This is a genomic window from Thiocapsa bogorovii, from assembly GCF_021228795.1.
Classification (GTDB): Bacteria; Pseudomonadota; Gammaproteobacteria; order Chromatiales; family Chromatiaceae; genus Thiocapsa; species Thiocapsa bogorovii.
Window position 1 is genome coordinate 2,756,972 of record NZ_CP089309.1, and the last position, 56,756, is coordinate 2,813,727.

Consider the following 56,756-nt stretch of genomic DNA (forward strand, 5'->3'; position numbering starts at 1 on the left):
GTCCTCGATCTCTTCGTACTCTAGCTTCATGGTGCACCTCGATACTCGGACGGAGTACGCACAACTTTAGCCCGTCAGTAAGCGTTCAAAAACAAGTTAAACATGTCAACAGGCGAGCCCATTCGGATCGACGAGGTAGTTCCATTGTCCGTTCACGCGGTCATGGCGAATGAACCGATCCTTGACGTCGCGGAACGTGTCGGAGCACGTGCGCCCGATCTCGTAAGTTGCATCGAGAATACGCGCGGTCACGCTCAGTCCCGTTTGGGTGCGTGTCTGCTCGACGGTGCGCAGAGCCGTCTGCGGGCAGTCGAGCATGACCCCGCTCCAGGTGCGCTCGACCTGGCTGAACAGGCGGTGTTCGATGGGGTTCCACGTGGAGGTGTAAGGAGGATAGTGGGCGATGCGCAGACGCACGCCCAAGCGTGTGGCCAGATCGATCAGATCCTCCTTGAAGCGCAGCGAGCGCGCGGCATTGGCACCGCCGCAGTCGCACAGCAACACCAGCTCGGTCGCGTTGGGGTACATCGCCCGGAACAGCACCGTCTAGGCCAAGGCGATGGCGTCGCAGACGAAGGCGCTGGTCTCGCGCGAGGTCCCGAGCGTGATGAAGCCGACGTTGGCGCGCACGTCGTAGACCCCGTGCGGCACCAGCACGCCGTCGGCGAGGTGGCGGAAGTCGTGATCGAAGACCGTTTGCGGTGCGGTGCTGTAAGACTGTCCCGGCCGATGCAGGGTGCCGAGCAACTCCTTCTTCTTGGTGTCGATACTGAACACCGGAATGCCGCGCCGACGCGCCAGGCGGCGCAGCGCGGCGATGTGGCGGAACTGCTCCTCGCGCGCCGTCGGATCGACCACGCCGGTGATCAACTCCTTGCGCAGCGCACGGCGGCGAAAGCCGGCCCGATCCAGCAATGCGGCGGCCGTGTTGCGACTGATCTCGAACCCTCGTTCGAGCAGGTGATGGGCCAACTGCAGTGGTTTCAGATCGGTCCAGCGCACCCGTTCGTCGGTCGGACTGCCGGCACTGTGGGTCTCGAGCACCTCGTGCAGCGTCGATTCCAGCAACGGCTTGCGTTCGGTGATCGGCGGGCGACCGCCGCCGCGACGGCGCACCCGCTTGGCATCGCCGCTCGGGCGCTGCGGATGGTCCGGGTCGTCCTCGCGCAACCGCTCCAACTCGCGAATCCCGGTGTAGAGCGTGCGTCGACTCATCCCGAGCACGCGCGCCACGTAGGCGATGCCGCCGAAACCGATCTTCAGCGCCTCGATCGCCGCGTAGCGGCGGCGATGGTCCTCGTCCAAGGTGCGCGAGAACATCCGCATCGTCTCCTCATGCGCTGCGGCATAGCCCGGAAATTCGTTCATAGAGCGACCACTCCCGTTCGGATCGTCGGGAGCGATGCTCGCAGCAGGTTGATGCTTTTTCAGGTCGGTAACGCTTTTTTATACAAAAAGCATGAGATAAACTGCTTTACTTGTTAATGAATCGTTACTAAGCCCTTTGACCCTAAAAAGAGCAGTTAAACCTTGCCTCGAGTGATCCAAGCGGCTGAAATATCGGCGCAAGGAGGTCCCGATGAGCAATCCGATCCCTCACCCGCAGGGTGAACCCGAAACCACTGCGCTGGTGCCGCATGCCGGCCCGGTTGCGGTGGACACCTTTGGCGGCCGCGTCCACGTCGAGTGGGATGCGCAGGCGGCGGTCACCCCGCTGGGGCAGCTGCCGTTCTTCACCGAGTTTCTGCGCCTGGGCGGGCGCTTCGATGCCTGGGTCGAGAGCTGCCCGCTGAAGCTGACCAGCCCGAACGCCCCGAGCACGCGCGACGTGCTCGGTACCGCCATCCTGGCGGTGCTGTCCGGGCATCAGCGCTATGCCCACATCAGTGCCCTGCGCGGCGACACCATCAACGCCGCCCTGCTGGGCATGGAGGCGGTGGTCAGCGAGGACTCGGTGCGCCGCAACCTCGGCAAGCTCGATGAAGCCGACGGGGTGGCCTGGTTGCAGAACCATCTGGACGCCTGCGTGGCCCCGGTGCCGGGCGTGCCCTGGATTCTCGATACCGACGTGACGGTCAAGCCGCTCTACGGACATCAAAAGGGTGCGCTCAAGGGCCACAACCCGCACAAGCCGGGTCGGCCCTCGCACACCTACCACACCTATTTCGTCGCCGGTCTGCGTCTGATCCTGGACGTGGAGGTGCTGGCCGGCAATCAAACCGCGTCGAAATACAGCGCGCCGGGGCTGTGGGAGTTGCTCGCGCGCCTGCCGCGGGCGCACTGGCCGCTGTGCATTCGCGGCGACCGCGATTGGGGCACCCAAGCCAACATGGCACGGGCCGAGCAGGAGGGGATCCCCTATCTGTTCAAGCTGCGCATGACCTCCAAGGTCAAACACACCGTCGAGCGCCTGATGCGCGACGCCGAGTGGCGCGATGCCGGTCAAGGCTGGCAGGGGGCCGAGACGACCCTGCGTCTGTCGGGCTGGAGCCGTGCCCGGCGCGCCGTCGTGCTGCGCCGGCGCATCAAGGCCGACCTGGCCGTCGTCGAGCAGGGTGATCCCGAGCAGCTGCGCCTGAGCTTCGCCGAGTTCACCGACCAGACGATCCTCTACGAGTACGCCGTGCTGGTGACCTCGCTGCCCCATGAGATCCTGAGCGTGGCGCAACTCTATCGCGATCGCGCCGACGCGGAGAATCCCTTCGACGAGCTCAAGAACCATTGGGGCTGGGGCGGCTTCACCACCCGCGACATCAAGCGCTGCCGCTTCATGGCGCGCATCACCGCCTTGACCTACAACTGGTGGAGCCTGTTCGTGCGCCTGGCCGACCCGACTCGGCACACCGAGGCGATCACCAGCCGCCCGCTGCTGCTCAGCGCACCGGCACGACTGACCCGTCACGGCGGGCAGAGGCGCCTGACCATCAGCCATCCCCATGCCGAAGCCGGGTGGGTGGAGGCGACCTGCCGCGAGATCGCGGCCTTCTTCAACACCCCGCGCCGAACTGCGGAGCAGTTGAGTCCCCTGCAACGCTGGTACCGGATGCTCTCGCGTGCGCTGGTGAAGTACCTCAACGGCCGCCAATTGCAGCCGCCGGCGGTGTTACCGGCGCCGGCGTAGCCGCCGAACCGCCGGTATGTGTACTCGCCCGCGGGCCGAAAACGCTCCGCGACGGGCGCTAACTGCTCTTTTTAGGTTGACTTTCACGGTAGACTCGCTGCGTCTTCACGCTCGGCTGACGTGGTCCGGTCCATGGCCTCGGCTTCCCCCGCAACGTGTGCGAGGAATATAGCACAACCCTCATGTGCAGCTAGCGATGCGCCGAGAGCTTCGCAGGATCTCGGGAACCCCTGCGCTCCCTGCTCCTCGAACCGCTCTTGGATCCATGACAAGCCATGTCCGTGCCCATGCCCTACCTTATCGTTCTGCTGCTTCTCACCGCCTCCTCTTGGGTCTTCGCCGAGACCCCGGCGGTCGACCCGGAGATCAACGCCTACTACCGAGATGCCGATTACGCCCGCTGGAAGAGCATCTTCGAGAGCCCCGGTCGGGAGGTCTTCGATCGACGGGGCGAGATCCTCAAGGTGCTGGAGATCCGACCGGGCATGCGGATCGCCGATGTCGGGGCCGGAACAGGGCTCTATACGATGCTCTTTGCCGAGGGCGTCGAACCGAGCGGGAAGGTCTATGCCGTGGATATCTCGAAGAGTTTCCTGGAGGCGATCGGGCAGCGTGCCCAAGAGGCGGGTCTCGACACTGTCATCACGGTGCTGAACGAACAGACGAGCACGGAACTGCCGCCCGGGAGCGTGGATTTAGTGTTCATGGCCGACACCTATCATCACTTCGAGTACCCGCGGGCCATGCTCGACTCGATCCGCGCGGCACTGATGCCCGGCGGAATACTGGCGATCATCGATTTCAGACGCGAGCCGGGGGTCAGCAATCGCTGGATCCTCGGGCACGTGAGGGCAGGGCGGGAGGAGGTGATTCGGGAGGTCGAGCAGGCCGGTTTCAAGCTGATCGACGAGCCGATCAGGCTGCGCGAGAACTATTTCGTGCGTTTTCGAAAGATTGACGCCTGACGGCCTTCACCTGTCCGATTCCACACTCTCTGCAACTTCAGATGCTTCAATAGGGGATAGCGGTGAGCGGGTCACCCCGAGACTGGCGCCGACCTTCACCCGATCGCACCACGGAGGTATCCATGAAGACGACGATGCGTAGATCCATCCTGGCACTGACGGTCGCGGCGGCCTTCGCCGCACCCTTGGCCGTCGCCCAGCAACCCCCGCCGCCGCGCGGCCCGATGACCTTCTCGGCGTTCGATCTCGACGGAGACGGGATCGTAATCGAGCAGGAGTTCGACACCGCGCGGGCTCAACGCATGGCCGAGCGTGCGGCGCAGGGTGCGCCGATGCGCGGGGCGGCCAACGCGCCGGCGTTCTCGGACTTTGACCTGAACGGGGACGGACAGATGACAACGGAGGAATTCGCAACGGTTCAGCAATCCCGCATGCAGGGGCGGCCCGGCGGGGGTATGGGACCGGGCGGCGGTATGGGACCTGGCGCAGGGATGGGGATGGGACCCGGCGCGGGCATGGGGCGCAACATGCCGTCCTTCGCCGAATTCGACTTGAACAGCGACGGCGCGTTGACGGAGCAGGAGTTTTACGAGGCGCGGGCCAATCGCATCGCGGAGCGCTCGCAGCAGGGCTATCCGATGCGAAACCTCGCGAACGCGCCGTCATTCGAGGTGATCGATCTGAACGGCGACGGGCAAATCACACCCGATGAGTTCTCGGCCGGTCAGGCGCAGCATCGCCAACAGGGTATGCGGACGCCCTGAGTCGGGATCGGATCGCCCTCAATATCGGTCGGGGAAGAGTCCGGGCATCCAGCGGGGTGCGAGGGCGGCGGGGAATGCCAGTTTCAGGGGCGCGCGGGTGCTTTCTGAAGCGAGGACCCCACGGTCCAGCAGCGCCGCGGTGACCCGGCGCGCCTGGCGGTTTCCGACGCCGAGGAGGCCCGCGACATCGCCGCGGGATAGCGCGCCTCGGTAGAGGACGGATTCCAACAGGGTCCCGGAATGTGCGGGCAGGCGTTCGGCACGCATCTCGTCTTCCGCCCAAGCCCGGATGCGTTGCCGAAGTCGCTCCGGCTGAACCAAGCCCTCCATGAAATCGACCTGGTCGATGCAGATCCGCAGGAAGAAGGCGGTAAAGTCGACGAGGGCTTCCTCGCTGAGATGTCCGCGCCCGTCGAGATCGTTGCGGCGCGGACGATTGCAGTTGGCGAGCAGTGACGTGTAGGTGGTTTCGTTGCGGGCCAACCCACGGGCAACGGACCTGAGACCGCCGGTCTCCAGGGTTCGGCGCAGAACGGCGTAGGACATCAGGCGTGCAACCCGACCGTTCCCGTCCAGGAACGGGTGTATCCACAAGAGTCTATGGTGCGCCGTCGCTGCGGCCAGGATGGCGCCCGTCGTTCCCCGGTTGGCGTAGGTGTCCTCGAACCGGGCGAGGAAGCGGGGAACGGCGCCCGGACTCACGGCGATATGGCGGCCGACACGTACGTCCCGAGTGCGCAACGCGCCCGGCACGACCCGCATGCGTGCCTTGGTCTCGGGCTCAATGACCCAAAGGAGCTCATCCGGAAGCCGCTCGCCGAAACGCTTGCTCAGCTCGCACAACCCGGCGACCGTGAAGGCACGATCATCGAGCCCGCCCGCGTCGATCCATGCCTGCACGGCGATATGGGCTTGCGCTTCGAGCTGAAGGTTGCTTTTCTCCGGATCGCCGCTGTAGTCGCCCTTGAGCGCGCGCTCGATGTCGACCGGATGGGTGTCGTGCCCCTCGATCAGGTTGCTGTAGTAGCAGTTCATCGACCGCACCAGATCGGCCAACGCGCTGACGATGCCGGACGGTAGGCTCCGTCGCAGGCCTGCCGACTTCGCTGCCAGCTCGATGGCCAGGTCGGTCAAAGCGGCGCGTTGCCTCGCACCTTCGCCGATGAGAAGGGGCTCCATCAGCGCAACGGATTCCCGGCGGTCTACGGCCGGCTCCGCGTCGGCCCTCATGTCCGCTGGGATGTCCGCTTTCCGTTCCGGTGGCTTGACTGTCATTTCATCATCTTATCATTGGGTTGAGGCGTCTCGTACGGTCCTCGTGACGTCGGCAGCGTCCGGTTTGAAGGCCGCATCCGGGAGAACAGACCGCTGTACAACCCCGGAGGCTTATCGCCCGGACCACTCCTCGAGGATGGCGACGATGTGCGGGATGGCTTCCGGCTCCGGGTCGCTCGGGAACAGGCGCGCGAGCATCCCGCGATGCGAGGCGCGCACGAGGAGAGGCGGGGGCGCGCCCGGGAACCGCAGCGAGGGGAGAGGGACGACACCGTCGCCAAGGCCCTCGCCGAGGCTCGACCACCAGTCTTCGAGCACCTCTGCGATATCGGGGGCGACATCGCGGGCGAGATCGGTCGATCCCAACTCGGCGGGGATGGCTTCAAGACTGGCGACCATCAACTCGGGCGGCTCGGTCAGTAAACCGCCGATCAGACGAACAGGGATGGACTCGGGCCAGGGCCGCGCGTTCAGATCGTCCAGAAAGGCGCTGCCGGGGCGCAGGTCGATCTTGGCCTCGCCGGTGCCGTCGCGCAGCCCGGCGAAGAGCGAAAAGCGCCGCTCCGGACCGGCGGCCAGATGGTCGCGCAGCTCCAGCCAGATCCGCAGACGCGCCCACTCCGAGCCCTGGTTGGGTGTGCCGACCAGGATGACGCCGCGCACGGCGGCACCCTCGACCCGTGCGGGGGCGCCGACCGGGCTGCGCCAGCGGGTAACGAAATCGCGGATGATCAGACCGCCCATGCTGTGCCCGATCAAGACGACCGGACGATCCGAGGGAAGCTCGGGCCAATGCGCGGCGAGGAGATCTGTACTGCGGTCGACACCTTGGTCGTTGGGATAGCGGAACTCCCAGACCTCGAAACCGTTCGCGCCGAGCACGGGGATGAGGTCGTCCCAGATGTCGCCCGGCTCGTCGAGTCCGTGGACAAGCAGGATCCGGGGCGGGACGGGCTCCGACCCGTCCTGGATGACCTGGATGCGCGGAATGAGACCATGCCAGCCGTCCACCGGCGCCATCGCCTGCGGAAACCAGGCATCGAGCCGGTCATGGACGAGCACCCGTAGACGCCGCTCCTCGCGCGGATGCCCCTCGGCCCACCAGGTCCAGGCCGCGACCGCAAGCAGGAGAGCGATCGGGATCAGGAACAGCACCGAACGACGGCGGAACCGCACGGATTTCGCATTCATGCCTTACCATCCTCCCATCGACATCGCTGCAAGAGACCCGTCGCAATGGACCCAGATGTGAAGCGCTGCAATCAGATCTATGCCATCGACCGTTGGGGCGAGGGCTATTTCGGGATCAACCCCACGGGGCATCTCTATGCACGACCGGATCCAGACGGCGCGACCGAGGTCGATCTGGCCCTTTTGGCCGAGCAGCTCGACGCGGAGGGCCTGTCGCTGCCGGTGCTGGTGCGTTTCAACGATATCCTGCGCCATCGGGTGGAGTCGCTTCACCGTGCCTTCGTGGATGCGAGCGCGGCGCACGGCTACAGCGGGCGCTACCAACCCGTCTATCCGATCAAGGTCAACCAGCAGGCCGGCGTGGTGCGCGAGATCCTGCGCTCCGGTCATGCGGGTCTGGAGGCCGGCAGCAAGCCCGAGCTGATGGCGGTGCTGGCACTCTCGCCACCCGACGGTCTGGTGGTCTGCAACGGATACAAGGACCGCGAGTATATCCGGCTCGCCCTGATCGGGAGACGGCTCGGCCTGCGGGTGCAGATCGTGATCGAGAAGCCGTCCGAGGTGGGACTCATCCTCGAGGAGGCCGAACGGCTCGGTGTGGAGCCCCTGCTGGGCGTACGGGCGCGGCTCGCCGCCGCGGCGGCGGGGAACTGGCAGAGCAGCGGCGGGGAGAAGGCCAAGTTCGGGCTCTCGGCCAACCAGATCCTGGATCTGGTCCGCACGTTGGACTCCGCCGGGCGGCTGAATCGGCTCAATCTACTGCATGCCCACCTGGGCTCTCAGATCCCGAACCTTCAGGACATCCGCTCCGGTGTCGCCGAGCTGGTGCGCTTCTATGCCGAGCTGCGGCGGCTGGGCGCGCCGATCACCATCCTTGATGTCGGCGGCGGACTGGGTGTCGACTACGAGGGGACCCGCACGCGCAACTACTGCTCGGTCAACTACAGCTTCGCGGGTTACGCGAGCGCGATCGTCGAGAGCGTCGCGGCCGAGTGCCGTCGTCGCGATCTGCCCGAGCCGGATCTGCTGAGTGAGTCGGGTCGTGCGCTCACCGCGCATCACGCCGTCTTGATGACCAACGTGATCGATCGCGAGGAGGCCGGCGGCCAAGGCGTGCGGCCCAAGTCCGACGAGGGGGATCCGCTGCTCGATGCACTGGCCGGACAGCTTCGCGCCGCGGACGAGGCGCCTCCCCAGGAGGTCTATTCGGAGGCGCGCGAGCTGATGGCGGCCGCACGCGAGCGGTTTGCGGCCGATCGACTCGACCTGACCGGACGGGCGCGCGCGGAGGAGCTTTTCTTCGCCATCTGCCGGCGCCTGGCCGGACGGCTGGATCCGGCGATCCGGCGCCACCGCGAGCTGGCGGACGAGGTCAACGCCCTGCTGGCCGACAAGCTCTTCTGCAACTTCTCCCTGTTCCAGTCGATGCCGGACGTCTGGGCGCTCGATCAGATCTTTCCGATCGTGCCGATCCAGCGTCTCGACGAGCTGCCGAGTGCGCGAGCGATGGTGCATGATCTCACCTGCGACTCCGACGGCTGTATCGACCACTATGTCGACGAGGGTGGGGTGGAGGCGAGTCTCCCGGTGCATGCCGGCGCCGGGTCGGAGGCGCCCTATCTCATCGGTTTCTTCATGGTCGGCGCCTATCAGGAGATCCTCGGCGACATCCACAACCTCTTCGGCGACACGGATGCCGTGAACGTCGAGCTGGATGCGAGCGCACCGACCGGCTACCGTCTGCTCGACGCCGAGCGTGGCGACTCCACCGACGAGCTGCTGAGCTATGTCCACTTCGAGCCGCGCACCCTGCTCGCGCACTATCGACGCAAGCTGGACGCCGCCGGTCTGGACCGGGCGACCCGCGAGCACTTCTTCGTCGAGCTCAAGGCCGGGCTCTACGGCTATACCTATCTGGGCAGCTGAGCCATGCACGAGCTTTCCATCTGTCAGGCCCTGCTCGATCAGGTCGAGCGCATCGCCGCCGAGCACGGGGCGAGCGGGGTCGAGCGCATCCTGCTGCGGGTCGGCCCGCTCTCAGGTGTCGAGGGGCCTTTGCTCCAGCACGCCTATCCGCTCGCCGCAGCAGGGACCATCGCGGAGAACGCGGAGCTATTGATCGAAACCGCACCCGTGCGGGTCGCCTGCAGCGACTGCGGCGCCGAGACGGACGCCACCCCGAACAGGCTCCTATGCGGGGCCTGCGGCAGCTACAAGACGCGGCTGGTGAGCGGGGACGAGCTCCTGTTGGCGAATCTGGAGCTGACCATCCCGGACTAAAGCTAAACCGCGTTCTGCGTTCATCCGGATCGTTCGGTGTGTATCTTGGCCTCGCACGCATCCAAAGCGCCGGCGCGACGCGGTTTAGACTACAGAAGGAAAAATGTCTAAAACGCGTCACCCACCAAGCTTCTGAGTGGCTATCGAGGCAAGCCCAAACCGATGAGCGCGCATAACATGCTTGACGCGTTTTAGAGGCGTACACTCGGGTTTCTGCGCTCGCCGGGAGCGGCAATGCGCGACGAATCCGGAGTCGACCTCGCTTGATGTCGAGATCCGAATGCCCCGGCCTCACCTGGACAGCAAGGCGGGGCGGTGTCTATGGAGCGATCACTCATGTGCGATACCTGCGGCTGCAATATCACCCCCGGCAACGAGCATCTGGTCCGTGCGGACGGCAAACACGCCAAGACCGCCGACGGCCGTGCGGCGGTCACCGTGCTCCAAGCACTGCTCTCGGAGAACGATCACGAGGCGGCCCACAATCGGGAGCATTTCGATCGTCATCAGGTGCTGGCGCTGAATCTCATGTCCTCGCCCGGCGCCGGCAAGACCAGTCTGCTGGAGCGGACCATCGACGCCTTTGCCGGTCAAGTGCGCATCGCCGTGATCGAAGGCGATCTCGAGACCGAGAACGATGCCGAGCGTATCCGCGCCAAGGGTGTCCCGGCGGTGCAGATCGCAACCGGAAGCGCCTGCCACCTCGATGCCCACATGGTGCACGATGCCCTGCATCGGCTTGATCTCAACGAGGTCGACATCCTCTTTATCGAGAACGTCGGCAACCTGGTGTGCCCCGCCAGCTTCGACCTCGGGCAGCACCGCAACGTCACGCTCCTCTCGGTGCCGGAAGGCGACGACAAGCCGGCGAAATATCCGGTCATGTTCCGCGCGGCGGACCTGGTACTCTGCACCAAATCGGATCTTCTGAACGTACTGCCCGAGTTCTCGGTCGAGCGTGCGGAGCACCATCTGCGACAGCTGGCCAGCGTGGTGCCGTTCGAGTCGGTCTCCACGCGCGGCGAAGGCGACATCGAGCCCTGGCTGAATTGGTTGAGCGACGAGCTTGCGGCCCAGCGCTCGCGCCTCGAGCTCGGGCGGACCATCCGCCCCTCGGTGCAACCCGACGGGGCTCGACTGCATGGTCACGCCTCGGACGGGCATACCCACGATCATCATGGCCACGGCCATACCCATCATCACGACCACGAGCACGGCCATGCTCACCATCATACCCACGCCCATGAGCAGGACTGAGCCTATTGCGACGCCTTGCTGTTGGGTGTAATTAGTGGCCGGGTTGCCGTCGACAGACCGCAACCCGCGAAGATTTCCGGATGCGCGACACGAGAGAAATCACACCAACCCCGGAGGAACCCCGATGCCGATCAAACCGATCACGACCCTGTCCGCCGTATCACTCGCCGCGCTGGCTGCGCTGACCATCTATGCACCTGTCAGCCAAGCCTTCAACTTCGGCAACATGATGAACCCGAGCCGCTGGATGGGCGGCGACCGTTACGACGACTACGACGAGGGCTATTACGGCGGCCCTTACGGCGGTCCCGGCTTCGGTTACCCCTACGGCGGCTACGCGCCCGGTTACGGCGCGCCGGGATATGGGGCACCCGGTTACGGTGCACCTGCCCCGGGTTACGCGGCGCCCGGCTACCCGGTCGCGCCCGCCGCCGTCCCCGGAGTCGCGCCTGCGCCGGCTCAGGCGCCTTCCACGGGTGCAGCACCTGTCGACAGCGCCGAGGTCCAGGCGCTCAAGCGGCGTGTCGAGGAGCTCGAGGCGGCGCAACAACAGCAGCGTTCGGCCCCGCCGGCCGCACCGCCAGCGGGCGACTGGCCGTCCGCACCGGCCTTCCGCCCGATGAACCAGTACTGACGCATCGTCGATTCGACGCCTTGTCGGTCATCACCCCGCCACTCGGCGGGGTTTTACGTCTCGCGCGGGACGCGGTTTCGATCCGTGATCGGCGTTGCGAGACGGCCCATCAAGAGAGGATTCAGACGCATGTTCAAACTCAAGCGCGGCCTCGCCGGACTGCTGCTGGCCGGCGGGCTCCTGTCCCAAGCCGCCTTCGGCGGGGGCTATGCCGTCTACACCAGTGACTCCGAGTTCGCAGACGTGCTCGAAGGGCTCAAGATGGCGATCCAAGAGCGCGGCATGTACATCAACAACGTGATGAACATGGGCGAGATGCTCGAGCGCACCGGAAAGGATCTCGGCATGGATACCCCGCTCTTCGACGAGGCCGAGTCCATCGAGTTCTGTAGTGCGGTGCTCTCGCGCGAGATGATCTCCGAGAACCCGTCCCAGGTGGTGAATTGCCCCTTCATCATCGCCGTCTACACGCTGCCCGAGAAGACGGGGACGACCTATGTCGCCCACCGCGAGATCCCGGCGGATCAGATCGAATCCAGCCCGGCGATGGCCAAAGTCGCGGACATGCTCGAGGCGATCTCGGAGGCCGCCGTCTCCTGGTAGATGGTAGGATGACGGCCGTCGGATCGACTGCCGGAACGCACGCCCTGGACATCATCCTCCGCTATTTCCCCCGCGCCCTCCATGTCCTGCGCACGGAGGGCGTCTCCGTTCTGCTGCGCAAACTCAAGCGCCGCCTCGGCACCACGCCGCTGCGTGTGGCCGACCCGCCGCGTCTGCTCGCGCTCGGCGAGCCCTTCGAGCCGGTGGACCTGACGCCGAGCGGTCCGCCGTTAGTTTCGGTGGTGATCCCGGTCCACAACCAGTTCAGCTACACACACCACTGTCTCGCCGCGCTGGCTCGCGCCGGCGCCGGACGGCCTTTCGAGGTGATCGTCGTCGACGATTGCTCGAGCGACGGGACCGCCGAGCGTCTCGCGCGCTACCCCGGTCTGCGCCTGATCCGCAACCCCGAGAATCTCGGGTTCGTCGGATCCTGCAATCGCGGCGCCGAGGCGGGGCAGGGCGCCTATCTGGTCTTCCTGAACAACGACACCCAGGTCCAACCCGACTGGCTGGATGCGCTGATCGACACCTTCGAGGATGCGCCGGACACCGGAATCGTCGGCAGCCGTCTCCTCTATCCGGACGGTCGCCAGCAGGAGGCCGGGGCTATCCTCTTTTCCGACGGCACGGCCTGGAACTACGGGCACCTGGACGCCCCGGACAAACCCCGATACAGCTATCGACGCGCCGTCGACTATTGCTCGGGCGCGGCACTCGCCATCGAGACCCCACTGTTCAGGCGGCTCGGCGGCTTCGACAGCGCCTTCGCACCGGCCTATTACGAGGATGCCGATCTGGCCTTCCGCGTGCGTGCCGCCGGACGCGCGGTCTACTATCAACCGCTCTCGCGGGTCGTTCATTTCGAGGGGGTCAGCGCGGGTCGCGACGAGCAGGCCGCGACGGGGTTGAAGCGCTATCAAGGGATCAACGCCGAGACCTTCAGGACGCGTTGGGCCGAGGTCTTGGCCGGCTTCGGCGAGCGCGGCGAGGATCTGGAGCGGGCGAAGGAGCGCGGCGTGCGACGCCGGGCCCTGGTGATCGACAACTACATGGTCACTCCGGATCGCGAGTCCGGCTCGGTGAGGATGCTGAATCTATTCCGCATCCTGCAAGGGCTCGGCTTCAAGGTGACCTTCGCGGCCGCGAATCTGGAGGCACCCGAGCCCTATGTCGCCGACCTGCAGCGCATCGGTGTGGAGGTGCTCTACCGGCCCTATGTGCGCCGTATCCGTGACCACCTGGCGAGCCATGGCAGCGACTACGACCTGGTGATCCTGAGCCGTGCCGATGCGGCAGCGGCAACACTCGACGCCGCCAGGACCCATTGCACCAAGGCACGCATCGTCTTCGATACGGTCGATCTGCACTTCCTGCGCGAACGGCGACTCGCGCAGCTGCAAGACAATCGCGCAACCCTTCGCGTCGCCGAGCAGCGCAAGGCGCAGGAGCTCGACCTCATGCGTCGGGCCGATCTGATCTTCGTGGTGAGCGAGGCCGAGCGCGACATCCTCGCGGTGGAGGCCCCGGATGTCCGGGTCTATGTCGTCTCGAACATCCACCGGGTCTTCGGCTCGGCCAGGCCCTTCGAGGCTCGGCGCGGCATCCTCTTCATCGGCGCATTCGCACACCCCCCGAATACGGACGCCGTCCTCTTTCTCTGTCGCGAGATCATGCCCTTGCTGCGCGAGCGGGTGCCGGACATCCGACTCAGCATCATCGGCGCGGATCCGCCGCGCGAGGTTCTTGCCTGCGCCGGGCCGAACATCGAGATCGCGGGGCATGTCCCGGATGTCGAGCCCTTCTTCGCCGCGTGCCGTGTCTCGGTCGCGCCCCTGCGTTACGGCGCCGGCGTGAAGGGCAAGATCAATCAGAGCCTCGCCCACGGGGTTCCCGTCGTTGCGACCCGCGTCGCCGCGGAGGGCATGCACCTGGTCGACGGCGAATCCGTACTGATCGCGGACGATGCGCCCGCATTCGCGGAGGCGATCGCGCGGCTCGATCGGGATCCGCTGCTCTGGCAGCGTCTCTCCGATGGCGGGATCCGGGTGATGGAGACCCATTTCGGCTTCGCCGCAGCGGAGCACGCGCTTAGAGAAGCACTCGACCTGGAGCCCGACACATGAGCACCGGCGCTTCAAGTCCCGCTGTCAGCGTGATCGTCGTCAACTACAACGCAGGCGATCTGCTGGGCGAGTGTGTCGGGGCGGTGCTCGGATCGGATGTGGCGGTCGAGGTCGTCGTGAGCGACAACGGGTCGGACGACGGGAGCATCGAGCATCTGCGCGCGATATTCGGCGCGGACCCGCGACTGCGCATCCTCGAGAACCGCGCCAATCTGGGCTTCGCCAAGGCCAACAATCGCGCCTTGCCGCTCGTCCGGGCCGATCGACTGTTGTTCCTGAATCCGGACTGCCTGGTCGACCGCGACACCCTGCCGCGGATGCTCGCCTTCATGGACAGCCGCCGGGATGTCGGCATGGCCGGCTGCATCGTGCGCAACCCGGACGGGAGCGAGCAGGTGGCCAGCCGCCGGTCGATCCCGGATCCCTGGATCGCGCTCAAGCGCATCCTGAGGCTCGATCGACTCCTGCCCCATCGAGGCGGACGCCGCCTGAACCTGCATCAGGAGCCGTTGCCCGCCGAGCCGGTCGAAGTCGAGGCGATCTCCGGATCCTTCATGCTGGTGAGCCGGCGCGCGCTCGATGCCGTCGGCCCGCTCGACGAGGGCTATTTCCTTCACTGCGAGGATCTCGACTGGTTCGTGCGGTTTCGACAGGCCGGTTGGACCATCGCGCTCGTCCCGGATGTCAGCGTGATCCATCACAAGGGTGCCTGCAGCCGACGCAGCCCTCTGCTGGTCGAGCGTCACAAACATCGCGGGATGGAGCGCTTTTATCGCAAATTCCAGGCACGCGAGTATCCGATGCTCTTCAATGGGTTGGTCATCTTCGGTATTCGGGCCCATCTTTGGGGCCGGATTCTCGTCGACACCCTGGACCGGATCTTCACTCGCGCCGGACCGCGGACGGCGGACTGACCATGAAGCGAGACGAAAGCGCGCCGCTCGGCTCGATCCTGGTCACCGGGGCGACCGGCAAGGTAGGCCGACGGCTGGTCGCGGAGCTGCTCGGAGCCGGTCACCGGGTGGCGATCGTGACGCGATCCTCGGATGCGGCGCGGACACTCTGGCAAGGGCAAGAACCCAGGCCGGGTCCCGAGATCCGCACCGCCGACCTGACCGACCCGTCGAGTCTCGGATCGGTCTGCGACGGCATCGACACGCTGTTCCACCTCGCGAGCTATTCGCCGCGCCCGGACGAGCCGGACATCTACGAGGCACCGCCCCACTGGCCGGTGACCGCCGTGGGCACAGCCAACCTGATGGCTCGGGTCGAGCCGTCGGGCATTCGGCGGGTGATCTATCTGAGCAGCATCAAGGCGATGGGCGATCGAGCCGGTGCACTCGGCCGACCTGCCGACGAGTCGAGCATCCCGGCGCCCGATAGCCTTTACGGTCGCGCCAAGCTGGCCGCCGAGCGCAGCGTCCTCGAGCTCGGAAGGACGACCGGACGACACGCCGCGGTTCTGCGGCTGCCCATGGTCTATGGACTCGGGGAGAGCGGCAACATCGCCCGCATGGTCAAGGCGGTCGCCGCGGGGCGCTTCCCGCCTTGGCCTCGGATCGAGAACCACCGCGCCGCGATCCATGTGGAGGATGCCGTCGCCGCCGCAATCCTGGTGGCCAACCATCCGGAGACGGCCGGCGAGGTCTACCTGGTCACCGACGGCCGAGACTATTCCACCCGTTGGCTCTACGAACAAAGCCTGATCGCACTCGGTCGACCCGTACCGCGCTGGACGATCCCGCTTCCCGTCCTGCGCCTCGCGGCCGGCATCGGTACGTTGGGCGAGCGCCTGACCCGGCGGCGCATGCCGCTGACCCTGGCCGGGCTCGGCAAGCTCACCGGCGACGCCTGGTTCTCGTCGGCGAAGTTGGAGCGCGATTTGGGGTTCCGCGCGCGCCGAACACTGGAGACCGAGATCCCGCAACTGTCGAGGGCGCTGGCCCAAGTGTCGGACGCCGGGACCTGATCGAACCGTTTCGAACGCAGAGGCACGCGCGGCCTGGCCCCGGGAGACGGGCAGCTTGAGAGGCCGTCAGCCGGAATCGCTCGTCGTCTCGGGCATGACCTGCTCGAGCACTTGGGCCACCGCACGATCCGTCAAGGGATCCTGGCTCAAGACCCGGGCCGTACCCTTGCGCAGATGACCGGCGAGACTGGTGGTGGCCAGGGTCAAGGCGTTGTCGCCCTGCCGATTGGTAAAGAGGTAGACCCCGCGATATTTGCTGACCCAGCCCAACCGTAAGGTCTTGCGGGTCCCCCGAAAACTCTGAAACTCCACCCAGTCGCCGACTTCGAGCGAACGGGCGAGCAGCAGATACTGGTCCGGCGGCCCCGTCTCGTCGGACGTCGGCGTCGACTCCTCGCCTTGCGCCAGGTCCTCGGCGAATTCCGGCGCGCTCGCAGCGCCCGCCGTCTGTAACGACTCCGCCGCGGATGTGGGGAAGGCGTTTTGATCAAACATCGGGTCGGATGTTTGCTCGGGCGGCGGCTCCTTGTGCAGGGCGCCCATGTGGAGCCGGATCAAGCGGTCGAAGAAGGGATCCCAAGCTTCCTCGAGATGGACGGTTTCCAGGCCTCGGCGCAGGCGCTTGAGGAGATCCGGGAGCGCCGTGAGGAGCCGGCTGCGCTCTTGCGCCGTGTCTTTGGGCTTGACGCTCCAGATCAGGTCGTCCATCGTCGCCAGCGCTTCGCGCCACGGCTCGCCGGCGTCGCCGAAGCGGATGAAGACGTCGATCATCACCCGACGCCAAAAGCGATCGAAAAACGATGCAACCAGAACGGGAAGCCCGGAGTCGGTGGTCCGGGTCGCCAACTCCACGCCGACTCGCGAGGCGGCAATCTCCTGGCGATCGCGTTGCTCGAGCTGATCGAAGACACGCTGCGACTTGCTTTGCGCGTGCTCCTCTTCCTCGCGCAGGAACTCTTCGAGATTGTAGGTTTGAACCGCGAAGACGTTCAGGTCCGTGTCGAACCCCTCGACGACCGCATCGACGATTTCACGGACCTTGTCGACGAAACGGGGCTCGTCCTTCTCGTTGCGACCGATTCCGGAGCTCGCGACCACGTCGAGCAGCCGACGGGCGGGGTGCCTGCGATCGGAAAAAAAGGACTTGTCTACCAGCGCGACCTTGAGCACCGGAATCTGCAGCTTGGCCAACTCCGCGCGCACGGTCGCCGAGAGCTCGGGGTCGTTGAAGATGGCATCGAACAGCCGCGAGACGATGTCGATGGTCATGGCATCAAGCGGCCTCGACCACATCATCATGGGTGTGGCGCGAATCTGTTGAAGCACGTTGCCGCGCCGCGGATCGATGTTCGCGGTTCTCAGGCCCGGAATCTGACGAAAATCCGTAAACCCTCGCTGAAGCGCGTTCAACGCCTCGATCAGCTGGGCAAGGCCGAACGCGGGTGTTTCCTGACCGCCCGGTGCGGAGCCGCCCTTCGGCGCACCGGGCGCAGCTGTCGTCCGGGAGAGTCGTCCGCGACTCGCGGTCTGGATCGCTCTGGCCAACTGGCCGAAGACGTCATCGTTCGAAAGACGTGGAACCCGCCCGAAGTCCACCTGCGTTTCGATCCGGGCATCCTGGTCGGCAACGCCCCGTTCCTCCTGCTCGGCCAATCCCGGATCCTCCGAAGGCTCGAACCCGGCCCACCCCGTCATCCCGCCGAAAGTCCCCCCGGGCTGGTCGGGAGTCTCGCTGCGGGGAGCCGACAGGGGTCCCGCAAGCGGGATGGTCGGAAGTACGCCCGACTGAACGAGAAAACGATTCAGATCCGCGTAGACGCCGGGAAGCTCGACGGAGGTCTGACGCTCGAACTCATGCAACAGGATCAGCGCGAGCTGCTCGCGAACATCCATGTCGTTCAGGGCCTGGAGCATGGCGCTGAAAAGGGTACGCGGGTACAGCGGATTGTCGTCCTGGCTGATCCGAGGCACGCGCAACAGCGCCGCGAGACGGCGGTCGAGCGCTGTAAGCTGCTGGGAGCAATTGCATGCCGCGCGGGCCGAGAGTTTACCGATGGCCAGATCACGCTCGAAATCGTCCGTGTCCACGAGACGCAGCTCGTCGGTCTCGTGCATCGCCGTCGCAGCCTCCTTCGACTGCAAGGCGGCGACGCTCGCGTCAAAGCAGGCGACATAGGCGCTGCGGAACTGCTGCAAGAGCTGTTGCCCGCGGTTGTCGAGGAAATCCATCGCCGAGAAATAGAGCTGTTGTTGCTCGAGGCTAGTCGCGCGGTCGGCCATCCCGAGGAAATCTTCGCTCGCCCCGCCGAGATGCTGCGCGAAAACGGTCGCCAGACCGTGCGCGAGCCGATCGCGACACCCGGTCAGCAGCGCGTCCGCGTCCATCGACGTCAGACCGGCGACGACGTCCGGCGTCTCGGGCGGGGGACGGGAGGAGGTCGTGGTATCGGCCATGGATGCAGGTCTCGAATGTTCAGCCGCACCGTCGCGGCGTCGGAGGCATCGTTTGCCGTCATCGACCCACGAGATGCTCGGGGCTCTGCACTACGACGGCAGCCACGCCTCACGAGCCGTGTGGGGTCGACAATCAGGGCAAGTATAGGGCAGGACCGAAACCGATGCCGCAGCTCGATGTCCCCGTCGGCTCCACAAGAGGGTAGACATCCCGCTAGCACAGCGTTCAATCGCGGGGCGGGCCTCCGGCAAGAGAGATCCCAGGTCGTCGCGGAGGGTCGGAACGTCGACTGTCGGTCACCTCGACGTCATAGGCGTCATGCTCCTCTCATCGGAAACAGATACGCCATTGGTCGTTGATGCGAATGCTCCACTGACCCGCACGGTCTTCGCGAAGCTGTTCCAGGCGGTTGGACGGCGGCACGCGCAGAAAGTCGAGTGGGTCCGCCGCATCGATGGCTTGCAGCTTGGCGTAGGCGCGGCGATGGATGTCCGGCGGAAGACCCCGCACGCGTCGACCCGAGAACAGGGCGGCGGTCGCATTGTCAGCGAAGCTCTTGATCACCTACCGAGGGTAGTACATGTGACGTTTAGCCTAAAGAAGCTCATAACACGGCCTGCGCTTATGACGAGGACGTTCTTTCTCGTTGCTGACTCAGAGACCCTGATCGAAGTGCTGCCGCTCAGGACGCAGTGCGCGGCTTAGCCGCAGTTCGGGCAGCGAAACCCGTCCGGCAAGCGCGTGTGTTGGATTGGTGGGTACCAGGCAAGGGAACCGATGGGCCTTCGGCCGAGCGGCGCAGCTGGCCTACCGCGGCCAAGTGGCGTTCATCCACGAGGCCAGCCTCGGCGAGCGCGAGGAGAAGATCGTCAGAGCCCGCCCCGGCCAGGTGAGTGAAGAAAGGTGAGCAGCGTTCGCCCTCATCCAACCAGTCCTGCCAGTGCGCTTCGAATTGATCCTCGATCCGGGCGGGGAGGTTCCAGAGCGTCATGCATCCGGGCGGGTCGAAGAGCTCATGGCAACGGCTGTGCGCGACCGCAAAGGCGATCCGAGCCTGGGCGAAATGATGGGTTGAGGGAACTCCGCGCTGCAGCGCCAGCGCGCCATGTCGACCGAGGCTTCCATTGGTATTCCACCAGCCTGCCCCGTCCATCTCCCCGTAACGGGCGACGATCCACATTGAGCACGCGGTCCAAAACCTAAAGAAGAACTGCTTGCTCGAGGTTTTCACGGGCTCTTCGTACGATTAAGTCTGTGATTTTTCAGTTTCTAAAACAATGATTTATATGATTGATAAATTTCGTACAAACGGGTCAAGGTCAGTACCGAATCCATCACCGAAATCCGGTCGCACCGGACCCCGCAAAGGTCTCCCCCGCCTCGGGGAGAGCTGGATTCGTGACAAGCATCGAACTGATCGATAGCGGCTGGCTTTTCCGCTGCGTCGGCGCCGTCCAGATCCGCTGTAGGTCGGTGCTGGGTGGTTGGCGATAGTCAAGAGCCCGAGCGGAGGAGCCCCACGATCGACCAGGAAATGGCGCTCGGATTCGCCATCTCCACCAGCCGGTCGCCTCGGTTAAACTCCGACAGCTTGAGCGCCCCAATGAAGGCGCCCGGCGGGGAGCCGTCGCTCGTCGCGACTTCGGCGACGACCCCGGTCCAACCGGGAGCCGCCACTCGGCCCGCCATGTTCGGCGTCCGCTGGATCCTGATAGCGGGCGCCTGGCACCGGTTCCCGTCGCGATGCGCTGCTACTCTTCCTTCAGCCTTCGCGAGCCTTCGATCAGGGGGTGCCAGCCGAACACCAGCGTGGCCATGAAACCATCCATCTGCAGGTCACCGGGGGCGTTGTCGTTGATGGTCGACTTGTAGCCGACGGTCAGATTCAGGTTCTCTTTGATCGTGTAACCGAGTGTGAGCCCGACACCGAGATTGTCGAGCTTTTCCCCCTGGACGCCGTCGATACTCGCCTGGCCCCCGTTGTACCAGACGGCGTCGAGCGAGCCCCAGAGATGCTCGGTGAAGTCGCGCGTCAAGTGCGCATCCAACTGGAACAGCGGATCGGTCTCCAAGGTCTGGCCGACATAATCGGTGTTGTTGCCGAACAGCCAAACCGCGGGCAGGAGCTCCAGGGTCGTGCGCCGGCCCGGCACCCAGGGGCCGAGCTGCCAGATGACGGGCAGACCGAGGCGCCCGTACCAGCGGTTCTGGCCGATGTTCAGGGGTTGGTCGCTGTCGTATTCGCCGATCGGCAGGGCCAGGTCGGCGAGCAATTTCACTGTGAACCCCGGCTCATAGCGCATGACGTCGGGAATATTTTTTTGCGCCGGCGGACCGATGACGGTGATGCCGAGCTCGAGCATCGGATCGCCGAAGCCGCTGGCCGACTGGTTGAACGTCCTGCCGGCGACGGTCACGTCGCCCGAGATCCGCCCCATCGGCAGCAGGATGGCGGCCATGGCCGAGCGATCGAACAATGCGAATGTCCGCGCGTATCCGGCGATGGCCATGGTAGCGTCGAAGTTCGCGCCCGGTGTCACGATGTGCGCCGGATCGAAGGGGTTGGTGTTGCCGTTGATCGATTCGAAAATGAGCGGCACCGCAATCGCGCCTGAGAGCGTATCCCAAGAGAAGCGCGCCGGCACTTGGGCGAGCGCTTGGAGTGGACCGAGCGCGCCTATGGCGAGCAGCGTAACGAGCGCAAACCGCGATCGCATGGCCTGTTTCATCGAACCTGTGTTCATGGACGTGAGATCACTATCCTGCTTGATGAATGATTGGGTCGGCACCGTATTTCGCTTGGGGGTCAACGCTCGGGATCGGCCAGCATGTCCTCGGGCGGCACGAACTGCCCCTTGTTGATCAGCGGCGGAAAACCGGGGTCATCCGGGACACGCGGCGGAAGCTGATCTTTCAGGGTCTCGAACGGAGAGCGGCTCGGCAGGATCACGTTGTTCGTGCGGACGTAACGATCCCAAAGCGCGACCATCTGCCGCACCTTGTCCGGTCGTGCCGCGGCCAGATCCTGGCGCTCGGCAGGATCCGCAGCGAGGTTGTAGAGTTCCCAATCGCGGGTGCCCAGTGGCTCGTACTGCCAACGCAGCTTCCAGTCGCCCTGTCGCACCGCGGGATTGCCGAAGATCTCCCAGGCAAGGGTGTCCTCGTCGGTCCGCGGCGACTGTGCTTGACCGCTCAGCATGCGGTTCCAGAACTTGCCGATGAGTGCGGGGACGTCACGCCCCTCGTAGGTCTTCGGATAGTCGGTCCCGGCAATCTCGAGCAGGGTCGGCATGATGTCGGCCACATGCATGACCCCATCGTTGATGCTGCCCTTCGGCCGCTCGTCGGCCGGGCCGCTGACAATGAGCGCGTTGCGGATGCCGCCTTCGGCGACCCAACCCTTGTACTGGCTGAAGGGCGTCATCGAGACCTGCGCCCACATCGGGCCGTAGCCGACGTAGGAGCCGGGGTCGCCCCAGGCCTTCGGATGGGTCTGCGACCACTTGATCGCCGCAAAGAGGAAGTCGCGCGTGCCCGGCTGACCCGCGATCATCTTGAACAGATCGGTGCCCTCGGCACCGTTGTCGCCGAACACGATGAAGATGGTGTTCTCGTACTCGCCGATCTTCCTGAGGTGGTCGATTAGCCGGCCGACGTGGAAGTCCATGTTCTCCACCATCCCGGCGTAGAGTTCCATCTTCTTGCCACGGGTTGCCTGGGCCGCCGGCGCGAGCGTGACGGGATCGGGGACGAACCACATCCGTTCGGCGAGCTGCGTGCCCGGCGGCAGGATGCCGAGCGCGATCTGGCGCTGCAAGCGCTCCTGTCGCACCGCGTCCCAACCCTTGTCGTACTCCCCGACATGACGGTTACGCCACTCCCGGGGCAGGTGATAGGGATCATGCGGCGCCTGGTGGGAGACATAGGCAAAGAAGGGTTTGCCGTCGCCCTGATTGGCGTCGATGAACTCGATCAACTTATCGGTGTAGGTCTTGGTCGCGTAGTAGTCCTTGGGCAGCTTGGTGAGATAACGCCCGTCTTCGGTGAAGACCGATTTGGGCGATGCACCGGTGAAATTGGTCATGTCCCAGTAGCTGCCCGCCCCGTCGAGCAGCGAGAAGTCGCGCTCGAATCCGCGCGCGGCCGGAATCAACTCCGGCGCCTTGCCCAGGTGCCACTTGCCGACCATGTAGGTGTGATAGCCGGCGTCGCGCAGCAACTGGGGCAGCGTGAGCACATCGGTGTTGAGATAGCCTTCGTAGCCGGGGACGCCGCGCTGGTTGGGCGCAGTCCATTCGTGGCCCTGTTACGTTTCCTGTGGGTCAGGGCTTGACTCCGGCCCTGCCGATTCACACCCTTTGGAGCACATTTCGTAAAACCTGTTGCTGTGCCTGTGGGCATGTGGGCGCGAGCCCCAGGTGTCAGGATAGATGTCGCCTCCCTTTGGGAGAATGTGTGGGAGGATGGGGCATCACCGACCCGGGGCTTTGCGCCCTCCGGGGTCAGCCGGGAAGGAGCCCGAAGGGCGACTGACGGCTGACCCCGGAGGGCGCGGCGCAAGCGCCCCGAGGCATGAGAAGGCGAGCGACATGACAACCTATTCGAGCGAACTGAAAGACAGCATCCTGACGAAGCTACTGCCGCCCAACAACGTCGGCGTCCCGCAGTTGGCCGCGCAAACCGGCATCCCGCGCGACACCCTCTACGGCTGGCGGCGCGAGGCGTTGGGTCGGGCGCGTCGACCACGGGCATCGACGGTGCCTGCCGGGACGCTCGGCAGCGAGGAGAAGTTTGCCGTGGTGATGGAGACCGCCACCCTCAATGAGTTGGAGCTGGGCGCGTACTGTCGGCGCAAGGGCCTGTTCGCCGAGCAGATCAGCGCGTGGCGCACGACCTGCCAGCAGGCCAATGCGCCGCTGACGAGCACGACCGAGCGGGCCGAGCGGCGCGCCGAGCAGGCGGAGATCGTGCGCCTGGGTCGGGAGTTGCAGCGCAAGGACCGAGCCTTGGCCGAAGCCGCCACGTTGCTGGTGCTCCAAAAAACCCTCCTCGGGGCGCGCCCCGCTCCTGTAGGCGCACAAACTCCTTTCGGCATAGACTTGGGGCGACTTCGAGAGCCGAGGCCGTCTGCTTTTTGGTGGCGTTGACCCCGTAAAAAAACGTGGCCCGGGGACTGTTGCGAGTCTGCGTGTGATGACGCCGTTCGGCGATCCCGAATAGGAAGGTGATTGATCTCGCTGTCCCTGCTCTCGATCCTGTTCGACTGTCGAGGGCCATGTCATGAAGCCGATCCCGTCCAAGAAGAGCCGTCGCGCCAAACCGCTGTCCACCGTCAATCCCCGTGCGGCGGGGATCGACGTCGGTGCACAATTTCATGTTGTTGCCGTCCCGCCGGAGTGCGATGCCGAGGCGGTGCGCACCTTTCGGAGTTTCACCGGCGATCTGCATCGCCTCGCGGACTGGCTGGTCGCCTGCCGGATCGAAACGGTGGCCATGGAGTCGACGGGCGTGTACTGGATTGCCCTCTACGAGATCCTCGAGGCACGCGGGATCCGCGTGGTCGTCGCCAATGCTCGCGACGTCAAGCATGTGCCGGGGCGCAAGACCGACGTCAACGACGCCCAGTGGCTGCAACAACTGCATACCTATGGCCTGCTGCGCGGCAGCTTTCATCCTCCGGGCGACATTGCCGCCTTGCGCGCCTATCTGCGCCAGCGCGAGCGTCTGCTCGACTACGCAGCCTCCCACATCCAGCACATGCAGAAGGCGCTGACGCAGATGAATCTGCAGCTGCACCACGTCGTCTCCGACATCACCGGCAAGACCGGGATGCGCATCATCCGCGCGATCCTTGACGGGACACGGGATCCGCAGGTGCTCGCGAGCTATCGCGACGGGCGCTGCAAGGCGTCGGTCGAGACCATTGCTCAGGCGCTGGAGGGCAACTATCGACCCGAGCACCTGTTTGCCCTTGAACAGGCGGTGGCGCTCTACGACGCCTATCAGGAACGGGTTGTGGCCTGTGATCGGCGCATCGAAGCGGCGCTCGCACAACTGGCGCCACCCGAGCCGCCGGCCGAGCCCTTATCCGCCCCCCGACACAAGACCCGCCAGCCCAATGCCCTCGCTTTCGAGGTTCGCCAGGCGCTGCATGCCGTCATCGGCGTGGATCTGACGCAGATCCACGGCATCGGCCCCTATCTGGCACTCAAGCTCGTCGGCGAATGCGGAACCGACCTGTCCGCCTGGCCGACCGCCAAGCACTTCACCTCCTGGCTGTGCCTCTCGCCCGGCAACAAGATCTCGGGCGGCAAGGTCCTCTCGGCGCGCACCCGCCGCTCGCACAACCGCGCCAGTGCCCTGCTACGCTTGGCGGCCGTCAACGTCGGCAAGACCGACAGCGCGCTCGGCGCCTTCTATCGTCGCCTGGCGATGCGTGTCGGCAAGGCCAAGGCCGTCACCGCCACCGCACGCAAGCTCGCGGTGCTCTTCTACAACACGCTTCGCCATGGAATGGACTACAGTGATCCGGGAGCGTCCGACTACGAAGAGCGGCATCGCCGGCGGGTGGTGCAAAACCTCGAGCGTCGCGCCAAACAGCTCGGTTTCACCCTTGAGCCCGCCCCGGCAGCCGGAGTTTCTTAGGAAGTCCGGGCGATCTGGGAGGAGCCAGAGGACGCTCGCTCGCCTATGAGCGGCGCGTACAAGTGAGCGAGTCCATCGCCCAAGCCTGTGCCGAGGGCGCCCGCCTGAGTCGCGCCTGCGCCGCCGTGGGGCTGTCCGAGCGCACCCTGCAGCGCTGGCGTCGCGACGGGGCGATCGGCGGCGACGGGCGCACGCGCGAGCACCGGACCGAAGGCGCGGTACGCACCCCGGCCAATCGGCTCTCGCCCCACGAGCGACAAGCCGTCCTCACAGCCGCCAACGCGCCCAGGTTCGCGAGCTTGAGTCCGCATCAGATCGTCCCGGCGCTGGCCGACGAGGGCTGCTACCTGGGATCCGAGTCGACCTTCTACCGCGTGCTGCGCGACGCCGGGCAGCTCGCCCGCCGCGGTCGCGCCAAGGCGCCGGCACGCCTGCGCCCGCAGCCGTTGGAGGCGACCGGGCCGAATCGGGTCTGGAGCTGGGACATCACCTACCTGGCCAGTACCGTGCAGGGGATGTTCTTCTATCTGTACCTGATCATGGATGTCTACAGCCGCAAGATCGTCGGCTGGGAGGTCTACCCGCAGGAGTCCGCCGCGCACGCCGCCAGCGTCCTGCACAAGGCTTACCTGCGCGAAGGCGTGCACCCGGGCACACTGGTCCTGCACTCGGACAACGGCTCGCCGATGAAAGGCGCCACCATGCTGGTGATGCTTCAACGCTTGGGCGTCGTGCCGTCCTTTAGTCGCCGGGCGGTGAGCAACGACAACCCCTACTCGGAGTCGCTGTTCAACACCGTCAAGGGGCGCCCGGACTTTCCCTCCGATCCCTTCGACGACGTCGAGGTGGCACGCCGCTGGATGACGACATTCACCGCCTGGTACAACACCATTCACCTGCACAGCGCGCTGAAGTTCGTCACCCCGGCACAGCGCCATCGCGGCGAGGATGTCGACCTGCTGGCACGGCGCGACGCGCTCTATCAAGCCGCCAGAGACGACAACCCGACGCGCTGGTCCGGACCCACCCGCAATTGGACGCCGCCCCCTTCGGTCTTGCTCAACCCGGGAAAACCCCCTCGTGAACAGGAGAAGGCCGACACGAACATGACATGATTGATGCGACAACTACCTTGACACTTACCGCTAGGCCGACGATCCAAAACGCGCAAATCAGGTTGCCGGCCTTTCGGACGGTGGCTCGGAGCAAGCGCGGCAATACGGCCTTCATCAGCAACCCTCGTTGCATCACAATCCCACCTCGATTCCCTGCGCCTTCCCTAACTCAGGGAAGGCCCGCCCCAGGCACCTCGACCTCGACCACCCGCAGGGTCGCGCTCGGACACTGTGCAATCTCCGCCGGATCGTGGGAGTCCGAGCCGCAGATGAAGAGACTGCGGCGCTCCGGCCCGCCCAGCATCACCGCATAGCACTGCGTGTCCAGCTCGACCCGCTCGACGATCTCGCGGTCTTTGCGCACGCGCAAGGCACCGAACTGGCCTTCCGGGTTGGCGAGCCACACGGCCCCCTCGACGTCGAGCGCGATGCCATCGGGACTCAGGTCCTCGGGCAACTGGGCATAGAGGCGCCGGTTGGCGAGCGACCCGTCGGCCTGGACGTCGAAGGCGGTCAGGCGGTGACCCATGGTCTCGGCGACGATCAGGGTCTTGCCGTCGGGCGTGATCACCATGCCGTTCGGGAAGCTCAAGTCCTGGGCGACGACCCGGACGCGCCCATCGGGATCGACGCAGGCGATCACACAGGTGTCCACAGGTTTGCTCGCGGGATCGAAGAAGTTGTAGCCGATGTCGCCGACGTACATCCGGTCTTGCGCATCGACGATGCCGTCGCTCAGGCAGAAGGTGGTGATGCCGCTGAGGTCGGCTAGGGGCTGAAGGGCCTCGCCATCCCAGCGGTGGATCTGCCGCTGCATCGCGTCGCCGACCAGCAGGCTGCCGTCGCGCCGGAATCCGAAGGCGTTCGGGATGAATGGCAGTTCCACCGCCGTCTCGACCCGGCCCTCGAGGTCCGCGGTCTTGATCCGCTTGTCGTGGATGTCCAGGAACCACAGCTTGCCGTCATGCCAGCGCGGGCTCTCCGTGAACTTCAGACCCTGCGTCTTGTCGGTCAGAGCGTGTGCGGTATGGGTTTCCATGAGTCCTCCTGTGCAAGTCGCCGGCGAGTCCGGGTGGTCTGCCGCCGGACTATTCGCCGGTCCGGTTGATGAAGGCGAGTCGGATGTCGGTGATCGACCGGGTCACATGGCCCTTGCCGGTGGTGTCGTCGCAATAGAGCACTTCACCAGGACCCAGGCGCAGGGTCGTGCCGTCGCTGGTCTCCACCTCGCCCTCGACGGAGAGAACGATGCAGATGTATGGCTGCGGGGCGTTGTGCGATGGCACCTTGGTCTCGGCCGGGGCCGAAAAGACGACGAAGGTACTGGCGGCGTCGGCCTCGGTCATCTGCCCCACCGGGTTCGGCGGTGGCCCGAGGGGGGCCTCATGCTCCGGGATGTCACGGACGCCGATGTGCGTCTCACCCTGTTCGTCGGCGTAGATACGGGGGAACTTCATGATCGGATGTCCGCCTGATGGGACGGCAAGTTGTCCTGAGAGGAGTCCGGCGGCCGGTGCCTACGGGCTATGGAACTTCTGCAGCGCCGGGCGAAGCGGAAGCGCAAGCTGCCCAGCCGTTCGAAGCGAATCTCGATCGCCGCGCCCGGATCGATGAAGTCGTCATGATCCAGGCCGGTGCAGTCCGGGATGGTGCCTAACCCGATGACGGTTCCGGGCTTGATGGGCGTGATGAATCCGAGCCAGGCGAAAACGTCCTCGGCCTCGTGGCGGAGCTCCCGGTAGGCCCGCTCGACGTTCATATAGAGCCGCGTCGGGCGCGCCACCCGCCGTAAGGCCCGAACTCGCGTCGCAGGCGCGATTCTTCTCGTTCAGCACCGCAAGATCGTGCGCCTCGGGGCAACCAGCGTGGTCTTCCACACCAGCAATCAGCGCCTGCGAACCAGCACCAGCGTGCGCAAGGGTCTGCTCGGCTACGTCACCTTCGGCCCGCAGGCGCGGGGGACGGTGAACGGGGTGCCGGTCCGCCCAGCTATGCTGCTGGCCGCGGCGCCGGACTCCGAGGCCGGATTCGTGGTGGAGCCTGGCTGGGAGAGCATCACCTTTCTGCTCCCGCCCGAGGAGATCCGCCTCCATTGGACGGCGCGCCAGTGGGCGGGGGAGTTTCTTCTTCCGCAGGGGGTGGAGACGCGACAGGCCAGCGAGGCGCTGGTGTGCGGACTCTTCGGCTGGGGAAGCGTCTGGTGGAGATCGCGGTCGCGCAGCCTGCCCTGTTCGACGATGAGGAGGGAGAACGGGTCGCCGCGCGGATCGAGTTGATCGAATTACTGTTGGCGACGCTCCGGCAGGCCGGCGATCTCGTGCCCGTCCGCGGCGACCGGACCCGGCGGTCCCGCAGCCGGATCGTGCGGCGCGCCGAGAAGTATTGCCTGGCGCGCAACGGCGCCGATCTCTGCGTCAGCGATCTGTGCCGGGTCGCCGGCGTGAGCGAGCGCACCCTGGACTATGCCTTCAAGGAGGTCATGGGTCTGACCCCATTAGCCTATCTGACTCGGCTGCGGCTGCATCGGGTTCGCAAGGCCCTAATGGCGGCGGCCCCGGGATCGACCACCGTCTCCGCGCAGGCGCTCACGTGGGGCTTCTGGCATTTCGGGGAGTTCTCGCAAGCCTACCGGGCGTGTTTCGGCGAGCTGCCTTCGCAGACGCTGCAGCGGCGCCCAAAGCCCGCCGACCTGCGGGAGTAGGACGCCAACTGCAAGACTCCTCAAGGGCATTTCAGGCAAGTCAGCGGGACCCGGAACCGGTACGGGGCTGGTCGGTATTTCAGTGGCCTGAACACCGTTGACCCTAAAAAGAGCAGTTAGCGCCCGTCGCGGAGCGTTTTCGGCCCGCGGGCGAGTACACATACCGGCGGTTCGGCGGCTACGCCGGCGCCGGTAACACCGCCGGCGGCTGCAATTGGCGGCCGTTGAGATACTTCACCAGCGCCCGCGAGAGGAGCCGGTACCAGCGTTGCAGGGGACTCAACTGCTCCGCAGTTCGGCGCAGCGTGTTGAAGAAGGCCGTGATCTCGCGGCAGGTCGCCTCCACCCACCCGGCTTCGGCATGGGGATGGCTGATGGTCAGGCGCGTCTGCCCGCCGTGACGGGTCAGTCGTGCCGGTGCGCTGAGCAGCAGCGGGCGGCTGGTGATCGCCTCGGTGTGCCGAGTCGGGTCGGCCAGGCGCACGAACAGGCTCCACCAGTTGTAGGTCAAGGCGGTGATGCGCGCCATGAAGCGGCAGCGCTTGATGTCGCGGGTGGTGAAGCCGCCCCAGCCCCAATGGTTCTTGAGCTCGTCGAAGGGATTCTCCGCGTCGGCGCGATCGCGATAGAGTTGCGCCACGCTCAGGATCTCATGGGGCAGCGAGGTCACCAGCACGGCGTACTCGTAGACGATCGTCTCGTCGGTGAGCTCGGCGAAGCTCAGGCGCAGCTGCTCGGGATCACCCTGCTCGACGACGGCCAGGTCGGCCTTGATGCGCCGGCGCAGCACGACGGCGCGCCGGGCACGGCTCCAGCCCGACAGACGCAGGGTCGTCTCGGCCCCCTGCCAGCCTTGACCGGCATCGCACCACTCGGCATCGCGCATCAGGCGCTCGACGGTCTGCTTGACCTTGGAGGTCATGCGCAGCTTGAACAGATACGGGATCCCCTCCTGCTCGGCCCGTGCCATGTTGGCTTGGGTGCCCCAATCGCGGTCGCCGCGAATGCACAGCGGCCAGTGCGCCCGCGGCAGGCGCGCGAGCAACTCCCACAGGCCCGGCGCGCTGTACTTGGACGCGGTTTGGTTGCCGTCCAGCACCTCCACGTCCAGGATCAGACGCAGACCGGCGACGAAATAGGTATGGTAGGTGTGCGAGGGCCGACCCGGCTTGTGCGGATTGTAGCCTTTGACCGCACCCTCTTGATGCCCGTAGAGCGGCTTGACCGTCACGTCGGCATCGAGAATCCAGGGCACGCCCAGCACCGGCGCCACGCAGGCGTCCAGGTGGTTCTGCAACCAGGCCACCCCGTCGGCTTCATCGAGCTTGCCGAGGTTGCGGCGCACCGAGTCCTCGCTCACCACCGCCTCCATGCCCAGCAGGGCGGCGTTGATGGTGTCGCCGCGCAGGGCACTGATGTGGGCATAGCGCTGATGCCCGGACAGCACCGCCAGGATGGCGGTACCCAGAACGTCGCGCGTGCTCGGGGCGTTCGGGCTGGTCAGCTTCAGCGGGCAGCTCTCGACCCAGGCATCGAAGCGCCCGCCCAGGCGCAAAAACTCGGTGAAGAACGGCAGCTGCCCCAGCGGGGTGACCGCCGCCTGCGCATCCCACTCGACGTGGACGCGCCCGCCAAACGTGTCCACCGCAACCGGGCCGGCATGCGGTACCAATGCGGTGGTTTCGGGTTCACCCTGCGGGTGAGGGATCGGGTTGCTCATGGGGACCTCCTTGCGCCGATATTTCAGCGGCTTGGATCACTCGAGGCAAGGTTTAACTGCTCTTTTTAGGTTGACTGTTGAAAGTCTTTACTGGGGGGGGTCGCGTGCGAGACCGAGTATCCGCTTCCCGCCATCTTGCGGCCTTTCCCCATAGACCGGCGGTTGACGGGCTTTAGCCGGCTGCTGTCGGTCAGCAGCGTCGGAGGCCCACTACGGCCAGTCGCTCAGCCCACTGACAGCACATGACCCAGACCCGCCGCTCGGCGCCTGGTCTTGAGCGACCGCCCTGGACGCAGAGCAGTCTCCCAGGATTGCTTATGGCTGGCGATGCTTACCGCTGCGAGCAGGCACCCAAAGCGAACGCGCTAGCGGATCGGACACGATCTGTGAAGGACATCGGCTCTATCGCCTGCGGTCGCACCGCAATGAACCACGACAGAGGCTATGCGCATCGTCGCACTTAACGACTGAAGCGTCCTCGACGCGGCAGGTTCTCACCCGTCACCGCGGTATCACGTGCACGATCATCCTGGCTGCGCCGCAAGCAAGCTCGAGTCACAGATCGGGATGAACCCGCCGCTGTTCGGAACGGCGCCCAGCCGCGATGCGCGAGCTATGCGCGGTTCTGGTGTATGAGCGGGGACTGATCCTAGATCCGGCAGTTGACCGCTTCGTGCCGCATGCAAGGGTTTGACCTTGTTGAGCATCATGGTCATCTGATGCCTCACCCGCCGGGTGGCGGCCGCTACGACCCCTGGAGCACGTCCCGCGCGGCGCCCGACCGCGTTGCAACTCGTTGTCGTAGAACCACTACGACGCCTCGTTGCGCCTTGCCGGACACCACGCGGGACGCACTCCAGGGGCCGTTCAACTGCCGGATCTAGGCTGATAGATCTTGAGCAGGCGACGCACCGTTGCCGACCATGTGGTTGTCGAGACCCAACGCAGCAACTAAAGAAGCGCGCCGCAAGCGGCGATACGAGTAAGGGGCCGGGAGGGCACGAGGGGATCAGGGGGTGCCGCAGGCGGAGCCGCGGCTGCCGTTGGAGGAACTGGTGCGCCGAGGGGCGCGCGAGATCCTGCGGCGCGCCCTCGGGGCGGAGGTGGAGCAACTGCTCGAGGAGTTTGCCGGGGTCTTTCTGATGGACGGACGCCGGGCTGTGGTGCGCAACCGTTATCTGCCGGCGCGTGAGATTGCGCCGCGAAGCGACCTTCGCAGGTGACGGACGGTTCGAAATTGCCGCGTTCACCCGAATGCCCCGCTCCCGGCCAACCGTGCGGGAGGCCGCTCGGGCGGGTTGCGCGCTGCCTCGGCGATCAGGATCTCCTCCCCGGCCCGGGGCGCGACGATCGACGCGCGAACCCTGCGAAAAGTCCGTTGTTGCCGACGGCGTTTTCCTCCCTATTTGCCGCGTCCGCCGGCCACATATGCCGTCGCTAGCGACGGCCGATTTTCGTATGTCTCGATCAGCCGCCGCCTCTGCTTTCCCCTGATAACGATACCCCTGGGAGCGGGGAGGAGTTCACCGAATGTTCCGATCGATCCTAGGTGCCGCCTGCGTGGCGGCGAGCCTGTCCACTGCGGCGTTTGCCGAACAATGGCGTGCGCCGGAAGAGGTTTTGCAGGAGCTCATCGACAGCAAGGAGTCGGCCTATCTAACCCAAAGCGAGCAGAACATCATGATGATGCCGGACAACGCGGCCCTGTTCGTCGCGGAAGAAGGAAAGGTGTTGTTTCACGAGCCGCGAGGTCCGAACGCGGTATCGCTGGAGACCTGCGACCTGGGCAAGGGTCCGGGTGTCGTCGACGGCGCCTACGTGGAGCTGCCGCGCTACTTCGAGGACACGGGCCGGGTCATGGACCTCGAGAGTCGGCTCGTCCACTGCATGACAAGCATTCAGGGCTTCGCGCCGGATTCGCCGGAGGTGAAGACGCGGCATGGCTCGACGTCGGACATGATGAAGCTGCAGACCTACATCGCAAGCCAGTCGAGCGGCTACCCGTGGAATCCGCCCCTGGACCATCCTCTCGAGAAAGCCATGCGCGACGCGGGCGAGGTGCTCTTCTACCGCCGTTCCGGCACCTCGGACTTCGCGTGCAGTACCTGCCACACCCAGACCGGCAAGCGCATCCGCGCATCGGTGCTTCCGAACGTGAAGGATCCCCAGGAATGGACCAAGGCGATCTCCTGGCCTGCCTTCAGCGTTGGTCCGCAGGAGGTGCGCAGCAGCAATCATCGCATTCAGGGCTGCTACTGGCAGATGCGCCAGCCCCAGAGCATCCCGGGCTCGGACGCCGCCATCGCGCTCCTGTCGTTCTGGACCGATGCGGCACGCGGGCAAGCGGCGATCCTGCCGGACAAAAAACGCTGATTCCTGCTGATCACGGAGACACCCCCATGACGATCGATCGACAGACCGCTTTCGGCGCGGCCCTCGCTGCCGGCCTGCTGGTACTCACCTCCGCTGCCTCGGCCGGACCGCCCGCGCCCCAGGCCGCCTACACCGCCATGAGTCCGGAAGAGCTCGCGGACTATCTGATCTTCGAGGCCGGCGGCTTCGACCTCAACGCACCCACCCAGGACGGCGGCACGGCCCGCGATCGGATGGTCCAGGACCGGATCCAGAAGGTCTGCTCGGCCATCGGGCGCAGCGGCAAGGCGCTGGATCGAGCGACGGCCGCCAAGATCAGTGCCTTGGCCGAAGAGTCCATGGTCTTCCCGGAGGGCGGCATCGTGCTCGGCGATTGGAAGCGCGGCGAGAAGATCGCTCGCTCCGGCTTCGGCTATCGCATCGGCCGGGATACCGACGATCACACCCGCGAGCCGCCCGGCGGCAACTGCTACGCCTGCCATCAGCTCGACCCGAAGGAGATCGCGCACGGCACGGTTGGCCCGAGTCTCGCCAACTACGGCACACTGCGCGGAACCAATGACGCGATGCTGAAACACACCTATCAGATCCTCTACAACGCGCACCTGTTCTTCCCGTGCACGACCATGCCGCGCTTCGGCGAGCACGGCACGCTCACGGCGGAGCAGATCGCCGACGTCATGGCCTACCTGCTCGATCCCGCGTCGCCGGTGAACCAAGCGGCGCTCCCGACGGCGGAGACGGCGCAGGCGGCCAGGGACTGAGGCGCGCGATTCCAGGCTCGCAGCGGAGCCGGCGCCTCGCCGAGGCGCCGACAGCTCGGGTCGACGGCGTCCTGGATGATTTCGAGGACCTCCGTCCGCGTCCGTGCACCGAGATTGAGGTCACAGACGCTGGATCAACGGTGGGGATCCTCTGCGCAGAACGCCGCGAAGCGCCTCCGGTATCGGGGTCGTCTACCGCCTTGTCGAGCGTCTCGTTGCCGAGACACGGATGCCTGCAAACAAGATCCGAACCCAGCGGCCGCGACGAGCGACGGCTACCCGCCGGGCGCCATCATTGGGGCACTCAAGCTGCCGGAGTTTAACCGAGGCGACCGGCTGGTGGAGATAGCCAATCCGAGCGGCATATCCTGGCCGATCGTGGGGCTCCTCCGCTCGGGCTCTTGACTATCGCCAAACACGTCAGAACCGACCTACAGGGGATCTGGACGGCGCCGACGCAGTGGGAACGCCAGCCGCTATCGATCAGATCGATGCTTGTCACGAATCCAGCTCTCCCTGAGGCGGGGGAGACCTTTGCGAGGTCCGGTGCGACCGGATTTCGGTGATAATCTTCGTACAGATTTTGATCCGTTTGTACTAAATTTATCAATCACTTAAATCAGTGTGGTAGCAGCGGAAGAATTACAGACATCATTGTACAAGAATACCGAGCCCTCGGGTCATGGCCTACTCCACCGTGACGGATTTCGCGAGATTGCGTGGCTGATCGACATCGGTCCCCTTGAGGACGGCCACGTGATAGGCAAGCAGTTGCAGTGGAATGGTGAAGATGATTGGGTCGATCAGATCGTCTGTCTCGGGGAGACGGATGACGGTGACGCCCTCCTCTTCGACCATGGGGACATGTAGATCGGCAAAGACATAGAGCTGACCGCCGCGTGCGCGGACCTCTTCGAGATTGGATTTGAGCTTTTCGAGCAGGGCGTTGTTGGGCGCGACTGCGACAACGGGCATCTGCTCGTCGATCAAGGCAAGGGGTCCGTGCTTGAGCTCGCCCGCCGGATATGCCTCGGCGTGGATGTAGGAGATCTCCTTGAGCTTGAGCGCGCCTTCCATGGCGATCGGATATTGCTCGCCGCGTCCGAGGAAGAGCGTGTGCTGCTTGTCGACGAAGACCTCGGCGAGATCGGCGATTCGGTCGTCGAGGTCCAGCACGGCCTCGACCTTGCCCGGGAGCGCTCGAAGCAGCGCGACCACATGGGCCTCGGCGGTGTCGCTCAGCGCATTTTCGCGGCCGAGCGCCACGGTCATCAGCAACAAGGAGACCAGCTGGGTGGTGAAGGCCTTGGTGGAGGCGACACCGATCTCGGGGCCGGCATGGGTCAAGAGCACGAGGTCCGATTCGCGCACCAGGGAGCTTTCGGGCACATTGCAGATGGCGAGCGTCGCCGCAAAGCCGGAGGATTTCGCCAGACGCAGCGCCGCGAGCGTGTCGGCCGTTTCGCCGGACTGGGAGAGGGTCACGAACAGGGCGTCGGCCGGCACGACCTGCTTGCGATAGCGGTACTCGCTCGCAACCTCGACGGTACAGGGCAGGCCGGCGAGGGCCTCGATCCAATAGCGCGCGACCAAGGCGGCATGATAGCTGGTGCCGCAGGCAACCAGGGTGACCGCCTTGACCCGAGCGAAGATCTCGGGGGCCAGGTTACCGAAACTCTCGGGGAGAACGCGCGTGCCGGCCAGGCGACCTTCGAGGGTATCGTCGATCGCTCGGGGCTGCTCGAAGATCTCCTTGAGCATGAAATGGCGGTACTCGCCGCGTTCCGCGGCATCGACCGAGACAGCGGAGGTCGTCACCGGTCGCACGACGAGGTTCCCGTCGTGGTCCCAAATACGGACGGATTCTCGGGTCAGCTCGGCGATATCGCCCTCTTCGAGAAAGATGAAGCGATTGGTGACGGGCAGGAGGGCAAAGACATCGGAGGCGATGAAATGTTCGCCGAACCCGACCCCGATGACCAGCGGGCTGCCCTGGCGAGCCGCGACCAGGTGCTCGGGATCCTGAGCATCGATGACGCCGAGGGCATAGGCGCCGCGCAGTCGTCTCCTCGCCAGGCGGACGGCATCGAGCAGGGCATGGCCGGCCTCGAGCTCGTCGAAAACCGCATGCACCACGACCTCGGTATCGGTTTCGGACGTGAAGCGGTGGCCGGCGGCGGTTTGCTCACGGCGCAGCTCTTCATGGTTTTCGATGATCCCGTTGTGCACGACCAGGCACCGGTCGCGGCAGACATGGGGATGGGCGTTGCGGGTCGCCGGCTCACCATGGGTCGCCCAACGGGTGTGAGCGATGCCCAGCGTGCCGGGCAAGGGCCGCTCGGCGACCGCCTCGGCCAGGCGCGCGACCTTGCCGAGCGTGCGGGCGCGATTCAAACGGCACGGCGCCTCGAGCACCGCGATACCCGCGGAATCATAGCCCCGATATTCGAGACGCCTCAGTCCCTCGAGCAGGATGGCCGAGACCGGACGTTGGGCGATTGCACCGACGATACCGCACATGACTTATCCCTCGCGTGTCTTATGCCGACGAGACGCCGAGACCCGAGTCGGCTCGATTAGGAGGCCGACCGCTTCCGAGGTCGCGTCCATCCCGGAATCGTCCTCTGCGAGACGCGCGTCAGCGTGAGTTGGTCCGCCGGGGCGTCGCGCGCAATCACGGAACCGGCGCCGATGGTCGCGCCCGCGCCGATACAGACTGGCGCGACCAGCGCGCTGTTGGAGCCGATAAAGGCCCCGTCTTCGATCCGGGTGAGCGACTTGTTGGCACCGTCGTAGTTACAGGTGATGCTTCCCGCGCCGACATTCACGCCCGCACCGATCTCGGCGTCGCCCAAGTAGGTCAGGTGGTTGGCCTTGCTGCCGGCACCGAGGCTGGTCTTTTTGATCTCCACGAAGTTGCCGACATGGGTGTTGTCGGCAAGGCGGGTCTCGGGGCGCAGTCGCGCAAACGGACCGATCCGCGCGTGAGCGCCGACGGAGGCCCCATCGATCACCGAGTTGGCGAGGACATGCGTGTCCGCGCCGATGCTGCAGTCCTTGAGGAGACAGTTGGGGCCGATCCGCGCGCCGCTCGAGAGCCGTACGACGCCCTCGAATATGCAGTTGATGTCGATGACGACGTCGGGATCGGCCTGAAGATCCCCGCGAAGATCGAACCGCGACGGATCCGCCAGGGTCACGCCGGAGCGCATGAGATCTTCGGCGGAATGGCGCTGATAATCGCGCTCGAGGGCCGCGAGCTGAACCCGATCGTTGACGCCGGCGACCTCCGCGAGTCGGCCTGGACGGGTCGATGCAACCGTGACACCCTCGGCTGCGGCAAGCGCGGTCACGTCAGTGAGGTAGTATTCACCCTGCACGTTGTCGTTGTCGATGCGGGCGAGCCAATCGTCGAGACGCGCCCGATCGGCGACCAAGATGCCGGTGTTGATCTCGGCGACGGCGCGCTGTTCGGGGGTTGCGTCCTTCTCCTCGACGATCCCGACGATCCGACCGCGGCGATCGCGCAGGATGCGGCCGTACCCGACGGGATCCGGAACATCGGCGGTCAGGATCGCGAGATCGGTATCGGCGGCGACCCCAAGCAAGCGGTTCAAGGTCTCTGCCGAGATCAGCGGGACGTCGCCGTAGAGGATCAAGACGCGATCCATCTCCGCGACTTCCGACATGGCCTGGATGACGGCATGTCCGGTGCCCAGTTGCTCGGCCTGCTCGGCCCAACGACACCCGGCATCGGCGAGCGCGGTTCGGACCTCATCGCCGCCGTGCCCGTAGACGGTCACGATCCGCTCGGCACCGATCGCCCGCGCCGTGCTCAGGACGTGGGCGAGCAGTGGCTTTCCGGCCAAGGGATGGAGCACCTTCGGAAGGGCTGAACGCATCCGCTTGCCCAGCCCCGCCGCCAAAATCACGACTCCAAGCCTCATCGTTTCGTCCTCTTCGAAGACCGAATCAGTGCAGACTGCCACCTGGAAGCATTGCACCGCCGCCGAGGTCCGCCGTCAACTCCGCATGTGTGGGGTCGCGGACCTCCTCGATCCGGACATGCACGCGCAGGGTCTTGCCGGCGAGCGGGTGGTTGCCGTCGACGGTGAGCTGACCGTCCTCGATCCGGGTCACGTGGAACTGCCGGGTCTCCCCGGCCTCGTTTTCCATCTGCACCTCGGCACCGACGAACCTGAATTCCGGCGGCACGTTCTCCAAGTCGTCCGTAAAGGTCAGATTCGGGTCACGCGGACCAAAGCCTTGGTCCGGTCCCAGGACCAGCTCGACCTCGTCGCCGGCACACCGCCCGTCGACGGCGGCGTCCATGCCGCCGATCAGCTCGGTTTGGCCCCCGTGGATATAACTCACGGGGATATCGGTCTGTTCCAGGATCGTACCTTGGCCGTCTTCGATTCGATAGGTCAGTGCGACAAGCTTGCCGGCACGGATGAGAGGTTCTGACATGCTGGGGTTCGCCTCCGGGTCGGGATGGGCCGGCGGGGGCCCCTTACGGGTCGCCCGTGGGGAGTGAAGAACACAGGGCGCAGGACGGGACGAGCGGTTGCCGCTGAAAATGGAGGGCCCGCTCGTGTCGGAGCGGGCCTCTGAACGCGGACCGTCAAGGAGCAATCCGGAGGGATCAGCCCTTCATCTTTCGAAGCTTCTCGATTGCGCGCAATTGCGCAATCGCCTCGGCGAGCTCGGCTTGCGCCTTCGCATACTCGAACTGAGCCGTGTGGCCGGCGAGCGCCTCCTCGGCACGGCGTTTCGCGTCGAGTGCCGCGGCCTCGTCGAGGTCGCGCGCTCGGATCGCGGTGTCGGCCAAGACGGTCACGACATGGGGCTGGACCTCAAGCATGCCCCCGGAGACGTAGAAATGCTCCTGTTCGCCATGCTCGTTCTCGACCCGCACATCGCCCGGCTTCAGACGGCTGATGAAGGCGGTATGCCGGGGCGCGATACCGACCTCGCCCAGCTCGGCGGTCGCGTACACCATGGTCGCCTGACCCGAATGAATCGCCCCTTCGGCGCTTACGATATCGACGTGAATTGTCATCGCCATAGTGCACCCCATTAAACCGCGTCTTGTTGTCAAACATGACGTTCTTGCGGAATCGGCCGGAAGCGGACTTCAGCCCCGTCTGCGCCGACGCGGTTTAAAATGAAAAAATAAAATCCTAAAACTCGGCAGCTCCGACATCTGTGTAGAAGTGCGCCGCCCGACCAAAATCACCTACAGCGCACGCCACACAGGCCGCGTTTTAGCCACCCATCTTCTCGGCCTTGGCCACCGCTTCTTCGATTCCGCCGACCATGTAGAAGGCCTGTTCGGGCAGATGATCGTAGTCGCCGTTGACGATCGCCTTGAAGTCCTTGATGGTGTCTTTTACGGTCACGAACTTGCCCGGCGATCCGGTGAAGACCTCGGCCACGAAGAAGGGCTGGGAGAGGAAGCGCTGAATCTTGCGCGCGCGCGACACGGCGAGCTTGTCCTCGTCGGAGAGCTCGTCCATACCGAGGATGGCGATGATGTCCTTGAGCTCTTTGTACCGCTGCAGGGTTCCCTGCACCGCACGCGCGGTCTGGTAGTGCTCCTGGCCGACCACGTTCGGATCGAGGATTCGGCTGGTGGAGTCCAGCGGGTCCACCGCCGGGTAGATACCCAGCTCGGCGATCTGACGGGACAACACGAGGGTCGCGTCCAGATGCGCAAAGGTGGTCGCCGGCGACGGGTCCGTCAAGTCGTCCGCCGGAACGTACACCGCCTGGAAGGAGGTGATGGAGCCGGTCCGCGTGGATGTGATGCGTTCCTGCAGCGCGCCCATCTCGGAGGCCAGGGTCGGTTGGTAACCCACGGCGGAGGGCATCCGGCCCAAGAGCGCCGAAACCTCGGTTCCGGCCAGTGTGTAGCGGTAGATGTTGTCGACGAAGAGCAGGACGTCACGACCTTCTTCGCGGAAGAACTCGGCCATCGTCAGGCCGGTCAATGCGACGCGAAGACGGTTGCCGGGCGGCTCGTTCATCTGGCCGTAAACGAGGGCCACCTTGTCGAGAACGTTCGACTCCTTCATCTCGTGATAGAAGTCGTTGCCCTCGCGGGTACGCTCGCCGACGCCAGCGAATACCGAGAAGCCGGAATGCTCGGCGGCAATGTTGCGGATGAGCTCCATCAGGGTCACGGTCTTGCCGACACCGGCGCCGCCGAAGAGTCCGACCTTGCCGCCCTTCGGGATGGGCATGATGAGGTCGATGACCTTGATGCCGGTCTCCAGGATCTCGGTGGAGGTCGCCTGGTCTTCGAATGGCGGGGCGGAACGATGGATCGACCAGCGCTCCTCGGAGTCGACATCGCCCAACTCGTCGATTGGGTTGCCCAGCACATCCATGATGCGCCCGAGCGTCTTCTGCCCGACCGGCACCTGGATCGGCGCACCCGTGGCAATCGCCGGGATGCCGCGCTGCAGGCCGTCGGTGGATCCCATCGCGATGGCACGCACGACCCCGTCGCCGAGCTGCTGCTGAACCTCGAGGGTCAGACCCGTCGACTCGATCTTGAGCGCCTCATAGACCTTGGGTATCTCGCCGCGCGGGAACTGAACGTCCACGACGGCCCCGATGATCTCCACCACGTTACCAGAGCTCATAGTCTTTTCCTCTTATGCCTTCCGGCCAATAGCGATTCTGTTTATGTCCGAGCGCTCGATGTCCGAGCGTTGGGCGCGAGCGACTGCGACGTACCGGGCGATCACACGGCGGCGGCGCCGCTCACAATCTCGGAGATCTCTTGCGTGATCGCAGCCTGTCGGGCCTTGTTGTAGACGAGTTGCAGCTCGCCGATCAGGTCGCCGGCATTGTCCGACGCGGACTTCATCGCGACCATTCGCGAGGCTTGCTCGCAGGCGCCGTTCTCGACGACCGCTTGGTAGACGAGCGACTCGATATAACGGGTCAACAGGGAATCGAGAACCGTGCGTGCGTCGGGCTCGTAGATGTAGTCCCAGTGGTAGGGCATCGCGGACTGCTCTTCACCGACGATCGGCACCAATTGCCGGATCATGGGACGCTGGGTCATGGTGTTGACGAATTCGTTGCTCGCGACATAGATGGCGTCGAGCTCCTTGGCCTCGAAGGCATCCAACATGACCTTCACGGGTCCGATCAGGTCCTCGATATGAGGTTTGTCGCCGAGATTCGTGACCTGCGCCTTGACGTCGCCGCCGAAGCGCTTGAAGAAGCCCAGCGCCTTGGATCCGATGGTGCAGAATGCAGGCTCGGTTCCTGCCGCACGCTTTTCTTTGATGTCGGCCACGAGACGCCGAAAGAGATTGCTGTTGAGCCCCCCGCAAAGCCCTCTGTCGGACGAGACCACGATGTAGCCGACCCGCTTGTGGGGACGTTCCACCGCCATGAAGGAATGACGGTACTCGGGCGTCGCTCGGGCCAAATGGCTGATGACTTGCAGCATCTTCTCGGAATAGGGCTTCGACGCCGCCATCCGGTCTTGTGCCTTGCGCATCTTGGAAGCCGCCACCATCTGCATGGCGCCGGTGATCTTTTGCGTGCTTTTGATGCTCGCAATCTTGGTACGAATTTCTTTGGCGCCTGCCATATGTTCGCTCCCGGCCTTCGGCGACCAGCCTCCGACGCGAGCGCCGGGGTGGTGAAGGTTCGATACTTGTCAAAACGCACAACGCCAACTGGGCCGGCCCTCGGTGAGAGGCCGGCCGCTGATGGCCGGCGGCTGCCTTACCAGGTGTTGTTGGCTTTGAAGGCCTTGATGGCCTCGTGCATCGCGGTCTGGATCTCCGCGGTGTAATCGCCGGTGGTATCGATCTGCTCGATCAAGGCCGCCTGAGCGGATTTCATGTAGCTCTGCATCGCCTGCTCGAAGTCGACGATCTTCTTGACGTCGACGTCGTCGAGGTAGCCTTCGTTGGCCGCGAAGAGCGACACCGCCATCTGACCGACGCTCATGGGCGAGTATTGGAACTGCTTCATGAGCTCCGTCACGCGCTCGCCACGCTGCAATTGCTTGCGGGTCGCCTCGTCGAGGTCGGATGCGAACTGCGAGAAGGCCGCGAGCTCGCGATACTGGGCGAGTGCGAGACGAATACCGCCGCCGAGCTTCTTGATGATCTTCGTCTGGGCCGCGCCGCCGACACGCGATACCGACAGACCGGCATTGATGGCGGGGCGGATACCGGCGTTGAAGAGGTCGGTCTCGAGGAAGATCTGACCGTCCGTGATCGAGATCACGTTGGTCGGAACGAAGGCCGACACGTCGCCGGCCTGGGTCTCGATGATCGGCAGCGCGGTCAGCGAACCGGTCTTGCCTTTCACGGCCCCGCCGGTGGCCTGCTCCACGTAGTGTGCATTGACGCGCGCGGCGCGCTCGAGCAAACGGGAGTGGAGATAGAAAACGTCGCCGGGATAGGCTTCGCGGCCCGGGGGACGACGCAGCAACAGCGAGACCTGGCGATAGGCCCAGGCCTGCTTGGTCAGGTCGTCGTAGACGATCAGGGCGTCTTCGCCTTTGTCGCGGAAATACTCGCCCATGGTGCAGCCGGCATAGGGCGCGATGAACTGCATCGCGGCCGATTCAGCGGCGGCGGCGGCGACAATGATGGTGTGATCCATCGCGCCGTGCTCTTCGAGCTTGCGCACCAGCGAGGCAATCGAGGAATTCTTCTGCCCGACGGCCACATAGATACACTTAACGCCGGTGCCTTTCTGGTTGATGATGGCATCGATGGCGACAGCGGTCTTGCCGGTCTGGCGGTCGCCGATGATCAGCTCGCGCTGGCCTCGACCGACCGGAACCATGGCGTCGATGGCCTTCAGACCGGTTTGAACCGGCTCGTCGACCGACTGACGGGCGATAACACCGGGGGCGACCTTCTCGATGGGAGAGGTGCCCGAGGCCTGGATCGGACCTTTGCCGTCAATCGGGGAGCCTAGAGCATCGACCACGCGTCCGAGCAGCCCCTCGCCAACCGGCACTTCCAGGACGCGTCCCGTGCAGCGGACCCAGTCGCCCTCGGACAAGTGGGTGTACTCGCCCAAGACGACCGCGCCGACCGAATCGCGCTCTAGGTTCAAGGCAAGCCCGAAGGCGTCGCCGGGGAACTCCAGCATCTCGTAGTACTTGGCGTCCGAGAGACCGTGCACACGCACGATACCGTCGGTCAAGCTGACGATGGTGCCTTCGGTCCGCGCCTCGGTCTTGAGATCGAGCTTCTCGATCTTTTGTTTGATGAGATCGCTGATCTCGGAAGGATTCAGTTGCATGGCGGTGTCCCGTTCAGAATTGCAATGCGTGAGCCAGTTGCTTGAGCTTGCCGCGGACCGAGTCGTCGATGACGAGGTCCCCGGCGCGAATCTCGATCCCGCCGATCAGAGCGCTGTCGGTCTCGACGGTGACCTCGACCTGCCCGCCGAAGCGTTTCGCAAGTGCTGCGGAGACCGCCGCCTGCTCGGACTCGCTGACGTCGAAGGCGCTGCGAATCAGCACGTGGCGTACGCCCTGGTCGGCGGTCCGGCTCGCCTCGAACAGCCGTGCGATCTCGGGCAACGCCGCAAGCCTGGCGTTCTCGGTCAGCAACCCCAGGAGATTGGATGCCTCGGGCGGGAGATCATCACCGCAAACCTCGAGGATGATGTCGCGGATGCGCTCGCGGGGCACGTTCGGGTTGGCGATCTGCTCGGCCATCTGGGGATCGCCCACGACGGCCGAGAGCATCTCGAGAGCTTGCGACCAGGCGTCCAACTGACCGACCTCTTTCGCGCGCTCGAACACGGCCTCTGCGTAAGGCCGCGCGATGGTGGTGATGTCTCCGGCCATGGGTGGTCCCTAAAGCTGCTTGGCGAACGATTCGACGAGGCCCTTGTGTGCCTTGATGTCGATCTCCTTGTGGAGGATCTTCTCGGCGGCGGCGACGGCAAGCGTGGCGACCCGCTCGCGTAGCTCCTCGCGGGCACGGTTGGTCTCCCGGTCGATCTCGGCTTGTGCGGCAGCGACGACGCGGCCGCTTTCGCTGCGCGCGTCCGCCTTGGCCTCCTCGACGATCTCGGTTGCCCGCTTCTGAGCCTGCGCGACGATATCGGCGGCGGCAGCCTTGGCATCCTTGATGAGCGCGAGGGCGCGCTGCTCGCCGAGCGCCTTCTCTTGATGCCCGCGCTCTGCCGCGGCGAGGCCCTCGGCGATCTTCGCCTTACGCTCCGCCAGAGCCGTGACGATCGGCGGCCAGATAAACTTCATACAGAACCCGACGAACACCGCGAAGGCGATCATCTGGGCAAACAGGGTCAGATTGATATTCATAGCGTTGCCTCGTGCCTATGCCTCATACCGCGTCCGGGAGTAGTGACGATAGCCTCGACCCCGGCGGAAGTGGGATGGGTGTCAGGCAGCGAACATCACGAACAGACCCATGGCGATCGCGATGACCGGCAACGCATCGACCAGACCCATCACGATGAAGAACTGGGTACGCAGCATCGGGATCAGCTCCGGCTGACGGGCGGCACCTTCGAGGAAGCGACCGCCCAAGATTCCGATACCGACGCCGGCGCCGACCGCGCCGAGACCCAACATCAAGCCTGCACCGATGAACTTGATGACGTCGGCGAACAGGTTAGCGACTTCGAGTTCCATGATTCTCTCCAGTAATTGACGGTGTTAGAGCAGAAAAAGCGGGTTAGTGATGCTCCTGGTGAGCCATGTCGAGATAGACGATGGTCAACACCATGAAGATGAACGCCTGCAGCGTGATGATGAGGATATGGAAGACAGCCCAAACGAACTGCAGCATTCCACCGGTGATGTTCAGCACCATACTGCCGCCGTAGAGTAGCGCAATCAGAATGAAGATCATCTCGCCTGCATACATGTTTCCGAACAGACGCAGTGCCAGGGAAAGCGGCTTCGAGAGGAGGCTGATGCCTTCGAGCAGCAGGTTGGCGGGCATTCCCCACTTGCCGAACGGCTGCATCGTCAGCTCGCTCGCGAAGCCTCCGACGCCCTTCATCTTGACGCTGTAATAGAGCACGAGACCGAAGACCACCAGTGCCATCCCGAAGGTCGCATTCGGATCTGTCGTCGGCACGACACGCAGGAAGACGTGATGCGGATCGGCACCGAATAGCGACATGAACTGCCCGAAGAGATAGGGGATCAGATCGACCGGGATCAGGTCCATCAGGTTCATCAGGAAGACCCAAGCGAAGATCGTCAGGGCCAGAGGGCCAACCATGGGATTCTTCGCGGTGAATGAGCCGCGGACGTTCTCTTCGACGAAATCGACGATCCACTCGACGAAATTCTGTGCTCCGCCCGGCACGCCGGCGGTCATCTGCTCGGCCACACGCCGGAAGAACCGAATGAAAAGGTATCCGAGGAGGATCGAGAAGAACATGGTGTCGACGTTGATCGCCCAGAATCCCATCTCGGCAGCCTCGGCACTCGAGTGCGCGAAACCGAAGCCATGCTCGGGATGAACGCCGAGCGTCAGGTTCGTGAGATGGTGCTGGATATAAGCCTGGGAGGTGAGCGTTTCGGAAGCAGCCATCGATCGTCTCTCACTTCGTGGTTCGTTCGGGCGTTTGAGCCGCAATCAGGGTCGGGATGACCTGGACCGCGAGATATGCGCCAAGCAACACCGGGAGGTTAAGGTCGTCCAGGGTCACGAAGGCGATCGTGAACAAGCCTAGAATCAACACGATCTTCAGGATCTCGGCACCGTAAATGCGCATGACCAAGCGCGCGGGCTCCCGGGCGCGATAACCGCGAAAGACCAGGGCCGCGAACAAGGCATTGGCCACCAGGCAAGAGCCGGCCCCGACAAGGGCCGAGACGGTAACCGAGACGCCGAACGGGAGGGCGAAAACCACCAGGGCCAAGCCAAGGAGACTCTGGAGTTTCAGGACCCTTTTGGCCTGGAGCGTGTCCGGCTGATGCATCAGATCGTCGTGGTTTGGTTGAGCACACCGCTCACCGGCGCGCAGTATAAGGGGTCGCGCATATAGGGTCAACGCGATGTCGGCAATTCCGGCCGCGGCTGGTAGCGATCCTCATGATTGAATAAGGCAATAGCGCCGTCCGGCGGCCCGTTCGGGTCTCAAGACATTCCGGAAGCGAATCACTTGATGTGGGCCAGGATTCCGTCGAGCTCCTCAAGGCTGTTGTAGGCGATCACTAGTTTTCCCGCGCCGCGATTGCCTTGCTGGATTCGGACCCGTGCGCCCAGCTTGTCGGTCAAGTCGGTCTGAAGCCTTCGGATATTGGGGTCGAGATCGGATTTGTGCTCCGATGTCGCGAGCGCCTCGCCGGATTGCTGCATCCGGCGCACCAAGCGCTCCGTCTCGCGCACCGAGAGACCGCCGCGCACGACCTGAGCAGCGGTCGCGCTTTGATCATGACCCCGCAGACCGAGAAGGGCTCGGGCATGGCCCATCTCCAGCAGACCCTTTTCCAAGAAGTCCCGGACGTCCGAGTTGAGATCCAGCAGACGCAGCAGGTTGGTCACCATCGAGCGCGACTTGCCCAGCGCATCGGCGATCTGTTGGTGGGTCAGACTGAATTCCTTGAGCAAACGCTCCAGCGCTCCGGCCTCTTCCAGCGGATTGAGATCGGCACGCTGGATATTCTCGATGAGTCCGATCGCGAGCGCCGCCTGCTCGTCGACCTCGCGAACCACGACCGGGATTTCGGCAAGACCGGCCTGCTGACAGGCCCGCCAGCGCCGCTCCCCGGCAATGATCTCGTAGGTCTCCCCGGCAAGCGGGCGGACCACGATCGGCTGGATGACGCCTTGGGCGAGGATTGAATCGGAGAGCTCGCGCAAGGCATCCGGGTCGAAGTCGTGACGGGGCTGGTAGCGTCCGGGCCGGATGCACTCCACGGGAAGGCGCGTGATCTTCTCGCCCGTCTTGTCGCTGACCATGGGGACAGAAGATTCGTCCTCCGGGCTCGATACCGCGACCACCGGCGCGCGGGCGGCACCGAGCAAGGCATCGAGACCTCGACCCAAACCTTTTTTCTTCGGCGGTAATTTTTGCTCGCTATCCATACTCAACTGCCTCAAGCCGCAGACTTGCGCGTCTCGCGACGACGCAGCAGCTCGCTGGCGAGCGCAAGATAGGCCACGGCGCCCTTGGACGCCGGATCATAGAGCAAGGCAGGCAGACCGTGACTCGGCGCCTCGGCTAGGCGCACGTTGCGCGGGATGATGGTGCGATAGACCTGATCCTTGAAATGGGTGACGAGCTGGGTCGAGACCTGATTGGCGAGGTTGTTGCGCGGGTCGTGCATGGTCCGCAAGATCCCCTCCACGCGGAGCCCCGGATTCCGGTTGGCGCGAATCTGCTCGATCGTGTTCATCAAGGCGGAGAGGCCCTCCAACGCGTAATACTCGCACTGAATCGGAATCAGGACACCCCCGGCCGCGACCAAAGCGTTGACCGTGAGCATGTTGAGCGACGGGGGACAGTCGACGATGACCAGCTCGTAGTCCTGGAGCGCATCGGCCAGCACCCGCGCGAAACGCCGCTCGCGATCCGGCGAGTCGATCAACCCGATCTCTGCCGCAGTCAGATCGCCGTTGGCCGGCAGCAGATCGAAGCCCGGCGAGGGGTCATCGACGCGGCATAGACAGTCGGTCAAGGCGATGTCGCCGAGCAACAGATCGCAGGTCGAGTTGAGAAGGGTGTGCTTGTCGACGCCGCAGCCCATGGTTGCATTGCCCTGCGGATCGAGGTCGACCAACAAGACGCGCCGCTTGAGCGAGGCCAGCGACGCGGCCAGATTCACCGCGGTCGTGGTCTTGCCGACGCCGCCCTTCTGGTTGGCAATGGCGATGATGTTGGCCATAGGCGACTCAGTCACTCCGGAGCTCGATCAGGTGGCGCTCGACGTCGAGGAAGGGGATGCGCAGCGGGTGGACGAATAAGCACCCGTCCGACAGGTCTTGCAAGCGCGCGACGTCGTCGAGGTCGCGCCCCTTCATGAGAAGCAATCGGCCCGGACGCGCCAGCAGATCCCGGTGAGCGGCACCGAGAAGATCGGCGGCCGCGACGGCACGACTCACTATGGTACTGAAGTTTCGGCCCGGCCGGTATGTCTCGATCCGAGCATGGACCGCCTCGACGTTGTGGAGCCGCAGCTCGAGGACGGCTTGGCGGACGAATCTGAGCTTCTTCTGATTGCTGTCGAGCAGCCAGAAGCGCCGCTGCGGCTCGACGATCGCCAAGGGTAAGCCGGGCAAACCGGCGCCCGTGCCGAGGTCCAAGATGCTGTCGCCGAACAGAAAGGGCGTGACCGCGAGGCTGTCGAGCAGATGTTTGGCGACCATCTCGAACGGATCACGCACGGCGGTCAGGTTGTAGGCCCGGTTCCAGCGCCCCAAAAGCGCAATCAGACGCAGCAGGCGGTCGTGCGCAGCGCCGTCCAGTGCGACACCCAGCCGGGCTGCACCTGTGGACAGCCGCTCGGACAGGTCCGATGCGGATGCACCTTCGCGTGCCGCAAGCGGTGCCGTCGACATCAGGCGCAGCGCCGCTTGAGGTGAATCAGCAGGAGCGACACCGCCGCCGGGGTCACGCCGGGGATGCGTGCAGCCTGCCCGACGGTATGGGGCCGGACCCGGTTGAGTTTCTCGCGCACCTCGGTCGAAAGGCCCCGGACCTGATCGAAGTCGAAATCCTCCGGCAGCGCTCGCGCGTCTTGATCACGATGACGCTCGATCTCGTCGCGTTGGCGTTCGATGTAACCCTGATAGCGTGCCTGGATCTCCAGCTGCTCGGTGACCTCGGCCGCCAGAGGCTCGGGCGGATCCCCGGCAAGTGCAGCGACCCCGGCATAGCCGACGTTCGGGCGGGCGAGCAGGTCGGAGGCGCGGACCTCGCGCCGCAGCGGCTCGCCGAGGATGCGTTCGGTGAGCGCCTGATCGACCCGCTCGGGACGCACGAAGGTCTCGCGCAGCCGCTGGCGCTCTCGCTCGATCGCCTCGCGCTTGGCCTCGAAACGACGCCATTGCTCGTTGCCGACCAGGCCGAGCCGTCGGCCCGACTCGGTCAGGCGCAGGTCGGCATTGTCTTCGCGGAGCATCAATCGATACTCCGCGCGGCTGGTGAACATCCGGTAGGGCTCGGCCGTCCCGCGCGTGATGAGATCGTCGACCATGACGCCGAGATAGGCCTCGTCGCGCCGCGGCAGCCAGGGATCGCGCCCCTGCACCTGGAGCGCCGCGTTGACCCCGGCCAGCAGGCCCTGGGCCGCAGCCTCCTCGTAGCCGGTCGTCCCGTTGATCTGACCGGCGAAGTAGAGCCCCTGGAGATGGCGGGTCTCCAACGAGGGCTTCAGATCGCGCGGATCGAAGAAGTCGTACTCGATCGCATAGCCCGGGCGGGTAATATGGGCCTTCTCGAATCCGACGATCGAGCGCACCAGGGCCTGTTGGATATCGAAAGGCAGGCTGGTCGAGATGCCGTTGGGATAGACCTCATGGGTCTCGAGCCCCTCGGGTTCAACGAAGATCTGATGCGACGTCTTTTCCGCGAAACGCACCACCTTGTCCTCGATCGACGGACAATAGCGCGGACCGACACCGGCGATGACACCGGTGTAGAGCGGCGAGCGCGAGAGGCCCGAATGGATGATGTCGTGGGTGCGCGCGTTGGTGTGGGTGATATAACAGCTCACTTGGCGCGGATGGTCGCTCGCGTTCCCCATGTAGGAAAATACCGGCACGGGCTCGTCGCCGGGTTGCTCGGCCAGGCGTGCGAAATCGATGCTCCGGCCGTCGATGCGCGGCGGCGTTCCCGTCTTGAGCCGCTCGACGCGAAACGGCAGCTCGCGCAGGCGCCGCGAGAGGGCATTCGACGGTGGATCGCCGGCCCGTCCGCCCTCATAGTTCGAGAGTCCGATATGGATGCGTCCGCCCAGGAAGGTTCCGACCGTGAGCACGACTGTATGCGCCCGAAAGCGCAACCCCATCTGAGTCTCGACGCCGGCCACCCGGTCCTGCTCGATCAAGAGGTCTTCGACCGACTGTTGGAAGAGCGTAAGGTCGGGCTGGTTCTCGACCGCCGAGCGTACCGCCGCCTTGTAGAGGATCCGGTCGGCCTGAGCACGGGTCGCGCGCACCGCCGGACCTTTGCTGGCGTTGAGGATTCGGAACTGGATACCGCCGCGATCCGCCGCACGGGCCATCAACCCGCCCAGGGCATCGATCTCCTTGACCAAATGGCCCTTGCCGATTCCGCCGATAGCCGGGTTACAGCTCATCTGGCCGACCGTTTCGATATTCTGGGTCAGGAGGAGGGTGCGCTGGCCACATCGGGCAGCCGCAAGTGCCGCTTCGGTGCCCGCATGACCACCACCCACCACCACCACGTCGTAAGGATCGCCGACCATCATGAAGGGAAACCCAAGTCTATGAGACCACGCAGTTTACCCCAGATGCCCGCAAGGACACCCCTATGTCGACGCATCTGAAGCGGCGCATCCCGAGCGACTCGGCTATTCTCGGGGAGCGCGTGCTCGAGGCCGCGCGGGCCGTCATTCTCGGTAAAGACCGCGAGCTGCGGCTTGCCTTGGCCTGCCTGATGGCGCGCGGTCATCTCTTGATCGAGGATGTGCCGGGTGTGGGCAAGACCACCTTGGCGCATCTGCTCGCACGCCTGCTCGGTCTGGAGTACGCCCGCATCCAGTTCACGAGCGACCTGCTGCCGGCGGACGTGATCGGGGTGTCGGTCTACGACCGGGCGGCCGAGTCTTTTCGCTTTCATCCCGGGCCCGTCTTCTCCCAGCTTGTACTCGCCGACGAGATCAATCGCGCCACGCCCAAGGCGCAAAGCGCGCTTCTGGAGGCGATGGAGGAGCGCCAGGTGACGGTCGAGGGTGAAACCAGACCTTTGCCCGAGCCCTTCTTCGTGATCGCGACCCAAAACCCGCTGTTTCAGGTCGGCACCTTTCCGTTGCCCGAGTCCCAGTTGGATCGGTTCCTGATGCGGATCCGGCTCGGCTATCCGGCGGCCGAGCAGGAGAAGGCGCTGCTGGCGGGCGAGGACCGCCGCACCATGGTCGCACGCCAACAGCCGGCCCTGACAGGCGAGCAGTTGATCGCGTTGCAGCAGCGGGTGGTCGAGGTCCACGCGGCGCCCGCCATCATCGAATACGTCCATGCAATTCTTGCGCTTACGCGCAGCAGCGAACGGTTTCTGCACGGACTCTCGCCGCGCGCCGGGCTCGGCATGCTGCGCGCGGCGAAGGCGTGGGCGCTCCTTGCGGACCGCGACTACGTGATCCCGGAAGATATCCAGGCGATCCTGCCCTCCTGCGTCGTGCATCGACTCGTCGCGTCCGAGTACGGGGGGCGGCTCGACGAGGAGACGGTGGCAAGCGCGATCCTGGATCACGTCGCGCTCGCCTAAGCGGCGTCCGGCGGGAACCCGAACATCGCGAGCAGGCGCGACCGCTGGATCGACCCGATTCCGTCGGCGTTGATACCGCTTAAGCGAGGATTTATTGGGTGAGGGGACGCATGTTCGACGCGATGCGGTTGAAGCGGTGGCAACTGAGTCATTTGTTTCGCCGAGTGGTGCGTGGGGGCGACGGGGTTGCGCGGGTCGGACGCCGTCAGATCTATATCCTGCCGACGGGGAACGGGCTGCGTTTCGCCGGAGTGCTCTTCGTCATGCTGCTCGGTTCGCTCAATTACCAGAACAACCTGGGGCTGCTCTTTACCTTCTTTCTCGCCTCCGTCGCCCTCGTGGCCATGCACCACACCTGGTTCAACCTGCTCGGGCTTTCGGTTCAGGCCCGCGGCGGCCCGCCCGTCTTCGTCGGGGACGATGCCACCTTCGAGGTTGTCGTCGGAACCAACGGGACGCGGGCACGCTTCGACATCGGGATTCCGACGGGCGAGACGCGTCATCAGTCGATCGCGATCCTCGGTGGGGACTGCGGCACGATCCGCATCGCTCGACCGGCACTCCGACGCGGCCTGTCGACGCTCGACGAGGTGACGGTCGAAACGCGCTACCCGCTGCACCTCTTTCGGGCCTGGTGTTATGTCCAGACCGATGCGACGACCTTGGTCTATCCGAAACCGGCGCAAGTAGCGCCCGAGCCCGGATCCGCTGCCGGCGACACCGAGCCGCGTCGCCGGCAAGGTCCCGAGGGGATGGAGGATTATCTCGGTCCGCGGCCTTATCGAGACAGCGATTCACCCAGGCAGATCGACTGGAAGGCGTACGCGCGCGAGCGCGGGCTCGTCGTGAAGCAATTCGGAGGGGACCAAGGCCAAGAGGTCTGGATCGATTGGGCCGCATTGACCGCGGCGGACCCGGAAACCAGGATCAGCGTGCTCGCCCGCCAGGTCCTCGATGCCGGCGAAGCCCAAGTCCGGTTCGGGCTGCGACTGCCCGGTCTCGAAGAGACCCCGGGACGAGGTGCCGGTCATCTTCAACGTTGCCTGACACATCTGGCGCTCTACGATCATGTCCAAACGAACGATCCCCTCCAACGAGCGGCCTGAGCGGGCCCAGATCCTCGGGATCACGCTTGTCCTGATCGCGGCCTATCTCCCGCTCGCGTGGCATCTTGCGCTTCAAATCAGCGCCTTTGTCGGGCTGCTCTTCGCGATCCGTCTTGCCTCGCTGCGCTGGCCCGTGGTCGTGCCGGGAACTTGGCCGTTGGCGGCCTTGACCCTGATCGGCGTCGCCAACGCGGCGGTGACCTATCAGGGCTGGTCGGGGCAGAACGCCGGAACGGCGCTCTTTGCCTCCATGCTGGCGCTCAAGCTCATGGAGCTGCGCCGCAAATCGGATATCCGTCTGGTCGCGACCCTGATCGGGTTTCTCGTCGTGGTTGAGTTCCTGTTCGACCAGTCGCCTTGGTTGGTGCTCTATCTGGCTGCCGTAGTGCTGGGGGCCATCGCCCTGCTTGTCGATCTGAACGGCGGACTCGGGGACGCACGTCGGCGCGGTGCATTTGCGGTCGCCGTCAGGCTCTCGCTCCAGGCGCTTCCGTTGACTCTCATTCTGTTTTTGTTGTTTCCGCGTTTGAGTGCCCCGCTGTGGAATCTGGGCCTGGATCCGAGCAAGGCCTCGACCGGGATCTCGGACAGCCTCGAGCCGGGCGCGATCAGCGAGTTGGTGCTCAACGGCGAGCTGGCGTTTCGCGTGCGTTTCGACGGCACGCCGCCCGCTTCCGATCAGCTCTACTGGCGCGGTCCCGTCCTCTGGGAGACGAACGGACGGCGGTGGTCGGCGGGGGAGGGTGTCGCCAAAGGCGCTCCGGCTAGACTCGTGGAGGCGGGACGCTCGATCGACTACGAGGTGACCTTGGAACCGACCGATCAGCGCTGGCTCTTCGCCCTGGACATGCCGGACAGCGTCCCGGACGGAGCCTTTATCAGTGCCGACCACCAATTGATCGCACGCCAGGTCGTGAGCACGGTCAAGCGCTATGAGGTGACCTCCGCGCTCGACTACCGGACCGCATTTTCCGATCCAGCGCGCCGTGCCGCCGGACTGCAGGTCCCGGACAACGTGACGCCGAGGATGCGCCGCCTGGTCGAGGATTGGCAGCGCCGCTCGAACGACGATTGGGCGCTGGTCCAGTCCGGGCTGCAATTCTTCAACCGCGAATCCTTCCATTACACCCTAATGCCGCCGCGCCTCGGCGCGAATCCAACCGACGAGTTCCTGTTCGAGACCCAACGTGGATTCTGCGAGCACTACGCCAGTAGCTTTGCCGTCTTGATGCGCATGGCCGGCATCCCCTCGCGAATTGTCCTCGGCTATCTCGGGGGCGAACTCAACCGCGTCGGCGGCTATCACATGGTCTGGCAGTCCGACGCCCACGCCTGGGTCGAGGTGTTGATCGACGGGCGCGGCTGGGTACGCGTCGATCCCACCGCCGCCGTCGATCCCTCGCGCGTCGACAACAGCGGGGCCTCGCGGATGCTCGGGGCCGGCCCGTCGGTGCGCTTCACCCTGGAGCAAGCCGACGCCATCGCGCGTTTCGTGCGCGATATGCGGCTCTTCGCCGATAGCCTGGACGCCGCCTGGCAGGATTGGGTGCTGGGCTTCTCGGTCGAGGACCAACTGGCGCTGCTCCAACGGCTGCGGCTAGGAGAGCTGCGCGAATACGGGTTGGTCGGTCTGATGCTTGCCGCACTCGGGCTGACCCTCGGGATCCTGGTGCTCGCCTCGATCCGCGAACGCAAACCTCTCGAGCCGCTTCAAGCCGAATATGGCCGTTTTTGCAGACGCCTCGAAAAAATCGGCCTCGGCCGTCTCCCCCACGAGGGGCCGATGGACTATGCCGGGCGGGTCGTCGCACAACGTCCGGATCTCGCCCCGACGGTCGAGCGCTTCATGGATATCTATATCCCCGCGCAGTACGGGCCGGGAGATCCGCGTGATGCGCTCGCACCACTCGCCGACGTACTGGGCACCTTTCGGCCTCAGTCGACTCGCCAAACGCCCGGACTGTTCCGGCGATCCCGATAGGAACGCGGGGTAACCGACTGGTCGGCGTAGGTCGCCCGAGCAGCGCTTCGTCTACTTTCCAATACAGAATGTGGAGAAGATGCGTCCCAAGAGATCCTCGGAGGTGAAACGCCCGGTGATCTCGCCGAATGCATGCTGAGCTTGCAGAAGATCATCCGCCACAAGCTCGGCGCCGGCTCCTTGCTCAAGGGCGCGCTGTGCGGATGCGAGATGGTCGAGACCGAGGCGCAGGGCGCCGAGATGGCGACGACGCGCAACGAAGGCACCTTCGGTGGAGCCGCCAAGGCCCGCGCGATCCCTCAGATGCGCGCGCAGCAGGTCGAGGCCTGCACCGGTCTTGACGGAAAGGCTGATCTGCGGACCTGTCTCAAGCTCCGCGATACCGGGCGAGAGACCGCGAAGGTCGATCTTATTGCGCACCCGGGTCACCGGGACCTGTTGCGGTAGGCTTTCGGGTGCCGGGGTATCCTCCGCTCCGGCGTCGGCATCATGGACCCAGAGAACGAGGTCCGCTTGGTCGAGCTCGGCGCGCGCGCGGCGCACGCCCTCGCGCTCGATCGGATCCTCGGTCCGGCGCAGACCAGCCGTATCCACGATACGGATCGGGAGCCCGTCGACCTGGATGTCGAGCTTCAAAAGATCGCGCGTGGTGCCCGGGATCGGTGTGACAATCGCCGCATCCTGACCGGACAACGCATTGAGTAAACTCGATTTACCGGCGTTCGGGGGACCCGCGATCACGACCGCGAGGCCCTCCCGAATGACCTGACCTTGGCGCGCTGAGCCCATGACCTCGCGGGTCTCGTCGATCATCGCCCGAAGATCCTCGGAAATCCCGAGATCGGTCGCAAGATCCAACTCCTCGTCGGGAAAATCGAGGGTCGCTTCGATGTAGGTCCGCATCCGGACGAGACGCTCGATGAGGTCATCGACCCGTCGCGAGAAGACGCCTTGGAGGCTGCGACCGGCGAGTCGAACCGCGAGTGCGGTGGAGCTCTCGATCAGGTCGGCGACGGCCTCCGCTTGGGCAAGATCGAGCTTACCGTTCAGGAAGGCGCGCTCCGAGAACTCACCGGGGCGAGCGAGCCGTGCCCCGAGGTGCAAACAGCGTTGCAGGAGCAGGTCCATGACGACCGGACCGCCGTGGCCCTGAAGCTCGAGGACATCCTCTCCCGTAAAGGAGGCCGGCGCCGAGAAATAGAGGGCGATGCCTTCGTCGATGAAGTTTCCGTGCGCATCGCGGAAGGTCGCGAAGGTGGCCTGCCTGGGAGAGGGTAACTTCCCGAGCACGGCCTCCGCGATGGACGCGACGCGAGCACCGCTGATCCTCACGATCCCGACCCCGCCCATTCCGGACGGGGTCGCCAGTGCGACGATGGTCTCCGTGGCCATGACGGCCTCGGCGCCTCGGCCTAGCGCTTGTGTTTGACCGAGGCCGCCTGTTTCTCGATCGTCCGCGTGATGTGCCACTGCTGTGCGATGGACAGCAGATTGTTGACCGTCCAGTAGAGAACGAGTCCCGACGGGAAGAAGGCGAAGAAGACCGTGAAGACGAACGGCAAGGCCATCATGATCTTCGCCTGCATCGGATCCGGCGGCGGCGGATTCAACTTCATCTGCACGAACATGGAGACACCCATGATCAGCGGCAGAATGAAATAGGGATCCGGCGCCGAGAGGTTGTCGAGCCACAGCATGAAGGGCGCATTGCGAAGCTCGACACTCTCGAGCAACACCCAGTAGAGCGAGATGAAGACCGGGATCTGGATCAAGATCGGCAAACAGCCGCCGAGTGGGTTGATCTTCTCGGTCTTGTACATCTCCATCATGGCTTGATTCAGGCGCTGCTTGTCGTCGCCGTAACGATCCTTCAAGGCCTGCAGTCGCGGCGCGAGCTGACGCATGTTGGCCATCGACTTGTAGCTGGTCTCGGAGAGCTTGTAGAAGGCCAGCTTGATCAGGATGGTGAGGAAGATGATCGACCAACCCCAGTTTCCGATAAGCGCGTGGATCTTGCTCAGCACCCAGAAAATGGGCTGCGCAATCACGGTCAGCCAGCCGTAGTCGACCGCCAGCTCCAGCCCCGGTGCCACGCTTGCAAGTTTGTCTTGGAGCTTCGGGCCCACAAAGAGATGGTTCTCGAAGACGTGGGTCCCACCGGGAGCGATGCTGACCGCGGGTGAGTATTTGCCGATGATGTAGCGCGAGTCGGCGAGGACGTTCGTATAGAAGGTCTCGAGCACGCCCGCCGGAGGAATCCAAGCCGCCAAGAAGT

The 56,756-nt window shown here is 64.9% G+C and carries 50 protein-coding genes and 4 pseudogenes (2 of these 54 running past the window's edge); 22 read left to right on the forward strand and 32 right to left on the reverse strand.

What is annotated here, in order from left to right:
- Positions 1-30: the 5' portion of a hypothetical protein gene (locus LT988_RS12470; protein ID WP_232410444.1), read on the reverse strand. Its footprint begins 159 nt before the window's first position; 30 of the gene's 189 nt are visible here — the first part of the coding sequence; it begins with the start codon at positions 28-30; the stop codon falls past the left edge of the window.
- Between the two features lie 75 nt (positions 31-105).
- Positions 106-1,368: pseudogene (locus tag LT988_RS12475) on the reverse strand (ISAzo13 family transposase).
- A 211-nt stretch (positions 1,369-1,579) separates the two neighbouring features.
- On the opposite strand from LT988_RS12475, the gene LT988_RS12480 reads away from it, so the two are divergent.
- From LT988_RS12480 to LT988_RS12490, 3 genes are all read left to right on the forward strand, one after another.
- A complete protein-coding gene (locus LT988_RS12480) occupies positions 1,580-3,121 on the forward strand; it encodes a transposase (protein ID WP_232410445.1) in 1,542 nt (513 codons plus the stop codon).
- 275 nt (positions 3,122-3,396) lie between these two features.
- On the forward strand, positions 3,397-4,086 hold the full coding sequence (locus LT988_RS12485) for a class I SAM-dependent methyltransferase (protein WP_232410446.1): 690 nt from the start codon (positions 3,397-3,399) through the stop codon (positions 4,084-4,086).
- Between the two features lie 122 nt (positions 4,087-4,208).
- Positions 4,209-4,850, forward strand: coding sequence for an EF-hand domain-containing protein (locus tag LT988_RS12490; RefSeq protein ID WP_232410447.1), 642 nt, complete (start codon positions 4,209-4,211; stop codon positions 4,848-4,850).
- 18 nt (positions 4,851-4,868) lie between these two features.
- Here the strand turns inward: LT988_RS12490 and LT988_RS12495 are convergent, their stop codons facing one another.
- Together LT988_RS12495 and LT988_RS12500 are read right to left on the reverse strand one after the other, a co-directional pair.
- Positions 4,869-6,080, reverse strand: coding sequence for a Fic family protein (locus LT988_RS12495; RefSeq protein WP_232410448.1), 1,212 nt, complete (start codon positions 6,078-6,080; stop codon positions 4,869-4,871).
- A gap of 156 nt (positions 6,081-6,236) precedes the next feature.
- Positions 6,237-7,316, reverse strand: a complete 1,080-nt coding sequence (locus LT988_RS12500) for an esterase/lipase family protein (protein WP_232410449.1) — start codon at positions 7,314-7,316, stop codon at positions 6,237-6,239.
- Positions 7,317-7,361: 45 nt separating this feature from the next.
- Here LT988_RS12500 and speA point away from each other — a divergent pair, with 45 nt between their 5' ends.
- The 8 genes from speA to LT988_RS12540 all read left to right on the forward strand — a co-directional run bounded on the left by speA (position 7,362) and on the right by LT988_RS12540 (position 16,185).
- Positions 7,362-9,242, forward strand: coding sequence for a biosynthetic arginine decarboxylase (gene speA / locus LT988_RS12505; RefSeq protein WP_232410450.1), 1,881 nt, complete (start codon positions 7,362-7,364; stop codon positions 9,240-9,242).
- Between the two features lie 3 nt (positions 9,243-9,245).
- Entirely contained in the window at positions 9,246-9,596 is a 351-nt protein-coding gene (locus LT988_RS12510; RefSeq protein ID WP_232410451.1) for a hydrogenase maturation nickel metallochaperone HypA/HybF, read from the forward strand.
- Positions 9,597-9,932: 336 nt separating this feature from the next.
- Entirely contained in the window at positions 9,933-10,853 is a 921-nt protein-coding gene (gene hypB, locus LT988_RS12515) for a hydrogenase nickel incorporation protein HypB (protein WP_232410452.1), read from the forward strand.
- Positions 10,854-10,977: 124 nt separating this feature from the next.
- Positions 10,978-11,487: a hypothetical protein gene (locus tag LT988_RS12520; RefSeq protein ID WP_232410453.1), complete on the forward strand. Its 510-nt coding sequence runs from the start codon at positions 10,978-10,980 to the stop codon at positions 11,485-11,487.
- Between the two features lie 129 nt (positions 11,488-11,616).
- The gene (locus LT988_RS12525) at positions 11,617-12,090 is read left to right on the forward strand and encodes a DUF302 domain-containing protein (RefSeq protein ID WP_232410454.1); all 474 of its coding nucleotides are present in this window, start codon (positions 11,617-11,619) and stop codon (positions 12,088-12,090) included.
- An 8-nt stretch (positions 12,091-12,098) separates the two neighbouring features.
- On the forward strand, positions 12,099-14,216 hold the full coding sequence (locus tag LT988_RS12530) for a glycosyltransferase (RefSeq protein ID WP_232410455.1): 2,118 nt from the start codon (positions 12,099-12,101) through the stop codon (positions 14,214-14,216).
- Positions 14,213-15,130 (forward strand): glycosyltransferase family 2 protein, encoded by a 918-nt coding sequence (locus LT988_RS12535; RefSeq protein WP_232410456.1) that lies wholly within the window; start codon positions 14,213-14,215, stop codon positions 15,128-15,130. The genes LT988_RS12530 and LT988_RS12535 overlap by 4 nt, the downstream gene beginning before the upstream one ends.
- A 2-nt stretch (positions 15,131-15,132) precedes the next feature.
- Positions 15,133-16,185, forward strand: a complete 1,053-nt coding sequence (locus LT988_RS12540) for an NAD-dependent epimerase/dehydratase family protein (protein ID WP_232410457.1) — start codon at positions 15,133-15,135, stop codon at positions 16,183-16,185.
- A gap of 66 nt (positions 16,186-16,251) precedes the next feature.
- Here LT988_RS12540 and LT988_RS12545 read toward each other — a convergent pair whose 3' ends face one another.
- From LT988_RS12545 to LT988_RS12570, 6 genes and pseudogenes are all read right to left on the reverse strand, one after another.
- The gene (locus LT988_RS12545) at positions 16,252-18,639 is read right to left on the reverse strand and encodes a DUF1631 domain-containing protein (protein ID WP_232410458.1); all 2,388 of its coding nucleotides are present in this window, start codon (positions 18,637-18,639) and stop codon (positions 16,252-16,254) included.
- Positions 18,640-18,967: 328 nt separating this feature from the next.
- The gene (locus LT988_RS12550; RefSeq protein ID WP_232410459.1) at positions 18,968-19,204 is read right to left on the reverse strand and encodes a type II toxin-antitoxin system RelE/ParE family toxin; all 237 of its coding nucleotides are present in this window, start codon (positions 19,202-19,204) and stop codon (positions 18,968-18,970) included.
- 118 nt (positions 19,205-19,322) lie between these two features.
- Positions 19,323-19,820, reverse strand: a complete 498-nt coding sequence (locus LT988_RS12555; protein ID WP_232410460.1) for a BrxE family protein — start codon at positions 19,818-19,820, stop codon at positions 19,323-19,325.
- Between the two features lie 314 nt (positions 19,821-20,134).
- Positions 20,135-20,329 (reverse strand): hypothetical protein, encoded by a 195-nt coding sequence (locus LT988_RS12560; protein WP_232410461.1) that lies wholly within the window; start codon positions 20,327-20,329, stop codon positions 20,135-20,137.
- A 62-nt stretch (positions 20,330-20,391) separates the two neighbouring features.
- On the reverse strand, positions 20,392-21,384 hold the full coding sequence (locus LT988_RS12565; RefSeq protein WP_232410462.1) for a transporter: 993 nt from the start codon (positions 21,382-21,384) through the stop codon (positions 20,392-20,394).
- A gap of 62 nt (positions 21,385-21,446) precedes the next feature.
- A pseudogene (locus LT988_RS12570) lies at positions 21,447-22,883 on the reverse strand (sulfatase-like hydrolase/transferase); the annotation flags it as partial.
- 346 nt (positions 22,884-23,229) lie between these two features.
- On the opposite strand from LT988_RS12570, the gene LT988_RS12575 reads away from it, so the two are divergent.
- The 3 genes and pseudogenes from LT988_RS12575 to LT988_RS12585 all read left to right on the forward strand — a co-directional run.
- Positions 23,230-23,787 carry a hypothetical protein gene (locus LT988_RS12575; RefSeq protein ID WP_232407571.1) on the forward strand — a complete coding sequence of 186 codons (558 nt, stop codon included), beginning with the start codon at positions 23,230-23,232 and terminating at the stop codon, positions 23,785-23,787.
- 133 nt (positions 23,788-23,920) lie between these two features.
- A complete protein-coding gene (locus LT988_RS12580) occupies positions 23,921-25,285 on the forward strand; it encodes an IS110 family RNA-guided transposase (RefSeq protein ID WP_232410464.1) in 1,365 nt (454 codons plus the stop codon).
- Positions 25,286-25,290: 5 nt separating this feature from the next.
- Positions 25,291-26,400: pseudogene (locus tag LT988_RS12585) on the forward strand (IS3 family transposase); the annotation flags it as partial.
- Between the two features lie 169 nt (positions 26,401-26,569).
- Here LT988_RS12585 and LT988_RS12590 read toward each other — a convergent pair.
- The 3 genes from LT988_RS12590 to LT988_RS12600 are packed head-to-tail and all read right to left on the reverse strand — an operon-like array spanning position 26,570 to position 28,183.
- Positions 26,570-27,439 carry an SMP-30/gluconolactonase/LRE family protein gene (locus LT988_RS12590; protein WP_232410465.1) on the reverse strand — a complete coding sequence of 290 codons (870 nt, stop codon included), beginning with the start codon at positions 27,437-27,439 and terminating at the stop codon, positions 26,570-26,572.
- 49 nt (positions 27,440-27,488) lie between these two features.
- Positions 27,489-27,857 carry a cupin domain-containing protein gene (locus LT988_RS12595; RefSeq protein WP_232410466.1) on the reverse strand — a complete coding sequence of 123 codons (369 nt, stop codon included), beginning with the start codon at positions 27,855-27,857 and terminating at the stop codon, positions 27,489-27,491.
- Positions 27,854-28,183 (reverse strand): fumarylacetoacetate hydrolase family protein, encoded by a 330-nt coding sequence (locus tag LT988_RS12600; RefSeq protein WP_232410467.1) that lies wholly within the window; start codon positions 28,181-28,183, stop codon positions 27,854-27,856. The genes LT988_RS12595 and LT988_RS12600 overlap by 4 nt, the downstream gene beginning before the upstream one ends.
- Before the next feature lie 61 nt (positions 28,184-28,244).
- On the opposite strand from LT988_RS12600, the gene LT988_RS12605 reads away from it, so the two are divergent.
- The gene (locus LT988_RS12605; protein WP_232410468.1) at positions 28,245-28,676 is read left to right on the forward strand and encodes a hypothetical protein; all 432 of its coding nucleotides are present in this window, start codon (positions 28,245-28,247) and stop codon (positions 28,674-28,676) included.
- Positions 28,601-29,101: a helix-turn-helix domain-containing protein gene (locus tag LT988_RS12610; protein WP_232410469.1), complete on the forward strand. Its 501-nt coding sequence runs from the start codon at positions 28,601-28,603 to the stop codon at positions 29,099-29,101. The genes LT988_RS12605 and LT988_RS12610 overlap by 76 nt, the downstream gene beginning before the upstream one ends.
- Positions 29,102-29,279: 178 nt before the next feature.
- Here the strand turns inward: LT988_RS12610 and LT988_RS12615 are convergent, their stop codons facing one another.
- Entirely contained in the window at positions 29,280-30,821 is a 1,542-nt protein-coding gene (locus LT988_RS12615) for a transposase (RefSeq protein ID WP_232405990.1), read from the reverse strand.
- A gap of 1,016 nt (positions 30,822-31,837) precedes the next feature.
- Here LT988_RS12615 and LT988_RS12620 point away from each other — a divergent pair.
- The 3 genes and pseudogenes from LT988_RS12620 to soxX all read left to right on the forward strand — a co-directional run.
- Positions 31,838-32,017, forward strand: a pseudogene (locus tag LT988_RS12620) (IS256 family transposase); the annotation flags it as partial.
- Between the two features lie 334 nt (positions 32,018-32,351).
- Positions 32,352-33,194, forward strand: coding sequence for a sulfur oxidation c-type cytochrome SoxA (gene soxA, locus LT988_RS12625; protein WP_232410471.1), 843 nt, complete (start codon positions 32,352-32,354; stop codon positions 33,192-33,194).
- Positions 33,195-33,220: 26 nt separating this feature from the next.
- The gene (gene soxX, locus LT988_RS12630; RefSeq protein WP_232410472.1) at positions 33,221-33,958 is read left to right on the forward strand and encodes a sulfur oxidation c-type cytochrome SoxX; all 738 of its coding nucleotides are present in this window, start codon (positions 33,221-33,223) and stop codon (positions 33,956-33,958) included.
- Positions 33,959-34,645: 687 nt separating this feature from the next.
- Here the strand turns inward: soxX and glmS are convergent.
- The 16 genes from glmS to mnmG form a co-directional block, all read right to left on the reverse strand.
- Complete coding sequence (glmS, locus tag LT988_RS12635; protein ID WP_232410473.1) at positions 34,646-36,478, reverse strand: glutamine--fructose-6-phosphate transaminase (isomerizing); 1,833 nt, start codon at positions 36,476-36,478, stop codon at positions 34,646-34,648.
- Between the two features lie 56 nt (positions 36,479-36,534).
- Positions 36,535-37,905 carry a bifunctional UDP-N-acetylglucosamine diphosphorylase/glucosamine-1-phosphate N-acetyltransferase GlmU gene (gene glmU / locus LT988_RS12640; RefSeq protein WP_232410474.1) on the reverse strand — a complete coding sequence of 457 codons (1,371 nt, stop codon included), beginning with the start codon at positions 37,903-37,905 and terminating at the stop codon, positions 36,535-36,537.
- Between the two features lie 25 nt (positions 37,906-37,930).
- Positions 37,931-38,428, reverse strand: a complete 498-nt coding sequence (locus tag LT988_RS12645; RefSeq protein WP_232410475.1) for an FKBP-type peptidyl-prolyl cis-trans isomerase — start codon at positions 38,426-38,428, stop codon at positions 37,931-37,933.
- A gap of 175 nt (positions 38,429-38,603) precedes the next feature.
- Positions 38,604-39,026: a F0F1 ATP synthase subunit epsilon gene (locus LT988_RS12650; protein ID WP_232410476.1), complete on the reverse strand. Its 423-nt coding sequence runs from the start codon at positions 39,024-39,026 to the stop codon at positions 38,604-38,606.
- Positions 39,027-39,225: 199 nt separating this feature from the next.
- Positions 39,226-40,608: a F0F1 ATP synthase subunit beta gene (gene atpD, locus LT988_RS12655; protein WP_232410477.1), complete on the reverse strand. Its 1,383-nt coding sequence runs from the start codon at positions 40,606-40,608 to the stop codon at positions 39,226-39,228.
- Positions 40,609-40,709: 101 nt separating this feature from the next.
- Complete coding sequence (gene atpG / locus LT988_RS12660) at positions 40,710-41,573, reverse strand: F0F1 ATP synthase subunit gamma (RefSeq protein WP_232410478.1); 864 nt, start codon at positions 41,571-41,573, stop codon at positions 40,710-40,712.
- Between the two features lie 137 nt (positions 41,574-41,710).
- Entirely contained in the window at positions 41,711-43,252 is a 1,542-nt protein-coding gene (gene atpA / locus LT988_RS12665) for a F0F1 ATP synthase subunit alpha (protein WP_232410479.1), read from the reverse strand.
- Positions 43,253-43,265: 13 nt separating this feature from the next.
- The gene (locus LT988_RS12670) at positions 43,266-43,805 is read right to left on the reverse strand and encodes a F0F1 ATP synthase subunit delta (protein ID WP_007193475.1); all 540 of its coding nucleotides are present in this window, start codon (positions 43,803-43,805) and stop codon (positions 43,266-43,268) included.
- Positions 43,806-43,814: 9 nt separating this feature from the next.
- Positions 43,815-44,285 (reverse strand): F0F1 ATP synthase subunit B, encoded by a 471-nt coding sequence (locus LT988_RS12675; RefSeq protein ID WP_232410480.1) that lies wholly within the window; start codon positions 44,283-44,285, stop codon positions 43,815-43,817.
- 81 nt (positions 44,286-44,366) lie between these two features.
- Positions 44,367-44,618: a F0F1 ATP synthase subunit C gene (gene atpE, locus LT988_RS12680; protein WP_007193473.1), complete on the reverse strand. Its 252-nt coding sequence runs from the start codon at positions 44,616-44,618 to the stop codon at positions 44,367-44,369.
- Positions 44,619-44,661: 43 nt separating this feature from the next.
- Entirely contained in the window at positions 44,662-45,531 is an 870-nt protein-coding gene (gene atpB / locus LT988_RS12685) for a F0F1 ATP synthase subunit A (RefSeq protein ID WP_232410481.1), read from the reverse strand.
- 10 nt (positions 45,532-45,541) lie between these two features.
- On the reverse strand, positions 45,542-45,922 hold the full coding sequence (locus LT988_RS12690) for an ATP synthase subunit I (protein ID WP_232410482.1): 381 nt from the start codon (positions 45,920-45,922) through the stop codon (positions 45,542-45,544).
- Positions 45,923-46,101: 179 nt separating this feature from the next.
- Positions 46,102-47,031, reverse strand: a complete 930-nt coding sequence (locus LT988_RS12695; protein WP_232410483.1) for a ParB/RepB/Spo0J family partition protein — start codon at positions 47,029-47,031, stop codon at positions 46,102-46,104.
- An 11-nt stretch (positions 47,032-47,042) separates the two neighbouring features.
- Positions 47,043-47,831: a ParA family protein gene (locus LT988_RS12700; RefSeq protein WP_232410575.1), complete on the reverse strand. Its 789-nt coding sequence runs from the start codon at positions 47,829-47,831 to the stop codon at positions 47,043-47,045.
- A 7-nt stretch (positions 47,832-47,838) separates the two neighbouring features.
- Positions 47,839-48,504: a 16S rRNA (guanine(527)-N(7))-methyltransferase RsmG gene (gene rsmG / locus LT988_RS12705; protein WP_232410484.1), complete on the reverse strand. Its 666-nt coding sequence runs from the start codon at positions 48,502-48,504 to the stop codon at positions 47,839-47,841.
- Positions 48,504-50,378, reverse strand: a complete 1,875-nt coding sequence (mnmG, locus tag LT988_RS12710) for a tRNA uridine-5-carboxymethylaminomethyl(34) synthesis enzyme MnmG (protein ID WP_232410485.1) — start codon at positions 50,376-50,378, stop codon at positions 48,504-48,506. The genes rsmG and mnmG overlap by 1 nt, the downstream gene beginning before the upstream one ends.
- Before the next feature lie 62 nt (positions 50,379-50,440).
- On the opposite strand from mnmG, the gene LT988_RS12715 reads away from it, so the two are divergent.
- The 3 genes from LT988_RS12715 to LT988_RS12725 all read left to right on the forward strand — a co-directional run bounded on the left by LT988_RS12715 (position 50,441) and on the right by LT988_RS12725 (position 54,481).
- Positions 50,441-51,394: an AAA family ATPase gene (locus LT988_RS12715; RefSeq protein WP_232410486.1), complete on the forward strand. Its 954-nt coding sequence runs from the start codon at positions 50,441-50,443 to the stop codon at positions 51,392-51,394.
- A gap of 110 nt (positions 51,395-51,504) precedes the next feature.
- Positions 51,505-52,500: a DUF58 domain-containing protein gene (locus LT988_RS12720; protein WP_232410487.1), complete on the forward strand. Its 996-nt coding sequence runs from the start codon at positions 51,505-51,507 to the stop codon at positions 52,498-52,500.
- Entirely contained in the window at positions 52,463-54,481 is a 2,019-nt protein-coding gene (locus tag LT988_RS12725) for a transglutaminase TgpA family protein (RefSeq protein WP_232410488.1), read from the forward strand. The genes LT988_RS12720 and LT988_RS12725 overlap by 38 nt, the downstream gene beginning before the upstream one ends.
- 51 nt (positions 54,482-54,532) lie before the next feature.
- Here LT988_RS12725 and mnmE read toward each other — a convergent pair whose 3' ends face one another.
- Together mnmE and yidC are read right to left on the reverse strand one after the other, a co-directional pair.
- Positions 54,533-55,873, reverse strand: a complete 1,341-nt coding sequence (gene mnmE, locus LT988_RS12730) for a tRNA uridine-5-carboxymethylaminomethyl(34) synthesis GTPase MnmE (protein WP_232410489.1) — start codon at positions 55,871-55,873, stop codon at positions 54,533-54,535.
- Between the two features lie 20 nt (positions 55,874-55,893).
- Positions 55,894-56,756 carry the 3' portion of a membrane protein insertase YidC gene (gene yidC / locus LT988_RS12735; protein ID WP_232410490.1) on the reverse strand. It continues 832 nt past the right edge of the window, so 863 of the gene's 1,695 nt are visible here — the last part of the coding sequence; its start codon lies beyond the right edge, outside the window; its stop codon occupies positions 55,894-55,896.

Bases quoted from the DNA above. Each gene is read 5' to 3' on its own strand.
- LT988_RS12480 (WP_232410445.1), top strand. From the start codon at position 1,580: ATGAGCAATCCGATCCCTCACCCGCAGGGTGAACCCGAAACCACTGCG.
- LT988_RS12485 (WP_232410446.1), top strand. From the start codon at position 3,397: ATGTCCGTGCCCATGCCCTACCTTATCGTTCTGCTGCTTCTCACCGCC.
- LT988_RS12490 (WP_232410447.1), top strand. From the start codon at position 4,209: ATGAAGACGACGATGCGTAGATCCATCCTGGCACTGACGGTCGCGGCG.
- LT988_RS12495 (WP_232410448.1), bottom strand. From the start codon at position 6,080: ATGAGGGCCGACGCGGAGCCGGCCGTAGACCGCCGGGAATCCGTTGCG.
- LT988_RS12500 (WP_232410449.1), bottom strand. From the start codon at position 7,316: ATGAATGCGAAATCCGTGCGGTTCCGCCGTCGTTCGGTGCTGTTCCTG.
- speA (WP_232410450.1), top strand. From the start codon at position 7,362: ATGGACCCAGATGTGAAGCGCTGCAATCAGATCTATGCCATCGACCGT.
- LT988_RS12510 (WP_232410451.1), top strand. From the start codon at position 9,246: ATGCACGAGCTTTCCATCTGTCAGGCCCTGCTCGATCAGGTCGAGCGC.
- hypB (WP_232410452.1), top strand. From the start codon at position 9,933: ATGTGCGATACCTGCGGCTGCAATATCACCCCCGGCAACGAGCATCTG.
- LT988_RS12520 (WP_232410453.1), top strand. From the start codon at position 10,978: ATGCCGATCAAACCGATCACGACCCTGTCCGCCGTATCACTCGCCGCG.
- LT988_RS12525 (WP_232410454.1), top strand. From the start codon at position 11,617: ATGTTCAAACTCAAGCGCGGCCTCGCCGGACTGCTGCTGGCCGGCGGG.
- LT988_RS12530 (WP_232410455.1), top strand. From the start codon at position 12,099: ATGACGGCCGTCGGATCGACTGCCGGAACGCACGCCCTGGACATCATC.
- LT988_RS12535 (WP_232410456.1), top strand. From the start codon at position 14,213: ATGAGCACCGGCGCTTCAAGTCCCGCTGTCAGCGTGATCGTCGTCAAC.
- LT988_RS12540 (WP_232410457.1), top strand. From the start codon at position 15,133: ATGAAGCGAGACGAAAGCGCGCCGCTCGGCTCGATCCTGGTCACCGGG.
- LT988_RS12545 (WP_232410458.1), bottom strand. From the start codon at position 18,639: ATGGCCGATACCACGACCTCCTCCCGTCCCCCGCCCGAGACGCCGGAC.
- LT988_RS12555 (WP_232410460.1), bottom strand. From the start codon at position 19,820: ATGTGGATCGTCGCCCGTTACGGGGAGATGGACGGGGCAGGCTGGTGG.
- LT988_RS12560 (WP_232410461.1), bottom strand. From the start codon at position 20,329: ATGGCGGGCCGAGTGGCGGCTCCCGGTTGGACCGGGGTCGTCGCCGAA.
- LT988_RS12565 (WP_232410462.1), bottom strand. From the start codon at position 21,384: ATGAACACAGGTTCGATGAAACAGGCCATGCGATCGCGGTTTGCGCTC.
- LT988_RS12575 (WP_232407571.1), top strand. From the start codon at position 23,230: ATGACAACCTATTCGAGCGAACTGAAAGACAGCATCCTGACGAAGCTA.
- LT988_RS12580 (WP_232410464.1), top strand. From the start codon at position 23,921: ATGAAGCCGATCCCGTCCAAGAAGAGCCGTCGCGCCAAACCGCTGTCC.
- LT988_RS12590 (WP_232410465.1), bottom strand. From the start codon at position 27,439: ATGGAAACCCATACCGCACACGCTCTGACCGACAAGACGCAGGGTCTG.
- LT988_RS12595 (WP_232410466.1), bottom strand. From the start codon at position 27,857: ATGAAGTTCCCCCGTATCTACGCCGACGAACAGGGTGAGACGCACATC.
- LT988_RS12615 (WP_232405990.1), bottom strand. From the start codon at position 30,821: ATGAGCAACCCGATCCCTCACCCGCAGGGTGAACCCGAAACCACCGCA.
- soxA (WP_232410471.1), top strand. From the start codon at position 32,352: ATGTTCCGATCGATCCTAGGTGCCGCCTGCGTGGCGGCGAGCCTGTCC.
- soxX (WP_232410472.1), top strand. From the start codon at position 33,221: ATGACGATCGATCGACAGACCGCTTTCGGCGCGGCCCTCGCTGCCGGC.
- glmS (WP_232410473.1), bottom strand. From the start codon at position 36,478: ATGTGCGGTATCGTCGGTGCAATCGCCCAACGTCCGGTCTCGGCCATC.
- glmU (WP_232410474.1), bottom strand. From the start codon at position 37,905: ATGAGGCTTGGAGTCGTGATTTTGGCGGCGGGGCTGGGCAAGCGGATG.
- LT988_RS12645 (WP_232410475.1), bottom strand. From the start codon at position 38,428: ATGTCAGAACCTCTCATCCGTGCCGGCAAGCTTGTCGCACTGACCTAT.
- LT988_RS12650 (WP_232410476.1), bottom strand. From the start codon at position 39,026: ATGGCGATGACAATTCACGTCGATATCGTAAGCGCCGAAGGGGCGATT.
- atpD (WP_232410477.1), bottom strand. From the start codon at position 40,608: ATGAGCTCTGGTAACGTGGTGGAGATCATCGGGGCCGTCGTGGACGTT.
- atpG (WP_232410478.1), bottom strand. From the start codon at position 41,573: ATGGCAGGCGCCAAAGAAATTCGTACCAAGATTGCGAGCATCAAAAGC.
- atpA (WP_232410479.1), bottom strand. From the start codon at position 43,252: ATGCAACTGAATCCTTCCGAGATCAGCGATCTCATCAAACAAAAGATC.
- LT988_RS12670 (WP_007193475.1), bottom strand. From the start codon at position 43,805: ATGGCCGGAGACATCACCACCATCGCGCGGCCTTACGCAGAGGCCGTG.
- LT988_RS12675 (WP_232410480.1), bottom strand. From the start codon at position 44,285: ATGAATATCAATCTGACCCTGTTTGCCCAGATGATCGCCTTCGCGGTG.
- atpE (WP_007193473.1), bottom strand. From the start codon at position 44,618: ATGGAACTCGAAGTCGCTAACCTGTTCGCCGACGTCATCAAGTTCATC.
- atpB (WP_232410481.1), bottom strand. From the start codon at position 45,531: ATGGCTGCTTCCGAAACGCTCACCTCCCAGGCTTATATCCAGCACCAT.
- LT988_RS12690 (WP_232410482.1), bottom strand. From the start codon at position 45,922: ATGCATCAGCCGGACACGCTCCAGGCCAAAAGGGTCCTGAAACTCCAG.
- LT988_RS12695 (WP_232410483.1), bottom strand. From the start codon at position 47,031: ATGGATAGCGAGCAAAAATTACCGCCGAAGAAAAAAGGTTTGGGTCGA.
- LT988_RS12700 (WP_232410575.1), bottom strand. From the start codon at position 47,831: ATGGCCAACATCATCGCCATTGCCAACCAGAAGGGCGGCGTCGGCAAG.
- rsmG (WP_232410484.1), bottom strand. From the start codon at position 48,504: ATGTCGACGGCACCGCTTGCGGCACGCGAAGGTGCATCCGCATCGGAC.
- mnmG (WP_232410485.1), bottom strand. From the start codon at position 50,378: ATGATGGTCGGCGATCCTTACGACGTGGTGGTGGTGGGTGGTGGTCAT.
- LT988_RS12715 (WP_232410486.1), top strand. From the start codon at position 50,441: ATGTCGACGCATCTGAAGCGGCGCATCCCGAGCGACTCGGCTATTCTC.
- LT988_RS12720 (WP_232410487.1), top strand. From the start codon at position 51,505: ATGTTCGACGCGATGCGGTTGAAGCGGTGGCAACTGAGTCATTTGTTT.
- LT988_RS12725 (WP_232410488.1), top strand. From the start codon at position 52,463: ATGTCCAAACGAACGATCCCCTCCAACGAGCGGCCTGAGCGGGCCCAG.
- mnmE (WP_232410489.1), bottom strand. From the start codon at position 55,873: ATGGCCACGGAGACCATCGTCGCACTGGCGACCCCGTCCGGAATGGGC.